General features: G+C 44.3%; 61 protein-coding genes and 1 riboswitch (1 of these 62 running past the window's edge). Of the genes, 52 read left to right on the top strand and 9 right to left on the bottom strand.

All coding sequences use genetic code 11. The features are described 5' to 3' along the window. A protein-coding gene (gene upp, locus M3206_RS08235) for a uracil phosphoribosyltransferase (protein ID WP_251312039.1) crosses the window boundary here: on the top strand, positions 1–43 show its final stretch. It extends 587 nt beyond the left edge of the window; only the last 43 of its 630 coding nucleotides appear in the window; its start codon lies beyond the left edge, outside the window; its stop codon occupies positions 41–43. Positions 44–366: 323 nt separating this feature from the next. Here upp and M3206_RS08230 read toward each other — a convergent pair whose 3' ends face one another. Continuing rightward, the gene (locus M3206_RS08230) at positions 367–774 is read right to left on the bottom strand and encodes a DUF3889 domain-containing protein (protein WP_251312038.1); all 408 of its coding nucleotides are present in this window, start codon (positions 772–774) and stop codon (positions 367–369) included. Positions 775–1,062: 288 nt separating this feature from the next. On the opposite strand from M3206_RS08230, the gene M3206_RS08225 reads away from it, so the two are divergent. The 10 genes from M3206_RS08225 to M3206_RS08180 all read left to right on the top strand — a co-directional run bounded on the left by M3206_RS08225 (position 1,063) and on the right by M3206_RS08180 (position 8,241). Beyond that, positions 1,063–1,287 carry an AtpZ/AtpI family protein gene (locus M3206_RS08225; protein WP_251312037.1) on the top strand — a complete coding sequence of 75 codons (225 nt, stop codon included), beginning with the start codon at positions 1,063–1,065 and terminating at the stop codon, positions 1,285–1,287. Next, positions 1,287–1,670, top strand: a complete 384-nt coding sequence (locus tag M3206_RS08220) for an ATP synthase subunit I (RefSeq protein WP_251312036.1) — start codon at positions 1,287–1,289, stop codon at positions 1,668–1,670. Before M3206_RS08225 ends, M3206_RS08220 begins: the two co-directional genes overlap by 1 nt. A 6-nt stretch (positions 1,671–1,676) precedes the next feature. Continuing rightward, positions 1,677–2,387, top strand: a complete 711-nt coding sequence (gene atpB / locus M3206_RS08215) for a F0F1 ATP synthase subunit A (RefSeq protein ID WP_251312035.1) — start codon at positions 1,677–1,679, stop codon at positions 2,385–2,387. A gap of 83 nt (positions 2,388–2,470) precedes the next feature. Further along, positions 2,471–2,686 carry a F0F1 ATP synthase subunit C gene (gene atpE / locus M3206_RS08210; RefSeq protein WP_130293109.1) on the top strand — a complete coding sequence of 72 codons (216 nt, stop codon included), beginning with the start codon at positions 2,471–2,473 and terminating at the stop codon, positions 2,684–2,686. Positions 2,687–2,791: 105 nt separating this feature from the next. After that, positions 2,792–3,310, top strand: a complete 519-nt coding sequence (gene atpF / locus M3206_RS08205) for a F0F1 ATP synthase subunit B (protein ID WP_251312034.1) — start codon at positions 2,792–2,794, stop codon at positions 3,308–3,310. Next, positions 3,307–3,858, top strand: a complete 552-nt coding sequence (locus tag M3206_RS08200) for a F0F1 ATP synthase subunit delta (protein ID WP_251312033.1) — start codon at positions 3,307–3,309, stop codon at positions 3,856–3,858. Before atpF ends, M3206_RS08200 begins: the two co-directional genes overlap by 4 nt. A 19-nt stretch (positions 3,859–3,877) precedes the next feature. Continuing rightward, complete coding sequence (gene atpA, locus M3206_RS08195; RefSeq protein ID WP_251312032.1) at positions 3,878–5,377, top strand: F0F1 ATP synthase subunit alpha; 1,500 nt, start codon at positions 3,878–3,880, stop codon at positions 5,375–5,377. 133 nt (positions 5,378–5,510) lie between these two features. Continuing rightward, on the top strand, positions 5,511–6,362 hold the full coding sequence (gene atpG, locus M3206_RS08190) for an ATP synthase F1 subunit gamma (RefSeq protein WP_251312031.1): 852 nt from the start codon (positions 5,511–5,513) through the stop codon (positions 6,360–6,362). Positions 6,363–6,422: 60 nt separating this feature from the next. Then, positions 6,423–7,811, top strand: coding sequence for a F0F1 ATP synthase subunit beta (gene atpD, locus M3206_RS08185; RefSeq protein WP_251312030.1), 1,389 nt, complete (start codon positions 6,423–6,425; stop codon positions 7,809–7,811). A 22-nt stretch (positions 7,812–7,833) separates the two neighbouring features. Next, positions 7,834–8,241 (top strand): F0F1 ATP synthase subunit epsilon, encoded by a 408-nt coding sequence (locus M3206_RS08180; RefSeq protein WP_251312029.1) that lies wholly within the window; start codon positions 7,834–7,836, stop codon positions 8,239–8,241. A 459-nt stretch (positions 8,242–8,700) separates the two neighbouring features. On the opposite strand, the gene M3206_RS08175 is transcribed toward M3206_RS08180, so the two are convergent. Then, entirely contained in the window at positions 8,701–8,880 is a 180-nt protein-coding gene (locus tag M3206_RS08175) for a hypothetical protein (protein ID WP_251312028.1), read from the bottom strand. Positions 8,881–9,049: 169 nt separating this feature from the next. Here M3206_RS08175 and M3206_RS08170 point away from each other — a divergent pair, with 169 nt between their 5' ends. The 4 genes from M3206_RS08170 to M3206_RS08155 all read left to right on the top strand — a co-directional run bounded on the left by M3206_RS08170 (position 9,050) and on the right by M3206_RS08155 (position 14,069). After that, positions 9,050–9,595, top strand: coding sequence for a glycerol-3-phosphate responsive antiterminator (locus tag M3206_RS08170; protein ID WP_251312027.1), 546 nt, complete (start codon positions 9,050–9,052; stop codon positions 9,593–9,595). 214 nt (positions 9,596–9,809) lie between these two features. Next, positions 9,810–10,637, top strand: coding sequence for an MIP/aquaporin family protein (locus M3206_RS08165; protein ID WP_251312026.1), 828 nt, complete (start codon positions 9,810–9,812; stop codon positions 10,635–10,637). A 33-nt stretch (positions 10,638–10,670) separates the two neighbouring features. Beyond that, positions 10,671–12,173: a glycerol kinase GlpK gene (glpK, locus tag M3206_RS08160; protein ID WP_251312025.1), complete on the top strand. Its 1,503-nt coding sequence runs from the start codon at positions 10,671–10,673 to the stop codon at positions 12,171–12,173. Positions 12,174–12,404: 231 nt separating this feature from the next. Next, positions 12,405–14,069, top strand: a complete 1,665-nt coding sequence (locus M3206_RS08155; RefSeq protein WP_251312024.1) for a glycerol-3-phosphate dehydrogenase/oxidase — start codon at positions 12,405–12,407, stop codon at positions 14,067–14,069. A gap of 322 nt (positions 14,070–14,391) precedes the next feature. Here M3206_RS08155 and M3206_RS08150 read toward each other — a convergent pair whose 3' ends face one another. Both M3206_RS08150 and M3206_RS08145 read right to left on the bottom strand, forming a co-directional pair. Beyond that, positions 14,392–14,778, bottom strand: a complete 387-nt coding sequence (locus tag M3206_RS08150) for a DUF1722 domain-containing protein (RefSeq protein WP_251312023.1) — start codon at positions 14,776–14,778, stop codon at positions 14,392–14,394. 32 nt (positions 14,779–14,810) lie between these two features. After that, positions 14,811–15,008 carry a hypothetical protein gene (locus tag M3206_RS08145; RefSeq protein ID WP_251312022.1) on the bottom strand — a complete coding sequence of 66 codons (198 nt, stop codon included), beginning with the start codon at positions 15,006–15,008 and terminating at the stop codon, positions 14,811–14,813. A gap of 225 nt (positions 15,009–15,233) precedes the next feature. Between M3206_RS08145 and M3206_RS08140 the strand changes: the two genes are divergently transcribed. The 15 genes from M3206_RS08140 (at position 15,234) to M3206_RS08070 (ending at position 29,524) form a co-directional block, all read left to right on the top strand. After that, a complete protein-coding gene (locus tag M3206_RS08140; protein ID WP_251312021.1) occupies positions 15,234–15,608 on the top strand; it encodes an NADH-quinone oxidoreductase subunit A in 375 nt (124 codons plus the stop codon). Then, positions 15,599–16,114, top strand: coding sequence for a NuoB/complex I 20 kDa subunit family protein (locus tag M3206_RS08135; RefSeq protein WP_066293864.1), 516 nt, complete (start codon positions 15,599–15,601; stop codon positions 16,112–16,114). The genes M3206_RS08140 and M3206_RS08135 overlap by 10 nt, the downstream gene beginning before the upstream one ends. Beyond that, a complete protein-coding gene (locus M3206_RS08130) occupies positions 16,111–17,364 on the top strand; it encodes an NADH-quinone oxidoreductase subunit C (protein WP_251312020.1) in 1,254 nt (417 codons plus the stop codon). The genes M3206_RS08135 and M3206_RS08130 overlap by 4 nt, the downstream gene beginning before the upstream one ends. A gap of 3 nt (positions 17,365–17,367) precedes the next feature. Continuing rightward, positions 17,368–18,468 (top strand): NADH-quinone oxidoreductase subunit D, encoded by a 1,101-nt coding sequence (locus M3206_RS08125; protein WP_251312019.1) that lies wholly within the window; start codon positions 17,368–17,370, stop codon positions 18,466–18,468. Next, entirely contained in the window at positions 18,468–19,469 is a 1,002-nt protein-coding gene (nuoH, locus tag M3206_RS08120) for an NADH-quinone oxidoreductase subunit NuoH (RefSeq protein WP_251312018.1), read from the top strand. The genes M3206_RS08125 and nuoH overlap by 1 nt, the downstream gene beginning before the upstream one ends. Positions 19,470–19,858: 389 nt before the next feature. Further along, positions 19,859–20,278, top strand: coding sequence for an NADH-quinone oxidoreductase subunit NuoI (gene nuoI, locus M3206_RS08115; protein ID WP_251312017.1), 420 nt, complete (start codon positions 19,859–19,861; stop codon positions 20,276–20,278). Further along, a complete protein-coding gene (locus M3206_RS08110; RefSeq protein ID WP_251312016.1) occupies positions 20,275–20,787 on the top strand; it encodes an NADH-quinone oxidoreductase subunit J in 513 nt (170 codons plus the stop codon). Before nuoI ends, M3206_RS08110 begins: the two co-directional genes overlap by 4 nt. Next, entirely contained in the window at positions 20,784–21,098 is a 315-nt protein-coding gene (nuoK, locus tag M3206_RS08105) for an NADH-quinone oxidoreductase subunit NuoK (protein WP_251312015.1), read from the top strand. The genes M3206_RS08110 and nuoK overlap by 4 nt, the downstream gene beginning before the upstream one ends. An 18-nt stretch (positions 21,099–21,116) precedes the next feature. Further along, on the top strand, positions 21,117–22,988 hold the full coding sequence (nuoL, locus tag M3206_RS08100) for an NADH-quinone oxidoreductase subunit L (protein WP_251312014.1): 1,872 nt from the start codon (positions 21,117–21,119) through the stop codon (positions 22,986–22,988). Next, complete coding sequence (locus M3206_RS08095) at positions 22,985–24,502, top strand: complex I subunit 4 family protein (protein ID WP_251312013.1); 1,518 nt, start codon at positions 22,985–22,987, stop codon at positions 24,500–24,502. The genes nuoL and M3206_RS08095 overlap by 4 nt, the downstream gene beginning before the upstream one ends. A 3-nt stretch (positions 24,503–24,505) precedes the next feature. Further along, positions 24,506–26,041: an NADH-quinone oxidoreductase subunit NuoN gene (nuoN, locus tag M3206_RS08090; protein ID WP_251312012.1), complete on the top strand. Its 1,536-nt coding sequence runs from the start codon at positions 24,506–24,508 to the stop codon at positions 26,039–26,041. A gap of 488 nt (positions 26,042–26,529) precedes the next feature. Further along, on the top strand, positions 26,530–26,763 hold the full coding sequence (locus tag M3206_RS08085; RefSeq protein WP_251312011.1) for a DUF1146 family protein: 234 nt from the start codon (positions 26,530–26,532) through the stop codon (positions 26,761–26,763). Between the two features lie 107 nt (positions 26,764–26,870). Beyond that, positions 26,871–27,611 (top strand): YwmB family TATA-box binding protein, encoded by a 741-nt coding sequence (locus tag M3206_RS08080; protein WP_251312010.1) that lies wholly within the window; start codon positions 26,871–26,873, stop codon positions 27,609–27,611. Positions 27,612–27,641: 30 nt separating this feature from the next. Beyond that, positions 27,642–28,952 (top strand): UDP-N-acetylglucosamine 1-carboxyvinyltransferase, encoded by a 1,311-nt coding sequence (gene murA / locus M3206_RS08075; RefSeq protein WP_251312009.1) that lies wholly within the window; start codon positions 27,642–27,644, stop codon positions 28,950–28,952. Between the two features lie 425 nt (positions 28,953–29,377). Beyond that, entirely contained in the window at positions 29,378–29,524 is a 147-nt protein-coding gene (locus tag M3206_RS08070; protein WP_251312008.1) for a lmo0937 family membrane protein, read from the top strand. 278 nt (positions 29,525–29,802) lie between these two features. Here M3206_RS08070 and M3206_RS08065 read toward each other — a convergent pair whose 3' ends face one another. Next, the gene (locus M3206_RS08065; RefSeq protein WP_251312007.1) at positions 29,803–30,417 is read right to left on the bottom strand and encodes a DUF3298 and DUF4163 domain-containing protein; all 615 of its coding nucleotides are present in this window, start codon (positions 30,415–30,417) and stop codon (positions 29,803–29,805) included. A gap of 196 nt (positions 30,418–30,613) precedes the next feature. Between M3206_RS08065 and spoIID the strand changes: the two genes are divergently transcribed. The 8 genes from spoIID to fabZ all read left to right on the top strand — a co-directional run bounded on the left by spoIID (position 30,614) and on the right by fabZ (position 37,772). Beyond that, complete coding sequence (gene spoIID, locus M3206_RS08060; protein ID WP_251312006.1) at positions 30,614–31,645, top strand: stage II sporulation protein D; 1,032 nt, start codon at positions 30,614–30,616, stop codon at positions 31,643–31,645. 179 nt (positions 31,646–31,824) lie between these two features. Further along, positions 31,825–32,793 carry a M23 family metallopeptidase gene (locus M3206_RS08055; protein ID WP_251312005.1) on the top strand — a complete coding sequence of 323 codons (969 nt, stop codon included), beginning with the start codon at positions 31,825–31,827 and terminating at the stop codon, positions 32,791–32,793. 579 nt (positions 32,794–33,372) lie between these two features. Continuing rightward, the gene (spoIIID, locus tag M3206_RS08050; protein ID WP_007203593.1) at positions 33,373–33,639 is read left to right on the top strand and encodes a sporulation transcriptional regulator SpoIIID; all 267 of its coding nucleotides are present in this window, start codon (positions 33,373–33,375) and stop codon (positions 33,637–33,639) included. Between the two features lie 193 nt (positions 33,640–33,832). After that, the gene (locus tag M3206_RS08045) at positions 33,833–34,834 is read left to right on the top strand and encodes a rod shape-determining protein (protein ID WP_251312004.1); all 1,002 of its coding nucleotides are present in this window, start codon (positions 33,833–33,835) and stop codon (positions 34,832–34,834) included. A gap of 193 nt (positions 34,835–35,027) precedes the next feature. Beyond that, positions 35,028–35,855, top strand: coding sequence for a flagellar hook-basal body protein (locus M3206_RS08040; RefSeq protein WP_251312003.1), 828 nt, complete (start codon positions 35,028–35,030; stop codon positions 35,853–35,855). A gap of 11 nt (positions 35,856–35,866) precedes the next feature. Further along, positions 35,867–36,691 (top strand): flagellar hook-basal body protein, encoded by an 825-nt coding sequence (locus tag M3206_RS08035; RefSeq protein WP_251312002.1) that lies wholly within the window; start codon positions 35,867–35,869, stop codon positions 36,689–36,691. 15 nt (positions 36,692–36,706) lie between these two features. Continuing rightward, positions 36,707–37,003, top strand: a complete 297-nt coding sequence (locus M3206_RS08030; protein WP_251312001.1) for a DNA-directed RNA polymerase subunit beta — start codon at positions 36,707–36,709, stop codon at positions 37,001–37,003. Between the two features lie 343 nt (positions 37,004–37,346). Then, positions 37,347–37,772, top strand: coding sequence for a 3-hydroxyacyl-ACP dehydratase FabZ (gene fabZ, locus M3206_RS08025; RefSeq protein WP_251312000.1), 426 nt, complete (start codon positions 37,347–37,349; stop codon positions 37,770–37,772). Positions 37,773–37,899: 127 nt separating this feature from the next. Here the strand turns inward: fabZ and M3206_RS08020 are convergent, their stop codons facing one another. Further along, a complete protein-coding gene (locus M3206_RS08020; RefSeq protein ID WP_251311999.1) occupies positions 37,900–38,952 on the bottom strand; it encodes a hypothetical protein in 1,053 nt (350 codons plus the stop codon). Between the two features lie 23 nt (positions 38,953–38,975). Continuing rightward, entirely contained in the window at positions 38,976–40,010 is a 1,035-nt protein-coding gene (locus tag M3206_RS08015) for a class I SAM-dependent methyltransferase (RefSeq protein WP_251311998.1), read from the bottom strand. Between the two features lie 211 nt (positions 40,011–40,221). On the opposite strand from M3206_RS08015, the gene M3206_RS08010 reads away from it, so the two are divergent. From M3206_RS08010 to M3206_RS07990, 5 genes are all read left to right on the top strand, one after another. Next, positions 40,222–40,734, top strand: a complete 513-nt coding sequence (locus M3206_RS08010) for an SGNH/GDSL hydrolase family protein (RefSeq protein ID WP_349774006.1) — start codon at positions 40,222–40,224, stop codon at positions 40,732–40,734. A 20-nt stretch (positions 40,735–40,754) separates the two neighbouring features. Then, on the top strand, positions 40,755–41,231 hold the full coding sequence (locus M3206_RS08005) for a GNAT family N-acetyltransferase (protein WP_251311997.1): 477 nt from the start codon (positions 40,755–40,757) through the stop codon (positions 41,229–41,231). Positions 41,232–41,402: 171 nt separating this feature from the next. Next, positions 41,403–41,642: a hypothetical protein gene (locus M3206_RS08000; protein WP_251311996.1), complete on the top strand. Its 240-nt coding sequence runs from the start codon at positions 41,403–41,405 to the stop codon at positions 41,640–41,642. Between the two features lie 261 nt (positions 41,643–41,903). Then, positions 41,904–46,250, top strand: coding sequence for an alpha-amylase family glycosyl hydrolase (locus M3206_RS07995; protein WP_251311995.1), 4,347 nt, complete (start codon positions 41,904–41,906; stop codon positions 46,248–46,250). A gap of 136 nt (positions 46,251–46,386) precedes the next feature. Then, positions 46,387–47,286: a stalk domain-containing protein gene (locus M3206_RS07990; protein ID WP_251311994.1), complete on the top strand. Its 900-nt coding sequence runs from the start codon at positions 46,387–46,389 to the stop codon at positions 47,284–47,286. Positions 47,287–47,615: 329 nt separating this feature from the next. On the opposite strand, the gene M3206_RS07985 is transcribed toward M3206_RS07990, so the two are convergent. Beyond that, positions 47,616–47,885 carry a hypothetical protein gene (locus M3206_RS07985; protein ID WP_251311993.1) on the bottom strand — a complete coding sequence of 90 codons (270 nt, stop codon included), beginning with the start codon at positions 47,883–47,885 and terminating at the stop codon, positions 47,616–47,618. 200 nt (positions 47,886–48,085) lie between these two features. Here M3206_RS07985 and M3206_RS07980 point away from each other — a divergent pair, with 200 nt between their 5' ends. The 6 genes from M3206_RS07980 to M3206_RS07955 all read left to right on the top strand — a co-directional run bounded on the left by M3206_RS07980 (position 48,086) and on the right by M3206_RS07955 (position 53,278). Further along, positions 48,086–49,384, top strand: coding sequence for a YjiH family protein (locus M3206_RS07980; protein WP_251311992.1), 1,299 nt, complete (start codon positions 48,086–48,088; stop codon positions 49,382–49,384). Positions 49,385–49,439: 55 nt separating this feature from the next. After that, positions 49,440–49,547, top strand: a riboswitch (TPP riboswitch). Positions 49,548–49,622: 75 nt separating this feature from the next. Continuing rightward, positions 49,623–50,243: a thiazole tautomerase TenI gene (tenI, locus tag M3206_RS07975; protein WP_251311991.1), complete on the top strand. Its 621-nt coding sequence runs from the start codon at positions 49,623–49,625 to the stop codon at positions 50,241–50,243. Continuing rightward, on the top strand, positions 50,227–51,300 hold the full coding sequence (gene thiO, locus M3206_RS07970; RefSeq protein WP_251311990.1) for a glycine oxidase ThiO: 1,074 nt from the start codon (positions 50,227–50,229) through the stop codon (positions 51,298–51,300). The genes tenI and thiO overlap by 17 nt, the downstream gene beginning before the upstream one ends. Further along, positions 51,290–51,493, top strand: coding sequence for a sulfur carrier protein ThiS (gene thiS / locus M3206_RS07965; protein ID WP_251311989.1), 204 nt, complete (start codon positions 51,290–51,292; stop codon positions 51,491–51,493). The genes thiO and thiS overlap by 11 nt, the downstream gene beginning before the upstream one ends. Positions 51,494–51,497: 4 nt before the next feature. After that, the gene (locus M3206_RS07960; RefSeq protein ID WP_251311988.1) at positions 51,498–52,265 is read left to right on the top strand and encodes a thiazole synthase; all 768 of its coding nucleotides are present in this window, start codon (positions 51,498–51,500) and stop codon (positions 52,263–52,265) included. Beyond that, entirely contained in the window at positions 52,262–53,278 is a 1,017-nt protein-coding gene (locus tag M3206_RS07955) for a MoeB/ThiF family adenylyltransferase (RefSeq protein ID WP_251311987.1), read from the top strand. Before M3206_RS07960 ends, M3206_RS07955 begins: the two co-directional genes overlap by 4 nt. 54 nt (positions 53,279–53,332) lie before the next feature. Here the strand turns inward: M3206_RS07955 and M3206_RS07950 are convergent, their stop codons facing one another. Next, positions 53,333–54,250: a DMT family transporter gene (locus tag M3206_RS07950; protein WP_251311986.1), complete on the bottom strand. Its 918-nt coding sequence runs from the start codon at positions 54,248–54,250 to the stop codon at positions 53,333–53,335. Positions 54,251–54,507: 257 nt separating this feature from the next. Here M3206_RS07950 and M3206_RS07945 point away from each other — a divergent pair, with 257 nt between their 5' ends. The 3 genes from M3206_RS07945 (at position 54,508) to M3206_RS07935 (ending at position 57,430) form a co-directional block, all read left to right on the top strand. Further along, positions 54,508–55,416, top strand: coding sequence for a DMT family transporter (locus M3206_RS07945; protein WP_251311985.1), 909 nt, complete (start codon positions 54,508–54,510; stop codon positions 55,414–55,416). A gap of 132 nt (positions 55,417–55,548) precedes the next feature. Next, entirely contained in the window at positions 55,549–56,499 is a 951-nt protein-coding gene (locus M3206_RS07940) for an ABC transporter ATP-binding protein (RefSeq protein ID WP_251311984.1), read from the top strand. After that, positions 56,471–57,430: an ABC transporter permease gene (locus M3206_RS07935; protein WP_251311983.1), complete on the top strand. Its 960-nt coding sequence runs from the start codon at positions 56,471–56,473 to the stop codon at positions 57,428–57,430. Before M3206_RS07940 ends, M3206_RS07935 begins: the two co-directional genes overlap by 29 nt. Positions 57,431–57,671: the final 241 nt, after the last annotated feature.

Genomic DNA, 57,671 nt, shown 5'->3' with positions numbered 1-57,671 from the left:
AGGTCTTGGCGACGCTGGTGACCGTTTGTACGGAACAAAATAAGCCAGAAAAATGATAAAACTGACTCAATAGAGGGTGAAATTGCCTCTGATGGGTCAGTTTTTTTGTGTTGTTCAGCAATTTGAAGCACTTATTTAAATAGGAAAAGTTATTTTTGAGCGAAAGTAGGTATGTTTTGAGCGTAACTTGAAGATTCTGAGCGTAGGAGGGCATCTTTGAGCGTAGCTGCGAGATTCTGAGCGAAAACCGACCCATCTTGAGCGAACGTGTAACAGAATAAAAGAATACGTACCGTGAAACGCTAGAACCCTTCAAAAAACCAAAAAAGAAGGCTGACGATCGTCAGCCAACCTTACTTCCATGACTTAAGTGGTTTCTTCAAACTTTATATCGATCAGGTTCTCATTATCGTGCATAACGCCAACTTTCACCAAGTGCTTCTTATGATCTTGGAACACCGTAAAATCAAAGTAATCGGTGATTGTTCCATCAGGGGCTATTTTGCGCGTGTCATATTGATAATCACTGACACGGCTGTTCGGATACTTCTTTTTTGTTTCTTGTAAGGCAATTTTGCCCCATTTTGCATAATTCGTCTCCGTCATGTTCGTTGGTGTCTGATCATTATATTGGACGTTCAATGGTTTATCGCGATCGTTCTCGACATTATTTCTCATATCGCGAGACTCTTCTACCGGTTTTTTGTCGTTGTTCATGCATCCTGTTGCAAAAACAGCCATCACCATGAACAAAATGAGTACTTTTTGTTTCATTTTGACCAAGCTCCTTCCATATATTTAATGTAAGTATTTATCAAATGAGTAGAATTATTCGATTTCATGGAAAATAGAGGAATAGATAGTACACAATGTTAACTATAAACCTTTAAAACAAGCCACAAAATTTCCACAATTTATTTAATAAACCGTCCCGGAAGTCGTTGACATAGAAATGTCACTATTGTATTCTTACAAAGGGAATATGGTAAGGTTTACATTCTTGTCTTTTCAAGGGTTTTCTAAGAAAAATTACCTGTTCCTAGGAGGAAGGAGTCCACATTTATGAGTAATGGGAAACGCCCTTATAAAGCGATGGCTTTAATGTCTGGCATTCTCTCTCAGCTGGTTGGCTGCATATTGATCGGACTTTTTGGAGGGAAATGGCTTGATGAGTACATCGGCAACGCATTTCCAATCTTCCTCATCATCGGGTTGTTTCTTGGTCTTGGAGCAGGTGTTTATGGGATGATCCGCTTAATTTCGAAGTTTTCAGGGGACGGGCAATGATGAATGAGTACAAATTAGTGTTTTTCAAATACATAAAGTACACATTGTTTCTGCTCTCGCTTCTATTCCTCGGTTATGCTGTTACTCCTTACAAAACCATCTTTTTAGGACTGGCTCTAGGTACGGTTTTCAGTCTCTACAATCTATGGAGTATGTACTCCAAGATCGAACGTATGGGACAAGCTGTGATCCAGAAAAGAAAGGTGAAGACACTCGGTTCTCTTTCCAGACTCCTAACAGCGGGGTTAGCGGTGCTCATCGCGATGAAATACCCGGAACATTTTCATTTATTAAGTGTGGTAGTGGGATTGATGGCAGTCTACATTATCATGTTAATAGATTCACTAACTTTAAGCTCTAGCACTCCAAAGGAAAAGAGGTGAACATAGGTGGAACATGGTGCAGTTACTAAAGATTTTCTAGGTTTGACATTCAATATGTCGAACGTAATGATGATCACAGTTTCATCCGTTATTGTTTTCCTAATTGCGGTTCTCGCTACTCGATCTTTGTCCATGCGACCAGGAGGAATGCAAAACTTCCTTGAATGGGTAGTCGATTTCGTAAAAGGAATCATAGGCAGCACGATGGACTGGCATACTGGCGGACGTTTTCTTGCTTTAGGACTTACGCTTATCATGTATATTTTCGTAGCCAACATGCTGGGATTACCTTTTGCAGTAGTAGTCGACCATAATTTATGGTGGAAATCACCTACTGCAGACCCGACCATTACATTGACTCTTGCGGTTATGGTAGTGGCGCTTTCGCACTATTACGGTGTGAGAATGAAGGGGTTCAAAGAATATGGTGCAGAATTTTTCAAGCCAATGAAGTTCTTGTTCCCGTTGAAGATTATTGAGGAGTTTGCAAATACGCTGACACTTGGTCTTCGTCTTTACGGAAACATTTTCGCTGGTGAGATGCTCTTAGGACTATTAGCAGGATTAGGTACTAGCGGTATCTTCCAAGGAGTATTTGCATTGGCGCCAATGATGGTATGGCAAGGGTTCTCGATCTTTGTCGGTGCGATCCAGGCGTTTATCTTCACAATGCTGACAATGGTTTACTTGGCTCATAAAGTAAGCCACGATCACTAATTATCGGGAAATATCAAGCTTCTATATATAGAAGCCAATTTTCATAAAAATTTTAAGGGAATTCAGAAGGGAGAAATTTTATCATGAATCTTATTGCAGCTGCAATCGCGGTAGGTCTAGCGGCACTTGGTGCTGGTATTGGTAACGGTTTAATCGTAGGTCGTACAGTTGAGGGAATCGCTCGTCAACCAGAACTACGTGGTACTCTTCAAACAACTATGTTCATCGGGGTTGCATTAGTTGAGGCACTTCCAATCATCGGTGTAGTTATCGCGTTCATCGCTCTTGGCGCTGAGTAATCATAACCACTGTTTATTACGATTTCTATAATGGCGAAGCAAGTTTCCGTAAGGGACTACCCTTCGCCATTCCTTATGTATGATTGATTGAAGGGAGGAAATGGTGTGCAAAACTTAATTCTAGGTGCTGCTGCAGGTGGAGGACTGAACACAGGTGATATCCTTTACCAACTGGCTGCATTTTTAATCCTATTAGTATTATTGCGTAAATTTGCATGGGGCCCGTTGATGGGAATCATGAAAGAGCGCCAATCACATATCAACAGCGAGATTGATGCGGCTGAAAAATCCCGTCAAGAAGCAAAAGCTTATCTTGAAACTCAAGTTGAAGAGTTGAAGAAAGCACGTGAAGAAGCAAAAGCTATTATCGATAATGCGAAAAAGCAAGGCGAAGCTCAAGGTGAAGCGATTATCAAAGCTTCCCGTGACGAAGCTGAGCGTGTGAAAGAAGCTGCATTAGCTGAGATCGCTTCTGAAAAAGAAAAGGCTGTGGCTACACTTCGTCAGGAAGTTGCTACTCTATCCGTTAAGATCGCTTCTAAAGTTATTGCAAAAGAACTTGATGAAAGCTCTCAGGAGAAGCTCATTAACGAATACCTTCAAGAGGTAGGCGAGTCTCGATGAGCAAAGATCAAGCAATCGTAGCAAAACGTTATGCATTAGCACTATTTGAAGTAGTTGGAGTTACGAAACTTGAAGAAACCGTTTCAGAATTGCGTCTTGTAAAAAACGTTCTGGAGATGAACAAAGATCTTCAAAAAGTTTTAGCACATCCGAAAGTATCTAAGGATCAAAAGAAAGAATTGATCAAAGAGAGCATTGGAGCTGACCTTTCTGCTGCTGTAATGAACACGATCTATCTGATGGTAGACCGCAACCGTTACACATACATCACAGAGATGGCAGCGCAGTTCATTGAATTAGCAAATGAGGCACAAGGCATTGCCGACGCGAATGTATACTCTGTACGTCCTTTATCAGAAACAGAGATACAGAAGTTGGAGCAAACGTTTGCTGCCCGAGTCGGCAAAAAAGCGTTGCGCATTAATAATATGGTAGATCCTTCATTAGTTGGAGGTATTAAGATCCGCATTGGCAACCGTATTTTTGACGGAAGCATCAGCGGAAAGTTGAATCGAATGGAACGTCAATTAGCTTCTAACGGAAGCTGAGAGGATAGGGGTGAAATTCATGAGCATTAAAGCTGAAGAAATCAGTGCTTTAATAAAAAAGCAGATTGAAAACTATCAATCTGAGATCGAAGTAAATGATGTGGGTACAGTTATCCAGGTCGGTGACGGTATTGCCCGTGCCCATGGATTAGATAACGTAATGGCTGGTGAGCTTGTTGAATTTTCTAACGGGGTAATGGGTATGGCCCAAAACCTTGAGGAAAACAACGTAGGTATCATCATTCTTGGGCCATACCAAGAAATTCGTGAAGGTGACGAAGTTAAACGTACAGGACGTATCATGGAAGTTCCTGTAGGTGAAGAGCTTCTTGGTCGTGTCGTTAACCCTCTTGGACAGCCGATCGACGGCAAAGGTCCAGTTGCGACTACAAAAACTCGCCCGATCGAGCAAAAAGCACCAGGTGTCATGGCTCGTAAATCAGTACATGAGCCGCTTCAAACTGGTATTAAAGCGATTGACGCACTTGTGCCAATCGGACGCGGACAGCGTGAGCTTATCATCGGTGACCGTCAAACAGGTAAAACAGCAGTAGCGATCGATACGATCATCAACCAAAAAGATCAAGATATGATCTGTATCTATGTAGCGATCGGACAAAAAGAATCAACAGTTGCGGGCGTTGTAGAAACACTTCGTACACACGGAGCGCTTGATTACACAATCGTTGTATCAGCATCAGCTTCTCAACCTGCACCCATGTTGTTCCTTGCTCCTTACTCTGGAGTATCTATGGCTGAAGAATTCATGTGGGCTGGCAAGCACGTATTGATCATCTATGATGATCTTTCTAAGCAAGCTGCTGCATACCGTGAACTTTCCTTGCTACTTCGCCGTCCTCCAGGCCGCGAAGCTTATCCAGGGGACGTTTTCTACCTTCACTCACGTCTACTTGAGCGTGCAGCGAAGTTAAACGACGATTTGGGTGGCGGATCCATCACAGCGCTTCCGTTCATTGAAACGCAAGCATCTGACGTATCTGCATATATCCCAACAAACGTTATCTCTATTACAGACGGACAGATCTTCTTACAATCTGACTTGTTCTTCTCCGGTGTTCGTCCGGCGATCAACGCAGGTATCTCCGTATCTCGTGTAGGGGGAGCGGCACAGATCAAAGCGATGAGCAAAGTATCTGGTACACTTCGTCTAGATCTTGCTTCATACCGTGAACTTGAAGCGTTCGCTCAGTTCGGATCTGACCTTGATAAAGCAACTCAAGCGAAACTTAACCGTGGTGCACGTACTGTAGAAGTACTTAAGCAAGGACTTCACAAGCCGCTAAAAGTTGAACACCAAGTTGCGATCCTTTATGCATTGACTCGCGGATACATCGATGATGTACCTGTTGAAGAAGTAAACCGCTTTGAAGAAGCGCTTTACGCACACATGGAAGCAAACTCTAAAGATGTTCTTGATGCAATCAAGACAACTGGTAAACTTCCTACTGACGACAGCTTAGACGAAGCGATCAAAGCATTCAAAAAGACATTCGCGTAAGTTTTATAGATAAAGACCTAAAAGCAGCGGTGCGTAACGTTACGCACCCTGCAACCAGCTTACTAAAAAGGTTTGTTTAAAAGGATGGATTAACCAGAATTTTAAACCTCCGCTATAAAGGTGGTGAAATTGAATGGCATTAAGAGACATAAAAGCTAGAATAGATTCTACGAAAAAGACGATGCAAATCACGAAAGCGATGGAGATGGTTTCAGCTGCAAAGCTAAACCGTGCGGAGCAGAATGCAAAATCTTTCGGCCCTTACGTGGATAAGATCCAGGAAGTGGTTGGAAGCATTGCGTCTGGAAGCAACGCGAAACATTCCATGCTTTTAACGCGTCCGGTGAAGAAGACGGGTTACTTCGTCGTTACAGCCGACCGTGGATTGGCAGGAGCTTATAACTCAAATGTTCTACGTCACGTTTATCGTACGATTCAACAGCGTCATAAGTCATCTGATGAGTACGCTTTGATCGTTATCGGTAAAGTCGGGGTAAACTTTTTCAAAAGCCGTAAGATGCCTATCATCGACAGCATCACAGGTGTGGCAGACCAGCCATCTTTTGCTGAGATTAAGGCGATCGCATCAAAGGCAGTCAACCTTTATGCAGACGGTACGTTTGATGAGCTTTACATGTATTACAACCATTTTGTAAGTGCCATTCAGAGCGATCTGACGGAGAAGAAGCTTCTTCCGTTATCAGATATCGCTGAAACGAAATCAAAATCTTCTTATGAGTATGAACCTTCAGAGGATGAGATCCTTGAAGTGCTTCTTCCTCAATATGCAGAGAGCTTGATTTATGGTGCTTTACTTGATGCGAAAGCAGCCGAGCATGCTTCTCGTATGACTGCGATGAGAAATGCAACGGATAACGCTAATGAACTGATCGGCCAATTGACACTTTCATACAACCGTGAGCGTCAAGCAGCTATTACTCAGGAAATTACGGAAATCGTCGGCGGTGTAGCAGCACTTGAATAGAACTTTTTTAATCGTTGATTCAATGTGCATCATGTGCAAAGTAAGATAGGAGGGAAACCGATGAATAAAGGCTATATTACTCAAATTCTTGGACCGGTCGTTGACGTAAAGTTTGAAGGCCAGCTTCCAGAATTGCTTAACGCTTTAACTGTTAACGCTGAGGGTGTTGATTTAACACTAGAAGTAGCACTTCACCTTGGTGATAACATGGTTCGTACAATCGCGATGGATTCAACGGATGGTCTTGTTCGTGGGATGGAAATCGTTGACTCAGGCAAACCGATTTCAGTACCAGTAGGTGATGCAACACTTGGACGTGTATTTAACGTAACAGGTGATCCAATTGACCTTGGTGAGGATGTACCGGCAGATGTTCGCCGTGACCCAATCCACCGTTCAGCACCTGCTTTTGAAGAATTAACAACAAAAACTGAGATTCTAGAAACAGGAATCAAGGTAGTTGACCTTATCGCTCCATACGTAAAAGGTGGAAAAATCGGTCTTTTCGGTGGTGCGGGTGTAGGTAAAACCGTTCTTATCCAGGAGCTAATCAACAACATCGCACAAGAGCACGGGGGGATCTCCGTATTCGCAGGTGTTGGTGAGCGTACTCGTGAAGGAAATGACCTTTACCACGAGATGAGCGACTCTGGTGTTATCAGCAAAACGGCAATGGTATTCGGTCAAATGAACGAGCCCCCAGGAGCACGTGCACGTATCGCACTTTCTGGACTTACAATGGCTGAATTCTTCCGTGATGAAGAAGGACAAGACGTTCTTTTCTTCGTAGATAACATCTTCCGTTTCACACAAGCAGGTTCTGAAGTATCTGCCCTTCTTGGCCGTATGCCATCAGCGGTAGGTTACCAGCCGACTCTAGCAACGGAGATGGGTCAGCTGCAAGAACGTATCACATCTACGAAAAAAGGTTCAGTAACATCGATCCAAGCGATCTATGTACCAGCCGATGACTACACGGATCCGGCTCCAGCTACAGCGTTCGCTCACTTGGATGCAACAACTAACCTTGAACGTAAACTAACAGCTATGGGTATCTATCCAGCGGTAGATCCACTAGCTTCAACTTCCCGTGCCCTTTCTCCTGAGATCGTTGGAGAAGAACACTATGAAGTAGCACGTAAAGTTCAGGCAACTTTACAACGTTACAAAGAACTTCAAGATATCATCGCGATCCTTGGTATGGACGAGCTTTCTGAAGATGACAAGCTAGTCGTACACCGTGCGCGCCGTATCCAGTTCTTCTTATCTCAAAACTTCCACGTTGCAGAACAATTTACAGGACAAAAAGGTTCTTACGTTCCTGTTAAAGAAACAGTTCGTGGATTCAAAGAAATCCTTGAAGGAAAATACGATGATCTACCGGAATCAGCGTTCCATCTCGTAGGCTCTATTGAGGATGCTATTGAAAAAGCAAAAACTTTGGCCTAATGCCTGAAAGGGGTAAGATTGGATGAAAACCATTCAAGTCAGCGTAGTAACCCCTGATGGTCCTGTGTTTGAAGGAAATGCGAAAATGGTCAGCGCGAAAGCAAAAAGCGGGGAGCTTGGAGTTCTTCCAGGCCATATCCCTCTTGTAGCTCCTTTAACGATCAGCGCCGTGCGTGTTCACGACGTTGATGGGAAAACACAATACGTGGCCGTTAGCGGTGGATTTATTGAAGTGCGACCTGAAAAAGTCACAATTTTAGCAGAAGCTGCTGAAATTGCTGGCGATATCGAAGTGGATCGTGCACGTGCAGCAAAAGAACGTGCCGAGAAGCGTCTTGCTGATAACAAGCAAGATAACGTAGACGCAACCCGTGCGGAATTTGCACTTAAACGTGCGATCAACCGTATCGACGTTGCAGCAAAGCGTTAATTTAAGGGGCTTGAACTCGAAAGTGTAACAACTTTTGAGTTCAGGCCTTTTTTTAATGCAAAGTAAGACACGAATCAGCAAGGTTGAGCGAAAAGTTACCCATTCTGAGCGAAGATCAAGAATTTTGAGCGTAACTCGGCGATTCTGAGCGTAACTCAAGAGTTTTGAGCGAAAAGTGGGGCATCTTGAGCGAACGTGTAACAGAATAAAAAAACACGTACCGTGAAATCTACATAGAGACCTTAATCCAAAAAAAGAGGCTGACGTTAGTCAGCCATCCTCTCAAAAAAGTACATGTTACTACCATTTTTTAAACTCATCATTGAAGCTTTAAATAAGGGAGGGGCTGACCCAAAAGGACACGTAACATGACCTTTCGAATCAGCCCCTATTTTTTGAGGTGGACAAGGGTGGATGAGGGTTTGAAATGAAAATAACTATTTTGGGGAAGGGTGATTTTTACGATCTGCCGAAAACAGTTGGCAAATCGTCTATTAGCTTAAAGTAGCTGTCACATCCGTTTTCCTTAGAAACCGTTAACGCTTCTTGTTTCACAACCGTTTCTGTTACTTCGTCTCCAAAAGGTTCCGGAAAACGTCTATAAGGAGAGAATAAATTTTTTGTGTGTTTTTTGAGCATGAATATCATCTCCTTACAGGAAAGTACTGCTTCGTTTAAGCTACACTACATTAAATGCTCGTCCGCTGGAGTTGGTATGTGTTATTATCACAGAATATAAAAAAGGGCGATCAACCAATAAAAAACAGACTAAATGATAATGATAAGAAAGATTAGAGGAGTGTGCACGATGAGCTTTCACGGTCAAAGAGTGTTACCCGCAGCCAGAAAGATGAAGGATTTTGAGAAGCTGTTAAAGAGTAAATATACATACATCGTTTGTTTAGATACCCATATCAGCCAGCTGAAATTTATGATTTCCATGGCAAATGAACGAAAAAAGAAAGTGCTCATCCATTTGGATCTGATCAATGGTCTGAAAGCAAATGAGTATGCTGTAGATTTTTTAGCTCAGGAAATGAAACCAGCGGGGATTATTTCAACTCGCTCAAACTGTATCATCCGGGCGAAAAAGAGAAACATGATCGCGGTTCAGCGTTTGTTTTTATTAGATTCACTGGCACTCGAAACAAGTTATAAAGTAATCGAACGTGCCCAGCCCGATTATTTAGAGGTTTTACCTGGGATTATGCCGGAAATTATAAATGAAGTGAGAGAGCAAGCACAAATACCCATCATTGCCGGCGGGCTGATCCGAACGAAAGAAAATGTCCTCCAAGCCCTAGAGGCAGGAGCGGAAGCGGTAACGACTTCCAATCCAGAATTGTGGATTTAATTCTTTTTCCATATAACATTTGACAACGTTTACATCCTTGCTATAATAAAGACAAGTTCATAAACGTGACGGAGAACATGGAGATCCACAAAGGGTAACTTATAGCGACCACTATAAGTATCTTTTGCTGGGTCTTTTTTTGTTCTTTCCATCACGGTACAAAAAGCTATCACACAAAAACATCTTGTCTTTTAGCATAAAGGAGGAAAAAGGGATGTCTACATTTATGGCAGAACTGGTCGGCACGATGATCTTGATCATATTTGGAGGAGGCGTTGTTGCGAATGTGTCCTTGAATAAATCAAAGGCACAAGACGGCGGGTGGATTGTTGTTTCATTAGCGTGGGGACTTGCTGTAGCGATGGCGGTTTATGCGGTCGGAAACTTCAGCGGAGCGCACGTCAACCCAGCTGTAACACTCGGATTTGCTGCAATTGGGGAATTTGCTTGGAGCGATGTACCAATGTACATCACCGCTCAAGTAATCGGCGGAATGCTTGGTGGAATCGTGGTGTACTTCCACTTCCTGCCCCATTGGAAAGCGACAAAAGATAAAGCGGTAAAGCTCGGCGTCTTCTCAACCGACCCGGCGATTCCGCACACATTTTCGAATTTACTCTCCGAATTTATCGGAACCGCCGTTTTGTTGGTAGGATTATTATCGATCGGAGCGAATAAATTTTCAGAAGGACTCAATCCGCTGATCGTCGGTTTCTTGATCGTTGCCATCGGGCTATCACTCGGCGGCCCTACTGGCTATGCGATCAATCCTGCACGTGATTTAGGACCAAGGATCGCACACGCGATCTTGCCGATTCCAGGAAAAGGCGGTTCAAATTGGACGTATGCATGGATTCCAGTTGCAGGCCCAGTCCTTGGCGGAGTATTCGGAGCGTTGTTCTATCAAGCGGTTTTCACCGGTAAAGTCACTTCACTATTTTGGATCTGGACGATCGTGTGTATCGGAATATTCGGCATCACGTTCATGTTGGGGCAAAAAGGAACACATGCCTTACCGCACGGAGATAGAATCGAAAACTAATAGACAAAAATGACACTCGGGAGGGTTTTTGAAATGGCAAAAAAATATATTATCGCACTCGACCAAGGAACAACAAGTTCGAGAGCCATACTTTTCGACCAAGCTGGAGAAATCGTGGATATTTCGCAAAAGGAATTCAAACAGCATTTTCCGAAGCCAGGCTGGGTAGAACATGACGCACAAGAAATCTGGGGAACGATCTTAGCGGTTGTTGCAGAAGTGCTTCATAAAACAGATACAGATCCTGCTGAGATTGCAGCGATCGGGATTACGAATCAGCGTGAAACGACGGTTGTGTGGGATAAGACAACAGGAAAACCTATCCACCATGCGATCGTTTGGCAATCACGCCAGACGGCTGAAATTTGTGATGAACTGAAGGCACAAGGGCTGAATGATAAGTTCCGTGATAAAACCGGATTATTAATCGATGCTTATTTTTCAGGCACAAAAGTAAAATGGATTCTGGATAATGTTGAAGGGGCAAGAGAAAAAGCTGAAAAAGGCGACCTTCTATTCGGGACGATCGATACATGGCTCGTTTGGAAACTAACAGGCGGCAAGGCACACGTCACCGATTATTCAAACGCATCACGCACGCTGATGTACAACATCTATGATTTGAAATGGGACGACGAATTGCTCGACATTTTAGGTGTTCCAAAATCGATGCTTCCAGAAGTAAAATCCTCTTCGGAAGTTTATGGGGAAACGGTCGACTATCATTTCTTCGGCCAAAACATTCCGATCGCAGGGATCGCCGGCGACCAGCAAGCGGCACTTTTCGGACAAGCATGCTATGAAAAAGGATTGGCGAAGAACACGTACGGCACAGGATGCTTCATGCTCATGAACACGGGGGAGAAGGCAGTCCCTTCTGAACACGGGCTTCTCACAACCATCGCATGGGGAATCGACGGAAAAGTAGAATACGCGTTAGAAGGAAGTATTTTTGTAGCGGGATCTGCCATTCAATGGCTACGGGACGGTTTGCGCATGCTGAAAGATGCAGCAGACAGTGAAGATTATGCTGCACGCGTCCCATCAACTGACGGGGTCTATGTCGTGCCAGCATTCGTAGGACTCGGCACACCGTACTGGGATTCAGAAGCACGGGGAGCGATCTTCGGATTGACGCGCGGTACAGAGAAAGAGCACTTCATTCGTGCCACTCTAGAGTCCCTCGCTTATCAGACGAGAGACGTACTAACGGCGATGGAAGCAGACTCTGGCATCGAGCTGAAGAAGCTGCGTGTAGATGGCGGTGCAGTTAAGAATAACTTCTTGATGCAGTTCCAGAGCGATATTTTAAATGTACCGGTCGAACGTCCCAAGATCAATGAGACAACAGCACTCGGTGCAGCCTATCTGGCAGGTCTTGCAGTAGGTTTCTGGCGCGACCGTCAAGAGATCGCAGAAAAGTGGAAAGTGGACAAGGATTTCGACGTAAACATGAAAGAAGAAGAGCGTACTGAACTTTATGATGGCTGGAAAAAGGCTGTGGAAGCGACAATTGCTTATAAACCGAAAGCATAACCCTTTGAAAAAGTTTATATTTACGTTATACTAAACCTAAGTTGATATTGAACCGGTTGGAGATCAGGAGAGACCACAAAACCTCGTAAGCAAATGCGGGGTTCTTGTGGTCTCTTTTTTGCGTTAAAAAACGCACCGATCATGAATTTGTGTGTTGCAGCGCAATTTTACGGGAAAACTATCCCATAGCCTTATGTGTCCGGCGGTTCTAAGGAGAAGGAGTGAAAGGAAATGACAGCAGCATTTTCAACCTATCATAGAGGAACAATCATCGAAAATATGAAAAAACAAAAGCTTGATCTGCTTGTAATCGGTGGCGGAGTGACGGGTGCAGGCATCCTACTCGATGCACAGACACGTGGAATGAAAGTTGGACTCGTTGAGATGCAGGATTTTGCAGCAGGAACCTCAAGCCGTTCCACGAAACTCGTTCACGGCGGATTGCGCTATTTGAAACAGTTTGAAGTAAAGCTCGTGGCGGAAGTCGGGAAAGAGCGTGCGATCGTTTATGAGAACGCCCCGCATGTAACAACACCCGAATGGATGCTTCTTCCGATCTACAAAAATGGAACGTTCGGTAAATTCTCAACATCGATCGGATTAAAAGTCTATGATTTTTTAGCGGGAGTAAAAAAGAATGAACGCAGAAAGATGCTCTCTGCAACAGAAACATTGAAACGTGAGCCATTATTGAAAAAGAGCGGACTTCAAGGCGGCGGCTATTATGTAGAATATAAGACGGATGATGCACGATTGACACTTGAGATCATGAAGGAAGCAGTTGATCGGGGTGCCTCTGCCGTGAACTATTCGAAAGTGACCGGTTTTATCTATGACGGAAAAAGAGCAGTCGGTGTAAAAGTTGAAGATCAGCTCACTGGCGAAGTGCATGAGATCTATGCGAAGAAGATCGTGAACGCCACGGGTCCTTGGGTGGATGAACTCCGCGAAGAAGACCGTTCGAAAACAGGAAAGGAGATCCATCATACAAAAGGAATCCACCTCGTGATCGACCAGTCGAAGTTCCCGCTCAAACAGGCGGTATATTACGACACAGAAGATGGCCGAATGGTATTTGCGATCCCAAGAGCGGGCAAAACATATGTAGGAACAACAGATACTGATTATAAAGGAGACCTCGCAAATCCTGGTATGACAGAGGAAGATCTGAATTATGTCCTGAACACGATCTCTTTCATGTTCCCAGAAGTGAAGATTACCCGTGATGATGTTGAATCTTCTTGGTCAGGATTACGTCCGTTGATTCACGAACCGAAAAAAGGTCCATCTGAAATTTCAAGAAAAGATGAAGTCTTTCACTCTCCATCCGGTTTATTGACGATCGCTGGCGGAAAGCTTACAGGCTACCGCAAAATGGCGGAAAAAGTAGTCGATATCGTACGTGATCAGTTAAGAGACGAAGAAGGTGCAAAGTTCCCCCATTGCAGAACGCAGCATCTGGAACTCTCAGGCGGTAAAATGGGCGGAAGCGAAAACTTCGGAGACTTTTTACGTACGAAAGTCCAAGAAGGTCTTGCATTAGGGCTTGATGAAGCAAAAGCAAAAGAACTGGTTCAGCGTTATGGAACGAATATTGATATCGTCTATGGATTGATGAAAGATCAAGGGGAAGAAGCGAAAAAATATAACTTGCCAAAGAGCTTATACGCATCTCTTCTCTATGCACTCGATTACGAGATGGCTTCAACACCATCAGACTTCTTGATCCGCCGTATCTCCGCTTTATACTTTGACATCGATACGGTATACAAATGGAAGGACAACGTCATCAGCTGCATGGCTGATAAATTGGGCTGGGATGCCGAGCAAAAACATGATCACGCCGCACAGTTTGAAGAGCAGCTGAGACTATCGATTGAACCCATAAACGAATAAACAGGTACGATTGAAGTGAGAGCGATCCCGTATTGGTGCGGGGTTGCTTTTTTTGTGTCGTGGTGAGGGTGAGGATGCGAGGGCGACGTGCGGGCGAACTTTGTCGTGAGGTGTCGACTCGTGGTTATTTTCCATTTAACGTGGGATTATTTCATTTAACGCAGGAAAAAATTCATATAACGTGGGATTTTTCGAAATAACGTGGGATTCTTGATAAAAATACCTCCTTAGGTATATAACTGAAATGGTTTCGGTGTCCGAAACCGCCCCTATTTTGCAAAAAAATAAGGATGCAGCCCGCAAAAGTTGGACCGCACCCTCCCTATTTTATAAAAGTAGATCGTTTTAAATAGTCAGAGGGGTATTTTTGAAGCAAAAAGTGCAAGTACAGCTGAATTTCGTAAGGGATCTCGTCGAACTGCTCGTCCTCAACTCGCTTCAACTCATCCAGCAAAGAAAAGAAGTGTTTTTTTTCAGCTTCTTCTGCTTCTTTTTTAAAATAACCCCAAATATGTTCCGATGTATTAATAAGTGCTTTTTTATCATAAAGCTTCAATTTATATTCTGCTATCAGGTCTCTGATCTCTATATAATCTTCCTCAGATTGTGCTTCTCTCATATTGCCCTGAATATCTTTATAGAAGTTGTAGCCTTTAGCCATCACAGTATACTTTTCACTAGCCCAAAGCAGTTCGATCTCTTTTTTCATTATCGAGATTACATCCTCTTTGTTTGGCATTTTTACAAAAAGACGTACAGTGCGAGCGCCACTAACGAAACGAGGATCAATACCGCGTAAATGGATGTTAAGCGAATGAGGTTCTGTTTTGTAGAGCTTCCGTATTTTTCATCCTGTGTTCTGGAGATCAGAATTGTTCCTACTAATCCTGCTATGGAAATGATAACGATTAAGATATAAGCCATCCACCATAAGTTCATTTTCTATCAACCTCCCTTTACATCCCTATCATACTCCTAACTTCCTTAGATTCACATGTAAATATTTACAGGATTATGAACATTTCTATAGAAAAATAAGAATACAACCTTTTTATAGTTCATAGGTAAGTGGTAAAGGCATCATCGACACAAAAATTGGAATTTGTTATAATTAAAGCGGTTACACAATTTGAAAAATTCTGAGTTTTTATGGGGGTAGTCAGAATGGATTTTTACAACTTATATCAGAACAATTACCTCATTGTGGCTGTATTTCTTTTTTTAGGGATCCTGTTGCCGGTTGTCGCTCTGACCGCGGGCCGAATTCTGCGTCCTTATAAACCGTCTGAAGAAAAATACACCACCTACGAAAGCGGAATTGAACCTTTTCATCAAAGTTGGGTTCAGTACAATGTCCGCTATTATTTGTTTGCACTGATGTTTGTCATTTTTGATGTTGAAACGGTTTTCTTATATCCATGGGCAGTCGCTTATGAAGAACTCGGTTTTTTTGCCCTGATTGAAATGGGGATATTTGTTGTTCTTTTAACGTTAGGTCTCGTATACGCTTGGAAAAAGAAGGTGCTTAAATGGACATAAAATGGGAACTTACGGCTGAAGAACGTTCAGAGCTGGAACGCAACGTTTTTATGGTAACGCTTGAACAAGTAAAAGCTTGGGCTCGGAGCAACTCGCTCTGGCCGCTGACATTCGGACTCGCATGCTGTGCGATCGAGATGATGGGAACAGGTTCATCGCATTATGACTTGGATCGATTCGGAAGTATATTTCGGACATCCCCGCGTCAATCCGATGTGATGATCGTATCCGGAACCGTTACGAAAAAAATGGCCCCCGTTTTAAAAAGATTGTATGAACAGATGCCTGAGCCGAAATGGGTGATCGCGATGGGTTCATGTGCAACCGCAGGCGGTCCTTATATCAAATCTTATGCTGTTGTAAAAGGCGTCGATCAGATCGTCCCAGTAGACGTGTACATACCAGGCTGCCCGCCAAATCCAGCAGCGCTGATTTACGGCATCAATAAGCTTCAAGAAAAAATCCGTTATGAAGCGAAGACCGGCAAGAAGGTGATGAGCGAATGACCGACAAAAATGAGCAAAACCCAAATGAGGGCTTATCGATAGAAGAACAAAAAAAGAAAGCTGCCGCTGAAGCGAAAGCAAAGGCGCTCGAGCTTGCGAAACAGCGTCAGGCTGAAAATGCGAAAGACGCGGAAACAAAAGAAACTGCTCCTGAGCCGGAATTAACTAAGGAAGAGTTGAAAAAGAAGGCGGCTGCAGAAGCGAAGGCAAAGGCGCTCGAACTTGCAAAACAGCGTCAGGATGAAAAAGCAAAAGCAGCGGAAACACCAGAATCCGGGCCTAAACCTGAATTAACAAAAGAAGAGCTGAAGAAAAAAGCTGCCGCTGAAGCGAAAGCAAAGGCGCTCGAACTTGCAAAACAGCGCCAGGCTGAAAAAGACCAAGCTTCAACCGATTCTGCTAAGCCAACAGATGATGAAAAAGCAAAAGCAGCAGCAAAAGCCAAGGCCGCTGCAGCAGCTAAAGCGAAAGCAGCCGCAGCCGCGAAGGCAAAAGCAGCAAGAGAAGCGGGCGGAGAAGCGCCAACTGGCGACGATGAAAAAGCAAAAGCAGCAGCAAAAGCCAAGGCCGCCGCAGCAGCCAAGGCGAAAGCAGCCGCAGCCGCGAAGGCAAAAGCAGCAAGAGAAGCGGGCGGAGAAGCACCAGCTGGTGACGATGAAAAAGCAAAAGCCATCGCAGCAGCCAAGGCAAAGGCCGCCGCAGCTGCAAAAGCGCGTGCCGCAGCCAACGCTAAAGGGGATGCAGCAAAACCCGTAGAAGAAGAAAGACCATCTCCAAATCAACCGATCCTCGATACCTACATAAAAGTCATCAAAGAGCACTTAGGAGAAGATGTTTTAGAAGATGCTTATATCAACAGACTCTCAAAAGACGTGCCGACGTTAGTCGCCAAACCGGATAGTTATTATAAAGTAGCTGAGTTTCTAAAACACAACGATCAGCTTCGTTTTGATTATCTGTCCGAGTTGCATGGGACAGACTTTGAAACCCATTTTGAAGTGTATAACCACTTATATTCGTATGAATACCGCCGATCTGTCGCACTAAAAGTAAAAATAGACAGAGACCGTGCCATTACCCAATCTATTACCCCGTTATGGGCAGGTGCAAACTGGCCAGAGCGTGAAGCGTATGACCTTTTAGGGATCCAATTCGAGGGTCATCCAAACTTAACACGTATCATGCTTCCGGATGATTGGGTGGGCTATCCGCTAAGAAAAGATTACGAACCCCATGACGTGGAGGTGTAGAGAATGATCAGAACAGAAGAGATGCTCCTCAACGTTGGACCTCAGCATCCGAGTACACACGGCGTTTTTCGGATCGTACTGAAGATCGATGGTGAAACGATCATCGAAGCGAAACCAGTGATCGGCTACCTGCACCGCGGTACTGAAAAACTTGCTGAAAATCTACAATATACACAGATCATCCCGTACACTGACCGCATGGATTACTTGGCGGCGATGACGAACAACTACGTGATCTGCCATGCCGTTGAAACGATGATGAGTCTTGAGATACCTGAGCGTGCCGAGTACCTTAGGGTAATCGTGATGGAGCTCGGAAGAATCGCGAGCCACCTCGTTTGGTTCGGTACCTATTTACTTGATATTGGTGCGATGAGTCCGTTTTTATATGCTTTCCGTGAAAGAGAAGCGATCATCAACCTGCTGAATGAGATTTGCGGCGCACGCCTAACGTTTAACTATATGCGTGTTGGCGGTGTGAAGTGGGATGCGCCAGAAGGCTGGGTTGAGAAAGTCCGTAACTTTGTTCCATATATGAGGGAAGAGCTTGCAGGCTATCATGACCTTGTTTCAGGAAATGAAATCTTTTTAAACCGTGTAAAAGGGATCGGCTATTACTCGAAGGAAGAAGCACTCGATTACTCGTTAAGCGGTGCTAACCTCAGATGCACCGGCACGAATTGGGATCTTCGAAAGGATGAACCCTATTCGATCTATGATCGCTTTGATTTTGATGTGCCGGTGTTTCATACAGGCGATGCATGGGCGCGTTATCAGTGCCGCATGCAGGAAATCGAAGAGTCACTAAAGATTTTAGAACAAGCTGTTGAACAGTTCCCAGAGGAAGGTCCAGTGATGGCAAAAGTGCCACGAATCATCAAACCGCCAAAAGGGGAAGCATTCGTCAGAATCGAGTCGCCGCGCGGAGAGATCGGCTGTTACATTGCGTCCGAAGGCAAAAAAGAGCCTTATCGCTTAAAGTTCCGCAGGCCGTCTTTTTATAACCTGCAGATCTTGCCTAAGCTTCTAGTCGGCGAGAACATTTCCAACTTGATTACCATTTTAGGCGGTATCGACATTGTCCTCGGGGAGGTTGATGGCTGATGATGGAGGATCTGTTATACGCACAGCCGGGCTGGACGCATGTGGCCATCTTCTTCGCACTCGGTGCAGCCTTGCTCGTCACGGTACTCGGCTTCGTAACATACGCGATCTTAGCGGAGCGTAAAGTACTTGGATTTATGCAGATGCGTACAGGACCGAACCGCGTTGGGGGAAGATTTGGCCTCCTGCAAACGGTCGCTGACGTATTTAAACTTTTAATTAAAGAAGATACCATTCCAAAGCTGGCTGACCGACCATTATTTATACTGGCTCCGGTCATCGCATTCGCACCGGCGTTCATGGTGCTCGCGACAATTCCGTTTTCAGAAAACATGCAGTTCGCAGATCTTGGTGTCGGCCTGCTCTATTATGTAGCCGTCTCAGGCATTTCGACGATCGGTATCCTTATGGGTGGATGGGCATCGAACAATAAATATTCACTGCTCGGGGGAATGCGTGCCGCAGCACAGATGATTTCGTATGAGATTCCACTTGTCATCTCAGTGATCGGCGTTATCCTTTTTACCGGCAGTCTGAACTTGAACGACATCGTAAGAGGACAGGAATCGGTCGCTTACATCTTTCTGACACCGATCGGGTTTATCGTCTTCTTGATCTCCTCGATCGCCGAGCTGAACCGTACACCGTTCGATCTGCCAGAAGCAGAATCAGAGCTCGTTGCCGGTTACCACGTCGAATACTCCGGCTTCCGCTGGGCATTCTTCATGCTGACAGAGTACGTATACCTATTTGCCATGGCGTCTCTCACAACCGTCTTGTTCCTCGGCGGATGGATGCCGCTGCCGTTCTTAGATTTCATCCCAGGCATGCTATGGTTTGGCTTGAAATTTAGTTTAGTCGTATTTGTCATGATCTGGATTCGCGGAACACTTCCTCGTCTCCGTGCTGATCAGCTGATGGGCTTTGCATGGAAAGTCCTTCTACCGCTCGCACTCCTAAACATCTTCGTAAGTGCAGCAGTAAAAGAACTCTTTTTATAAAAGACTTGAGGGGTTGCTTAGTTGTTTGGAAGCTAGCAAACTTACTTTCTATCTAGTTTTGAAAAAGACTCCTCGTTGATAGGAGCGCAAGGTGTGTGCCAACTACATGAGAAGCTCCTTGCAAGGCATGCGATAAGGAAGCCTGCCTCGGTAGCATTTGCTTGTAGACGCAGGAGCAAGGGGCTTACATCAGTGGGACAGGTGAGACCTATCATTGTCGCAATGCGACGAGGGGGCTCATCCGCCCGCCCCCGGAAAGCGAGCAACCTGGAGCGGAGATCAACCCTTTCAAAAACAGCAAAGCCAAAGCGCCACCAAACGCCACTAGACTTACAACCAAATAAGCTCACTCAATAGAAAGACCAAAGCATAAGGAGCGTGATCTCAGGATGAAAGGTCTTGTGAAAGGTTTAAGCTACACCGTTAAGAACTTGACGAAGCAAAACGTGACGACAAGTTATCCAGACGTGCCGATCCAAATGCCTGACCGTTTCCGCGGTATCCAAAAGTTTTATCCGGAAAAATGCATCGTGTGTAACCAATGCGCACAGATCTGCCCGACAGACTGCATCCGATTAACAGGCAAGCCACACCCGGACCCAGGGAAAAAAGGAAAAATCATTGATACGTACGATATCAACTTCGAAATATGCATTCTATGCGACCTGTGTACAGAAGTATGTCCGACGGAAGCGATCGTGATGACAAATCAGTTTGAACTCGCCGAATACAGCCGGGACGATCTGTTTAAGAACTTGGAATGGCTGGACGAGAACGATGAGAACATCAGAAAGGAGAACAAAGCATGACCGGTGAAATGATAGCTTTTTTCCTGCTAGCGCTGACAGCGATTACCGGCGGTGTTCTTCTGATCAACCTGACTAATGTCGTACACATGGTTGTCGCTCTTATTTTTACGTTTATTGCGATTGCAGGGATTTACATTACCTTATCTGCTGAATTCGTTGCGGTGGTTCAAGTGCTGATCTACTCCGGAGCCATCACGATCATCATGCTGTTCGGAATCATGCTGACGAGGCATCAGGAGAAAGAAAAGAAAGCGCCAAGGCTGAAAATAATCTTGACAGGCCTTACGATCGGTCTTTTCTTTCTGATCATGTACGGGAAGATCAAAGATTTAAACTTCGGGCAGCAGAACGTGGAACTTCACGTGGAGAATACAAAAAAGATCGGGGTCGAACTCTATTCTCACTATGTTATCCCGTTTGAACTAACATCGGTACTGCTCTTAGTAGCACTGATCGGCTCCATCATCTTGGCAAAACGTGACGATGATGAGAAGGAGGCAAAAAAATGAGCGCTGTACCTTTACCAGCTTACTTGATGCTTGCCTTGATCCTGTTCTGCATCGGACTGTTTGGTGCACTAACAAAGCGAAACGCGGTCATCGTGCTCATTTCTATCGAATTGATGCTGAATGCCGTCAATATTAATTTAGTAGCTTTTGCGAAATACTCGCTTAATCCAGGGCTTACTGGACAGATTTTCTCATTGTTCACCATTACGGTAGCCGCTGCAGAAGCGGCAGTCGGGCTAGCGATTCTGATCGCACTGTACCGCAACCGTAAAACGGTAAATGTGGATGAAATGGATACGATGAAGCGATAAGAGAGGAGATGGACCATTATGTTGCAGATGAGTTGGCTTATACCGTTGTTCCCGCTTTTATCCTTCATTTTATTATTGCTTTTCAGAAAATCCAAAAGTGAAAGCACGGCTTGGATTGGTGTGCTTTTAACAGGAATTTCGCTCGTCATGTCAATTGGTGTCTTTTTAGCTGTCTGGCAAGGCGAGGGGATAAAGACGGAAGGAACATGGTTTCAGATGGGAGAGCGGGCGATCACGATGGGCTTTGAGGTGAATCCTCTTAATGCGCTCATGCTCGTTATCGTTTCACTCGTCAGTTTTTTAGTACACCTCTATTCAAAAGGGTACATGCATGGCGATGACCGGTTCCCGGTATTCTTCGCCTATTTAGGGTTATTTTCATTCGCGATGCTCGGCCTGGTCCTGTCTCCTAACCTATTACAGCTGTATATGTTTTGGGAGCTTGTAGGACTTGGTTCGTTTCTATTAATCGGATTCTATTATTTCAAGCCGGAAGCAAAAGCCGCTGCGAAAAAAGCCTTCGTCATGACAAGGATCGGGGATGTGGGTCTTTTTATCGGAATGGTGTTGCTATTTTGGCAGGTTGGCAGTTTCGAATATGATGAAATTTTTGCTTCTGTAAAAAATGGTGACCTCTCGTCAGGAATGCTGACACTCACGGCACTTTGTATCTTTGTAGGTGCGGTCGGGAAATCAGGTCAGCTGCCGCTTCACACATGGCTTCCAGATGCGATGGAAGGTCCGACACCCGTTTCGGCACTCATCCATGCTGCAACGATGGTCGCTGCAGGGGTGTACTTAGTGGCGGCGATGTATCCGCTCTTCCAAGCATCAGAAGCAGCATTGACCGTTGTGGCAGTTGTCGGAGGATTGACGGCGATCTTCGCAGCTTCGATCGGACTTATGCAAAAAGACATTAAACGCGTATTGGCGTATTCTACCGTCAGCCAGTTAGGATACATGATGCTGGCACTAGGTGCGTCAGGTTATGTGGCAGGAATTTTTCACTTAACCACACATGCTTTCTTTAAAGCATTGTTGTTCTTAGCGGCTGGAAGTGTCATTCATGCCGTACATACACAAAACATCGAAGAGATGGGCGGACTTTGGAAAAAGCTCCGGATCACAGGACCGCTTTTCTTGATCGGGGCATTAGCGATCTCAGGTGTTCCACTGTTATCTGGATTCTTCTCAAAAGATGAAATATTAGCAAGCACCTATGCAGACGGCAAGTACGGATTGTTCTGGCTGGCTGTAATCGCGGCCTTCATGACGGCGTTCTATATGTTCCGCTTATTTTTCATTGTGTTTACAGGGGAGGCACGCGGAGAAACAGAAAAAGGTGTTCACGAATCGCCGGGTGTGATGACTTTTCCGATGATCGTGCTTGGCGTGTTAGCCGTTGTTGCGGGTTACTTGAACACGACCTGGTTTGGAACGTTTTTATCCGATTACTTGGCTCAAGGAGCGGTTGAGCTGCCGCACGGCGATCACCATGGTCCAGCTTGGATCCCGCTCGTCGCGACACTCGCTGCTGCACTAGGAATCGCTCTTGCTTATCTGATCTATCAAAGAGGAACGCTTTCTCGAGACTGGATTACCCGGTCACTCCCTAGCCTCTCGGATGTTATCTACAACAAGTGGTACATCGATGAAGGCTATGACCAAACCGTTGTGAAAGGAACGAGAGGATTAAGCAAGCTTGGTGTTCTCTTTGACCGGTATATTGTAGATGGACTTGTTACAGCTGTAACGACTGGTGTTCAAAGACTTGGCAGAGTCGGGTCCCGTGTGCAGAACGGCCAAGTGCAGTCGTATGGAACAGCAGCTATCTTTGGAATCGTCATTCTATTGCTGATCGTGGCATTGACAGGGGGGTATTTCTCATGAACGCATGGCTTCTTTCTATCTTGATCTTTTCCCCTTTGTTAGGCGTACTGGTACTCATGTTCGTCCCATCTTCAGACGAAAAATCGATAAAATGGCTTGGAGTTTTGGGAACCCTTTTTCCGTTAGGCATCGCACTTGTCGTCCTCTCAGCTTTCAAAATGGGAGGGGATGAGCTGCAGCTGACCGAAAAATTCAGCTGGATTTCTTATGAAGTTTTCCAATCAAAAGGTCAAGTCAGCTATCCGATCTTTTATGAGATAGGTGTTAACGGACTGTCGATGGTGCTAATCCTCTTGACTGCCGTCGTTTCCGTGCTCGCAGCCATCGCTTCATTCTCCATCAAACAGAACTGGAAAAGCTATTTCATTTTGTTCTTTCTGTTGGAGATGGGAATGCTCGGCGTGTTTGCTGCTCAAAATCTGTTCCTATTCTTTATTTTCTTTGAAATCACACTCATCCCGATGTTTTTCTTAATCGGACGCTGGGGTTACTTAGAAAGAGAGAAAGCGGCTTACAGCTTTTTAATTTATAACGGTGTTGGTTCAGCGATTCTCCTGATTGTGTTCGTTGCCCTTTTCATGAAAACGGGAACGATGAACTTTCAAGAGCTCGCTTACACATTTTCTCTGCCGCAAGCAGAATTAAATCAGCTTTTTATCACAAAGGGCTTTAAGATGGGAATGCTAATTGCACTGCTTGTCGCGTTTGCCGTAAAGCTGCCGGTATTTCCGCTGCACTCCTGGATGGTTCGTGTGCACGTTCAGGCACCGCCGGCGATCGTAATGATTCACTCCGGCATTCTGTTGAAGATTGGAGCATATGGCGTCATCGTGTTTGGGGCAGGCATGTTTCCTGATCAATTCAAATCACTCGCTTTTGTGATCGGCCTTTTCGGTGTGATCAACCTGCTTTACGGGGCGTTTTTAGCATTAACCCAGACCGATGTGAAGCGCGTTCTCGCCTATTCTTCTGTTTCGCATATGGGAATCGTTTTGATCGGCCTTGCTGCCGGTAACACTTCGGGTATGACAGGTGCGGTTTTCCAAGTGGTCTCTCACGGACTGATCTCCGCACTCCTGTTTTTCTTAATCGGGGCTTTATATGAACGATCGGGAAGTTCAGAGTTGAGTGCGTTTGGCGGGGTGGCAAAAAGGATGCCGATTCTGGCCGGTGTGTTTTTAGCCGGTGGTCTCGCATCACTCGGCCTTCCGGGAATGTCTGGTTTCATCAGCGAGTTCATGGCGTTTTTAGGATTGTTTGAAAAAATGCCGGTGTTAGCAGCTGTAGGGACGCTTGGCCTGATCTTAACAGCGGTCTATGTACTGAGAGCCGTGCTTTCGATCACGTTTGGAGCTGAAAAAGAGATGCCAGAGTCACGGGACTTATCTTCGTCTGAGCGGGTTCCGGCGTTCGTGCTCCTTGCAGCGATTCTTTTTATCGGGATCTATCCAGCGTGGTTAAATGATATGCTCCGTCCAACATTAGATGCCATTCTGCTAGGGTTAGGGGGCTAAACGATGGATCTAGATACGTTATTATCCTTTAAATGGAGCGTCATGGCTCCTGAATTCATCATACTTGGTGTAGCAACATTACTTTCTGTGATCGACCTTTTTATGAAAAAAGAGTCCAGCCGAACACCACTAGCATGGCTTGCCGGAGCAGGGGTGATCGGTGCACTTGCGGCGATCTTCATGCAGCTGGATACAGAAGTAACGTCCATATTATTTGATACGTATAGACTGGATTCCTTTTCGAAAGCATTTAAGATCTTACTTTTACTTGGAACTTTGCTGGTCTTAGTTCTAGCATCGAACGATAAAAAGGAAGATGTAGAAGAGAACCGCGGAGAATTTTATTATTTGCTACTGGCTGCTCTATTAGGGGCCATGATGATGGCGTCGAGCGCAGACTTGATCACGTTGTTCGTCGGTCTTGAACTCCTCTCACTTTCTTCTTATATTATGGCGGGGCTGGAGAGACAGAATAAACGAAGCAACGAATCCGCGTTTAAATATGTTGTTTCTGGTGGTATTGCAACTGCGATCACGTTGTTTGGAATGAGCTATGTATTCGGTTTAACAGGTGAAACCAACTTGTTTTTGATCGCGCAGACGATGCAGGACCCAGAATTACTAAAGCACAGCTTTCTGTTGATGTTCGCGTTTCTGATCACGTTTGCCGGACTTACGTTTAAAATTGCAGCAGCTCCTCTTCACATGTGGGCACCAGACGTGTATGAAGGAGCACCGGTTCCGGTCACTGCTTTTTTAAGCGTCGTATCAAAGACTGCAGGATTCGTGATCTTGCTGCGTTTTATCATCATCACGTTCATTGCAGCGCCCGGAATTGACAGTGAATCACTGCTATTAGAAGTACAGCCGTATGTGATGGCCCTGGCTGCCGCCACAATGATAATCGGGAACGTGACGGCGCTCCGCCAACGAAATATTAAGCGGATGTTTGCCTACTCTTCCATCGCACAGGCAGGTTACATCCTTGTTCCCTTTGTTTCGAACTCGTCACTCTTATTTGAACTGATCTGGTTCTACTTACTGGCCTATCTGTTCATGAACATAGGGGCTTTTACGATTATTCAAGTGTTATCTGTTCAAGAGAAATCAAACGACATCAGCATTTTCAGAGGACTGTTCAAACGATCACCCTGGCTTGCTGTACCGATGACGTTTTTCCTTTTATCACTTGCTGGGATCCCAATCACCGCTGGATTCGTAGGGAAGTTCGGAATCTTTATGGGAGCACTCGGACTCGAGCCTGCTCATTATTGGCTCGCAGCCGTCATGATGGCAACAACGCTCGTCTCTTATGTGTACTACTTTAATGTGATCGCGGTCATGTTCTTCCGGGATAGTGAAAGGACGAGGGTTTCTGTACCCCGAGGCATGGCTGCGGTTCTTGCCTTTTGTGCGGTTTCTACGATTCTACTCGGTATCATGCCAGACCTCGCACTGGATTTCTTTTACGGTAACTTTGATATTAATGAGTTCTTTATGAATATCGAAGCGGTTGATACACATACCCATGATCATTGATCATTTGCTCGCTGAGGTCATTTAGCTGACCTTAGCGAGCTTTTTATTTGGTGAGTAGGATAAGTGGGTTAACAAGAAGATTTGTCGACTCGTGGTTATTTTTCATTTAACGTGGGATTAACCAGATTAAGCGAGGAAAAAATCTCATTAACGTGGGATTTTTTAATTTAAGTCAGGGATTATGATTAGGAGCGACTCCATTATAGATGAGTCTGTGCGTCCGGTACGGATATCTCTTCACATGTCTCTCATGAAAAGAACAGCCCAAAAATCCACCAAAAATAAGCCGAAACTCCCGTAACTTTACCCGTTTTAAATCGTCTAAATAAAAGGAGGCTCCTATTAAATGAAAAAGGTTACAAATTTTTGAACACTTTAAAAGTAAGGGCTTTCATAAAGCAGAAGTAGGGAAAAAGTATCTTTTCTGAATAAGGATAAAGAATTATGCTTAAGGTTGTCGAAATGTGTAATAGGGGGGTAATTCATTTATGATTCCAGTAGGACAACAGGCTTTATTACATATTATCGTACATTTAATGTTTCTAGTCATTGCCTGGTGGGCCATGCAAGCGATCCATTTTGACAAATGGATCAAAAAAGGAAAGGTTATGCAGGCGCGAATCCTTTATATTCTAATGGTTATCAGCCTCGCCAGTCTAGCCAGTGATTTCTTTTTAAAGTATTTACAGTATTCCACCAATCTAAGCCAATTATTTGGCTGAATCCGTATCCTTTTTTCTAACTAAAGTTTGTCGGAAAATGACTACAAGTTCCACGGATATCCTTTCTCTCTTTGGCAAGAATGAGGAATAGAGAGGATGTGCTGGGGATGAAAAAATGGACAATGACGATTACAGCAATTTTGCTTATTATGATGGTTTCCAATGGATACGCAAAAGACGTTCAAACAAATGAAGTCGCACATATAATAGATGTTTTAAAAGAAAAAGGTGTAAAGCCTGACAAATGGACTATTTATTTTAATGGAGAATTAGGTTTTATATCAAAAGGACTAGGGTATAAACAAGCAGAAGAGCTGAAGCGTGATTATCCGGAATTTCGCTGGGCGGCAAGTGAAGATGAGTCAGGTCATTACAAAATGATCGGGAAGTTTCATCATAAAGAACTCGGTCTGACCGAGAAGGTGACTATCATCACATACCCCCAAAAAGAACAACTTTCATCGTATTTTATTTATGCGGTTGAAGGACCTGTAAATACAAATCAAAATTGGAAAGAAATTCAGCGCTTGTTAGATAGCCGTATTAGAGAGTCTGTTGGAGGAAATCCCAAAATTTTCTCTTGTGTTACTGGTACATACGGTGATAAAATGGTGGTTGATTTGTATTCACAAGCAAATGAATTGGTACAGGCTTTTTCTGGCGTTCCAGTAGAGGAATTAAAGGAAGAGACGTTTGTGTCACTGTCTGCATATACTGAACAGTGGGAACAAGCGATTTATACCGGTCATCAAAATAAAATGAATCTTCAGGTGGCATTAAGATCTGAAGGATTGGGCAGTAAAACCACTGTCACAATTGGAACACCAATAATTACGTCTGAATATTAATATACAAATTGGACGCGGAGGGGAATATCGTTGGAAAAAATCATTGTCCGTGGTGGTAGGCGGTTAGAGGGCTCTGTACGTGTTGAAGGAGCTAAGAATGCCGTACTTCCTGTCATCGCAGCATCCATTTTAGCCAGTAGAGGCACGAGTACAATAAATGAAGTGCCCACTCTTGCTGATGTTTATACGATTAATGAAGTATTACGCTATTTAAATATTGATGTAGCTTTTGAAAATGGTCAGATCCATGTTGACGCTACAGGTGAATTAAAAACGGAAGCACCATTTGAGTATGTCCGTAAAATGAGAGCATCATTCCTAGTTATGGGACCGTTGCTTGCTCGTGTTGGACTTTCTCGCATTGCCCTTCCTGGAGGATGCGCAATCGGATCACGTCCGATCGATCAGCATCTTAAAGGATTTGAAGCGATGGGTGCTACAGTTAAGATCGGTAACGGCTTTATCGAAGCAAAAGTTGACGGCCGTTTACATGGCGCTAAAATCTATCTAGACTTCCCAAGTGTAGGTGCTACTGAGAACATCATGATGGCAGCAACACTTGCTGAAGGAACAACTATTATTGAGAATGCGGCAAAAGAACCAGAAATCGTTTGTTTAGCAAACTACCTGAATGCGATGGGAGCTACTGTCATCGGTGCAGGTACTGGCACAATCCGCATCGTCGGAGTAGAAGAACTAACGGGAGCAGAGCATACGGTAGTACCAGATCGTATCGAAGCTGGTACGTACATGGTAGCTGCTGCCATTACAGAAGGTGACGTTTTAATTGAAAATGCGATCGCTGAACACTTACGTCCTTTAATCGCAAAAATGGAAGAGATGGGTGTTCATATTCAGGAAGAAGGTAACGGACTTCGCGTTCGCGGACCTCGTGAATTAAAACCGGTCGACATTAAAACCATGCCACACCCTGGTTTCCCGACGGATCTTCAGTCTCAAATGATGGCACTATTGCTTCGTGCAAACGGAACGAGTGTTATTACGGAAACTGTATTTGAAAACCGCTTCATGCACGTGGAAGAATTCCGCCGTATGAATGGGGATATTAAAATTGAAGGCCGTTCTTCTGTAATCAACGGACCTGTAAATCTTCAAGGTGCAGAGGTAGCTTCAACAGACCTTCGTGCAGGTGCCGCTTTAGTACTTGCTGGGCTTGTTGCAGAAGGTTACACACGTGTAACGGAACTGAAGCACATTGACCGTGGCTATGTAAATTTCACTGAAAAATTAGCTGCATTAGGTGCTGACATCGAACGTGTAAACGAAGGTGTAGAAACAACACCTGCAAAAGAGCAATCATTAAAAAGTAATTTAGCTTAATATTTTATAAAAAAGACCCTCGTTTAGAGGGTTTTTTTGTTTTGGTTTTACTGGCACAACGCTACTTTCTTAGAGTTGTATGCTTAGGATTTTTATCTTCCATGAAGAGAAGGGTCCGAGACTCCTCGAAAATGAAAATCACATTTTCTTCGTGCGATGCATTGCTGCCGGAGCCTTCCTTGTCCTATGGGAAGAGCGGTCAGGTGGAGACTCCTAATGACGCATAGCGGCAGGAGGCTCACCGCACGCCCCATGGAAAGCGAGGACCTGGAACGGAAATCACCCACTACCAAGTAGCAACCTTGTATATGCGAATAGCTTTATGAAAGCATCCTTTCATTTTTTTGTAAAAGTGTTTATAAAAAAGATGCTTCGGGAAATCTATAACTAGTTGCAATAATACAATTTGAAAGGATGTCGAACTCATGCTTTGGACAATAGCTGCAATTTTATTAGTTTTATGGCTGCTAGGTTTTCTTTTCGACGTCGCAGGCGGAGTCATTCATATTCTTCTCGTCATCGCTGTGATCGTCTTCCTATTGAACTTTTTTAAAGGCAGAAAAATGAAATAGCTGTTATAAAATGAAGAAGCCGGCCGATGTGGCTGGCTTTTTTCATTCTTTTCAGTCTTTTAAGGTTCTTCCTTTATAATAATTCCATTTTGAAGCGGGAAGCATAATCTAATCCCAAAAAGGACCAAATCATTATCTCTTATTATTTCTTTTGTCTTCCAAAGTATTACTAACGAAATAACGATGCCCGAGACCAGAGGTGTAACCACATACATGAGTATTTCACCTATTATTTTCATCACACCCTTTAGTTTTTCGTCTCTACCTACTCTTAAATGTTATAGGCTATTTACCGCCAGTCTTCCAAGCGGGCCGTTTTCATCCATTATGTTTTGGAGATCGAATAGAGAGATGACAAACATCGGAAAGCCGTAAGCATAAGCTGTTAGGTCATATAGCTGAAAGTAGATCACGAGCGCTTTATCGGCGATATAATAATCCTGATTCGGGCTAATGCTCTTGAATGGTTCCAGCGTTACGATCTGCTGTTGTTTGATCTGTTCTTTTATGATTCGATTCAATACCTGTACGTAGTCGCTGCCTGGTTTGAAGAGTTCTTTTAACGTATAGGTCCGCCCTGTCGTGAGATCCCATGTCTGTGATTTGATATATGTCATTCCGTGTGCGGCCATTGGGGTGTAGCCGTAATTGAGGAATCCGATGCTTAAGATGTTCTTTTCATTCGTTTTGACAGCGAACTCCCCATACATGCTTAGACGGGCTTCAGGGTTTTGCATCTGCTGAAGCTCTTGGTTGATGTGTATGATCTGCTGATTGACTTGATGCTGGATGCGAGGGTTGATCCGGCCTTCGATCTGCGGGTAATAGATTCTCACCTGACCAGGGGAATACACATGTGTCCTGACGAGAACGGGAGGCTGAAAGTTGTCCATAACGCTCACCCTTTCGTTGAATCTTTTTATACTCTATGCAGCGGGAAGCTTGTAACAGAAGAGTTTCTTCAATCAAAACTTGTAAATCTGACTAAACGAGCACATTTCTAATGTAAAATTACTAGTTTTCATGTTCTAAATGCCTATCCTTTTGTATAAGTTGTATGGTAGAAAACAAAATAGGAGGGCATGGAACGTGAATGTTAAAATTAAGCCGCTGATCTGGATTCTAGCTATTTTTGTTGCCGTAATCGTCCTGCTTCCTGCTATACTCGTGCTACCATTTTCGTCGGAGCCCCCTGAATGGAAAGAACAGAATCAGGCAAGGCCATCTGAGAGAATGCTAGCTTTGGAAATACCGCACTCGGACATCGTCGTCCCTGTATTTCGCTCGGAAAAGGAAAAGGTAGAGAACATTCCGTTAGAAGAGTATGTGGCAGGAGTAGTTGCTTCTGAAATGCCGGCAGAGTTTGAGCTCGAAGCACTAAAAGCACAAGCCTTAACGGCAAGAACGTTTATTGTAAAAGCGGTGCTTAACCCCGGAAAAGATAATAGTTTGCCAGAAGAAGCGATCGTCACAGACACCATCCAGCATCAGGTTTATAAAGGAAAAGATGAACTTGAAGTATTGTGGGGAGACGAATTTGATAAAAAGCTCGCAAAGATCGTAAAAGCCGTCAAAGAGACGAAGGGACAAATTTTAACCTATGAAGGAGAGCCCATCCAAGCAAGCTTCTTCTCTACTAGTAACGGTTATACTGTGAATTCAGAAGACTATTGGAAAAATAAATATCCATACTTACGAAGTGTAGAGAGCCCGTGGGATAAAAAATCACCAAAATATGTACAGAAGGTTCAGCTGCAAGTTAGAACCGTTGAAGAGAAGCTCGGTGTTTCGATCAGAAAGGACGGCGAGGTCGGGAAGGTCCTCGAGACAACGAGCGGAAAACGGGTCGGCAAGTTTGCGATTGGCAAAAAAGAGTTCACCGGTAAAGAGATACGAGAAAAGCTAGGTCTACGCTCCACTGATTTTCAAATGGAGAAAAAGGGCAAACAGATCACGGTCACAACAAAAGGCTACGGTCATGGAGTCGGTCTGAGCCAGTATGGCGCAAATGGAATGGCAGAGGAAGGCAAGTCCTATAAGGAAATCGTAAACTACTATTATAAGGGGATCGAAATAACAGATTACAAGCCGATCGCAGACAAGGGTTTGGCTCTGAATTGAATTGTGTGAGAATTGTAAGGGGTCTGTCCCGGGACAGACCCCTTCTATATTGAGAACCGCATTATGCGATAAGGCATGATGCGGTTTTTTCGGTTGTCGAAAGAAACTTTCAAAAAATTTTCTCACTAAAGTATATATTTTCAGAATTCTGTTCAAACTTGTTGCTGAGGTGATGAAAAATGAAAGAAGAAGAAAAACAAAACAAAAAAACAGTACCGATGAAAGGTAAGAATGCTATGAAAAAACGTTGGGTTTATCCTGCAGTGTATCTTAGTTTTGCAGCCGTCATTTTAGCTTCTGTTCTATGGTATCAAAACGATGCGAAAAATACGGAGAATAATAGTACTCCAGAAAGCGCATTAAAAGAGGATGGAACAGCAGTACCAGTGTCACTTACAAAAGAAGTATTCCAAATGCCAGTTGCTGACCCTGAAGCTATTGAAGTAGTAAAAGATTTCTTTAGTCCTGATGCTACAGCGCAAGAACAAGAAGCAGCACTCGTATTCTATAACAATATCTACTATCAAAATCGTGGTATCGATCTAGCAACAGAAGATAATAAAGCGTTTGATGTAACAGCTGCACTAAGTGGTAATGTTGTAAAAGTTGCAAAAGACCCTGCACTTGGCTGGGTTGTAGAAGTTGAACATGACAAAGGTGTTGTTACACACTACTCATCACTAGCTTCTGTATCAGTTAAGCAAGGAGACCAAGTGAAACAAGGAGCAGTCCTTGGACAAGCTGGTGAAAACGCATATGATAAAGATGCAAAAATTCACGCACACTTCGAAGTCCGTAAAGATGGAGAAGCCGTTGACCCAGTAATGGCTTGGGATCAATCTGTAGCACAACTTGCTTCAGCTGTTGAAGACTCTCGTAAAGAGATGAAGAAAGCAGAAGAGAAGAAAGCTGCGGAAGAGCAGAAAAAAGCAGAAGAGCAAAAGCCTGCTGAAGAAAAGAAACCAGCAGCACCAAAAGCCGACGATAAAGGCGGCAAAGACACAAAAGGCACGAAAGACTCAAAAGGCGGTAAAGACGGAAAAGACGCTAACCGTGAACAAGAATCATCATCTCAATCTGCAGAAGATACTGATGCTCCAGCAGAATCAGATGAAACTTCAGCAGATGATTCAGGTGCAAACGACTAATTTTTTCAACCAAAGGAGCTGTCTCGAGCGATCGAGGCAGCTTTTTCATTTTTGAAAAAGAAATAATGAACATTTTGCCGGGCAAAATGGACCCTATGAATCGGTTCTGAGCGTAGGAACGAAATTTTGAGCGGTCGTGCAGTGGTTTTGAGCGTAGCGGGAAGATTTTGAGCGAAGATCGGAAATTCTGAGCGTAACTCAAGATTCTTGAGCGAACGTGTAACAGAAAAAAGAACACGTACCGTAAAAAGTAAAATAACATACAACCTCCTCATCCAATCATCCTTCCACCCATGAATTTTCCACCTATTTATGCAGGTTTTTTCACAAAAATGGACATTTCCCCTTGTCCCAGTTGAGATTTAGGCATATAACGAAAACTTGGTTAATAAGATGTTACAAAACCTACAATAATTCAAAATTGAGGGTGAGCGGTGAGAAATCGTACTATGGCTGCGGTGGAAAATGGGGAATAGAAGCAACACTTATAAGCCGAAGTTGACAACGGAACTTGTCACGTAGCTTGTTCATAGAAGTCTCTATCGCATCTCTCACATCCATATTAGGGAGGCGAGTGGTGTGCACGATTACATCAAAGAGCGAACCATCAAGATAGGACGGTATATCGTGGAGACAAGAAAAACAGTCCGCATGATCGCAAAAGAATTCGGGGTTTCCAAAAGCACGGTGCATAAAGACCTTACCGAGCGACTGCCTGAAATCAATCCGGATCTTGCAAACAATGTAAAAGAAATCCTCGAATACCACAAGTCCATCCGCCACTTGCGGGGTGGGGAAGCGACGCGCGTAAAATATAAGAAAGGCACAGAAGAAGTCGTTCAATAATCATTAAGAAAATCATTAGATATCATGACACCAAGAACATTATGTGCCGTATAGGTCTGACGTCCAATAATTATTTTTGACAATATTTCCCCTTGTTCGACAAATATATGATATAATGGTAAATTGGATAGAACTTCGAATTTTTACTTAAAATGTCATTATATTGTATGGATGTTAACAGGGAGGATATAACATGTTTTCAAGGGACGTTGGAATTGACCTGGGTACCGCTAATGTACTGATCTATGTAAAAGGGAAAGGGATTGTGCTTGACGAACCATCCGTCGTTGCGATCGACACGAATACCGGAAAGGCACTCGCTGTTGGAGAAGAAGCCCGCCGCATGGTAGGCCGTACACCAGGTAACATCGTAGCAATACGTCCGTTAAAAGACGGCGTCATTGCTGACTTTGAAGTAACCGAGCAAATGCTGAAACACTTTATTAATAAAATAAAAGTGAAGGGCGTGTTTGCAAAGCCAAGAATCTTAATCTGTACACCGACGAACATTACTTCTGTCGAGCAAAAAGCCATTAGAGAAGCTGCACAAAAATGCGGCGCTAAGCATATTTTTCTTGAAGAAGAGCCGAAAGTGGCTGCAATTGGGGCGGGGATGGATATCTTCCAGCCAAGCGGCAACATGGTTGTTGACATCGGTGGTGGCACAACTGACGTTGCTGTCTTGAGCATGGGGGATATTGTCACCTCCTCTTCTATTAAAATGGCGGGGGACAAGTTCGACACAGAAATTCTCCAGTATATCAAGAAAGAGTATAAGCTGTTGATCGGTGAACGCACAGCAGAAAACATCAAGCTGAACGTAGCAACGGTCTACCCTGGGGCGCGTGATGAAGAGCTTGAGATCCGCGGACGTGACATGGTATCCGGATTGCCGCGTACGATTACGGTTCACTCAAAAGAAATTCAAAGAGCATTGATGGAGCCGGTGATGGTAATCGTTCAAGCAGCGAAAAGCGTGCTTGAGAAAACTCCACCAGAATTATCAGCTGATATCATCGACCGCGGTATCATGTTGACAGGCGGTGGTGCTTTATTGCACGGAATCGACCAGCTGTTTGCAGAAGAATTGAAGGTTCCGGTGCTTGTTGCAGAAGAGCCGATGAAAGCCGTAGCCAACGGAACAGGCTTAATGCTTGAACACATGGATAAAATTGCGAAAAGAAAAGTGTTTTAAATAAAAGAAAGTGCCGCCCGGGCTGGGTGGCATTTTTTTTGTTCAGATCCCTATCCGAATTATAGTCCAAATGACTTATTTTTAGAAAAGAATCGGTCAATTTTCGCAGAATCTTATAAAGAAATATAAAAATTTGTCGATAGGAACGATAAGACATTTTGTATCCAGATTACAAATGCAGGAGGAATACTCCGTGTTAAGAGGCTTTTATAATGCTGCAGCCGGCATGCTGGCACAGCAGCGCAAACAAGAAATACTAACGAATAATATGGCCAATGCCAATACACCTGGATATAAAGCAGACAATGCTAGTCTGCGCACGTTCCCAACGATGCTTCTTCAGCATATGGGGCAGACTGACCTCAACGGAAATAAAATGCCGAATAACCACCCTGTCGGCATGCTATCAACGGGAGTTTATGTTCAGGAGACGACACCGAACTTCATGCAGGGAGATCTTCGCGAGACAGGCATCAAGACAGATGTTGCTCTTTTGCAAGGGCAGGTGCCTGCTGATCCTGAAACAGGACTTCCGGGAGGACTTTTTTTCAGACTGAATGTAGAGGGACAGGAGCGTTTTACACGAAACGGTCATTTCTCAGTGGATGCATCTGGGAGTCTCGTTACGCCTGAAGGTCATTATGTTCTTGGGACGAATGGAGAACGCATCACGGTTTCTAGTGACAATTTTACGGTAAACAAAAACGGACAAGTCATCGATAACGGCAGGGTCACGGGACAGATTGATGTTGCGTATGTGGTGAACCCTAACAATCTCGTAAAAGAAGGATCAGGACTTTTCAGGCTAAATGGAAATGGAGAAGCCGTTAGCGCAATCGGAAATCCGGCCATCACGTACAACCTGGAGCAAGGTTTTGTTGAACGCTCGAATGTTAACACAGAACAGACGATGACGGAGATGCTGACGGCATACCGTGCGTTTGAAGCGAATCAAAAAGTGCTTCAAGCTTATGACCGAACGATGGAAAAAGCCGCAAATGAAATTGGCCGGATCGGCTAGGGGGATCGCATATGAACCAGTCTATGATTTCAGCAGCAGTAACGATGGGGCAGATTCAGCATAAGCTCGATACCATTTCGAATAACATGGCGAACAGCACGACGAACGGCTACAAACGCCGGGAAACGCAATTTTTTGACCTTCTTTTTCAACAGATGGAAAGTAAAGAATTAAACCCAACGGAAGCAGGGCGGTTGACTCCGAACGGGATCCGGATCGGAAGCGGTGCGCGTGTTTCTTCCACGGCTATGAGTCTAGAACCAGGAACTTTGCAGCAGACAGACAGAGCACTTGATGTAGCGCTGAAAGAACCGGGACACTATTTTACGATCAGGGGAACAGACCACAACGGCAACCCCATGCCGCTATATACAAGAGATGGTGCGTTCTACTTATCCCCCTCTGCACAAAACCCTGGCTACCTCGAGCTCGTTACATCGGAAGGAAATCAAGTGATGGGAAATAGTGGTCCGATTATGATACCTGAGGATCATCAAAAAATTACTATTGGACAAAACGGTCAAGTTTCGGTAACGTTAAATAGTGGAGAAGTTGTTGAATCAGGTCGAATTGGTGTCGTTAATATGATTCGTCCGCAGCTCATGTTGTCGGTTGGCCATAATCTGCAGCTGCCAGAAGGTATTCCATTCAATCAGCTCATTGAAGAAGTCGATGGAGCAGGAAACTTTGTTCAGCAGGGCGTGTTGGAGTCTTCCAACGTAAACCTTTCAACTGAGATGACCGAACTGATTCAGACACAACGTTCTTATCAATTTAATGCGCGTTCTCTTACAATTGCTGACCAGATGATGGGGTTGGTAAACGGGCTTCGCTAAATGGGGTAGGTTTGTATGACAACGAATGAATTGCATAGGCAAGAATTAAATAAAAAAGAAAATCAAAGAACACAGCGCTATCAAGAAAAAAAGAAATCTTCAAAAGATGGTGAGACGAAGCTGATCCACCGTGGTACAAAAAGAAGCTTTCCAATCTGGCTACGACTATTGTTGTTGATCTGCGCTATCGTGGTTTGTTTTGCTGTCGGCACAATGGTGGGGTATGGTGTGATCGGTGACGGAGAGCCGATGCGTGTGTTTGATAAGGAAACGTGGACGCATATCATCGACCTTGTAGAAAAAGATAAGTAAAGATATAATAATAAAACAATGGCAGGTTGACTGAGTCATTGTTTTTCTTTTGGTTAGAATTAGTACCAGGTAACAATACCAAGTATAATAAAAGGTTGTTAGTAACACTTTGTAGCGATTGTGAGCGAGTTGATTTCCGCTCCAGGTTGCTCGCTTTCCAGGGGGTGTGCGGTGAGCCCATCCGTCGCTTTGCGACAGGGATTGGTCTCACCTGTCCCACTGACCCCCCAGGAGTCTCGCACCTTGCGCTCCAATCAACTTATACAACGAAGTTTTAAGTAATCTAACTCAATAAAGCAATCTCTTAAAAAAAAGAACATAATAAGAAAGGTGATGTTAGTTTATGTTAACTATTGAAGAAATTAAAGAAATTATTCCGCATCGTTATCCGTTTTTGTTGATCGACCGTATTCTCGAAGTGGATGAAGGTCAGCGTGCTGTAGGGATCAAGAATGTTACAGCGAACGAGGAGTTCTTTAACGGCCACTTCCCCGATTACCCGGTAATGCCAGGGGTGTTGATCGTTGAAGCTTTAGCTCAAGTTGGAGCTGTAGCGATGCTGAAGAAAGAAGAAAACCGTGGGAAGTTTGCGTTCTTTGCAGGTATCGATAACTGCCGTTTCAAGAAACAAGTCGTACCTGGAGACCAGTTGCGTCTTGAGGTTGAGATGACTCGCGTTCGCGGTTCGATCGGTAAAGGTAAAGGGATCGCAACAGTCGATGGACAAGTAGCCTGCGAAGTCGAGATCACGTTCGCGCTAGGTAAATAAAGGGGGACTGTCCCCACACAATTATCATAAAAGCTTGAAATGGAGCAAACCGCCTAGGTGATCTGCTTCATTTCAAGCTCTTTTTTATTAAACCAAGTTTATTCACTTTTAGCCTAATGACCGTTATTTAAATAAGACTCTTATTTTTAACCTGCTGGTTAGCGACTACAATGGATTCTGCAACTTTCCAAAGTTTAGGCAAGTATTGCAGACCGTCTTTAGCCCTCCGAGTTAAATCCTCGGTTGAAACTATGCCAAGGTCAGCAACCATGGCTTCAAACGCTGGGCGATGCTTGGATTGAATGTCTTCATTACCGTCCACATCAAAAATTTTATGACACCGTGCAAACGTTGCGACCATCCAGAACACCGCTTCCCGGTGGAAACCTGATCGTATGAGTTCCCGGCTTCCGTCAATGACAATCGGCCGTGCTTCCGCCGTAATGTCACTGCTAAAGAAGAAAGGTGTCTTGGCTAGAGATACGGCGGCATCAAAGGTTTGTTCAAGCGCTTGTAAATGATGTTCTGTCCGTTCCGCAGTTAATTCACAGACACCTAGCAACCTAAGCAGTTCGGAATAAACTTCATCATATCCATAATCCATCAAGACATCTCGGACTTTCAAATACCGCAGCCGTACTGTTGGATTTTGAAGAGCTGCCACTAGAATGACATGAGTGTTTACCCCAGTAGGGAACAGCCAGGAAGTCACTTGGTCATGCCAAGGATCGCGGGGATTAATAGCCTTCAATCCGTTCTCGATCCGAAGACGAGCATGCTCGCACCTGCGAATTACCCATGTTTCATCTGTAAAATGAGCTGAAATATAGTGGTACAGTTTTTCTAAATGTCCGGTGGGATCGCTGATGATGGTGTTTACTCGAAAGCTTCCTGCAAGATGGTAGTCTGTCAGCACCTCTTCCACGGATTGTAGCTGACTCCACGACAAATACGTAATCTCGATCAACACGCCCTCATATCGAAATTTTCCAAGTTTCAAAGGCGTTTCGTCGTGAGACATAACGACAACCACATCCAGGTCAGACGCTGCTGGTAGCTCTTCCTTTTCGTTTAGTAGAATCGTTGAACCACTGAAATAAGCTCCGCGAAACCATGGTTCTTCACTTAAATGCTTCATCACCCATTCAGCCGTAATCGCTCGTGCTGTTCCAACCTTCATAATGACCACCTTTCGTTAAATAGCTACTTCACCTTAGCCACAATCCCATTATGCACTTTTATATAACCATGCTTCAGGATATCCATTCCGTTCTCATACAGATAAAGCCCCATCTGCTCCAACGTCATGAGCTCCCGGTACGTATGGTTCATCACATCTGCCATGATCTCGTAATACAGCTTGGACCGGAGCTGGGCGCGCGGAGTCGTCATCACCATATAGCCACTAGGCTTCAAAAACTTTCGGTGCCATTCCACAACTTCAGCCTTCATGGAATCTGGGAAGTGTTCGAGCAATCCGACGCTCAGTACGATATCAAACTCTTTTCCATATGGTAGATTGCGAATATCATCCACGACATACGAAATGTTAAAGTCATCTTTAAAATAAACTTTTTCTCCCCCTGTATGAGGATTACTCCCTAAGAATGGATAGGATTCCGGGAATTCTGCAAATCTCGCATCCCTGCAGAACGCATCATAATCGACCATTACCACTTCGCCGCCTGGATACATGGCAGATAGCTGCATCGCCTCATAGCCTTCTGCTGCCCCTAAAAATAAAATGCGCGGCTTTTGAACATCCAGACCTTCAAACAACGCACGTTTTCCGCGTGGATCCCAAATACCGTCTTGTACCCGGTGGACATAATTCCATAAATGGATGCGTAAATAATCTCCAAGGGCTATTTTTACTTCAGAAGGTTTGAAGCTTTTTAAACTATGAAAAAAAGCTCCTTTCTTTTCTTGTATTTCTGCTGGAACATCTTTTGAAAACCACTCATGAAAAGACTGGTTGAACATCGTCCAGGAGGTGTGTACGGGGAGAGTCTTACCATGCTCCTTCTCCCAGTCCCGTTTATCCTTCGAAAACGAAGTCACTTCATATGGCTTCCCGATCTCTTTCCAAGAAACGGTCGACCAGTCATTCACCGTATTTAGTTTTACAAACTTTTCGTATTCCTTTTGACTTTTATATTGCCGCAAATCCATGCGATAAGACGGCAGCTTTTCCGTCTGACCTAACGTTACCGGACGATGAACAGCAGTTTCGATCAATGTTCTTCCTCCTTAAAAAAAGGATTTTCTATATGTATTCCAAAACAGTCGTCCAAAATCCTTTAAATCATGTCTTGATCGCGCCCATGGTAAAATAAGAAAAACAAAAAATCGGAGGGGGAACAACGATGAAAATCATTTTTATCGGAGACAGCATCACAGCTTCTAACAAAAATACAGATCCTGAACGACTCGGAAACGGTATGTTCGGATGATAAAACACGTACTGCCAGAGGACGTGAGAGTGATCAATAAGGGCGTGAATGGGCACCGTGTAACAGACTTAGCCCTTCGGTGGAAGCGAGACGTGATTGATCTAGAACCAGACCTATTATCGGTTTCGATCGGAATCAACGATGTTTGGAGACAACTTGACAGCCCAGGACTCAGCCAAGTCGATGTGTCAAAATTCGAAGAGGTGTACCGTGATTTGCTGTCACAGCTTCCGACTACTACAAAACTTGTACTCATGGAACCCACGATCATAAAAGAGAACCCGCAATCACAGGGAAATCAGATGCTGATCCCGTACGTTGAAGTGGTTCGAAAGCTGGCGGTAGAGTTTGATGCAGTCCCCATCCCGACACATGACGTTTTTATCGATCACCTAACCAAAAAACCAGACGTCTCTCTAACAACCGATGGGGTACATATGAGGAAAAAAGGGAACGAACTGATGGCAAAAGCTTGGCTAAAAGAAACGGAATCCTTAATTGACCTATAAAATCGACGGGAGTTATGAAGATGGGGGACGTTATACTCACTTTTTTTGAAGAAATTCATCGTGACGCGCTTAATGCTTTTTATCTTGAGAAAGACCAGCTGAGGTTTACTCCATTGCCAAGTGAGGCCTTGAAGTTATGTGATGAAGATCTTAGCCGGAATCCTGTAGTGATCATGGCTAAAGATACACCAGTAGGCTTTTTTGTTTTGCATGCAGGCGAGAATATCCGTGACTTTACAGAGAATCCGAATGCCATGGTCATCCGTGCATTATCCATCAATCACAAAGAGCAAGGAAAAGGTTATGCGAAAGAGGCGATGCTGAAGATCCCGGCGTTTGTTTCCACTCATTTTCCTGCAATCGATGAATTGATATTGGCGGTTAACTTTAATAATGAACCTGCTCAACAGCTATACAAAAAAATAGGATTCCACAGCCGAGGCCAGGTCAAACCAGGGCCGTCTGGACCTCAGCATGTCATGCATTTAGATATGTAAAACCATATTATATTAAGCCAATTTAAAGAAATTTGAGGAATTGTAAACACTCCATTAGGACTTTGTAAATGGCGTCTTTTCGGGTTTTTTTCGTGATATATTCTGGGCAGGGACACACAAATCCCGTACTCATGCAAATCATAATCAAAATCCGAAGGGAGCAATTTTGGAATGAGCAAAACATTTATGGCGAAAATCGGAGCATCTCTTTTGGCAATTATGTTAATCACTGCATGTAACAACCAGGACGACAACAAGGAATCAGAAATCAACACGGAAGAAAACGAAAGCAAAGACCAAGAAACAAGTACTGAAGAAAAAGAAAAACAAAATGAGGAAACATCAACAGAGGACGAAAAAACGGAAGAAACTTCAAAAGAAATGGAATCAAATGACGAGTCAGCTGAATAAGATATAAAAACGGACCAGGCCTCTACCCTTCAGAGAGGACCTGGTGTTTATTTTTATAAGGGAAAATGGTTCAATGGCATACCCAATATTACATTTTATAAATGAGTAAAAAATACCTATTAACAGAGAATTTTATCAGTCGATTGGCACATTTTCCAAAATAAAAAAACATGGCATAATAATGGAAAAGAAAGCGCTGTTTTATACCGTTTTGTGCAAACGCTTTCATTTAGTTGCACAACTTTTAAAAGGGGGATAAAAGTGAGGAATAAACAATCGCGTTACGCTGTATCTTGGCTTTTATTATGTACGATGATTTTGCAAACGTTTGCATCTGCACTACTTATACAACCGATGAAAACGACAGCCGAAGAACGAACGGTGACACTCGTTGGCAGCCTGCAGGATGAACTTGGTGGAACCGGCGAATGGAACCCAGCAGATCCTGCAACAAAGATGGAAGTGCAACCGAACGGAAAGTACAAGCTGACAGGGACTCTTCCGGCCGGTACTTATGAATACAAGATTGCCATCAATGGTTCTTGGGATGAGAACTATGGCGTAGATGGCAAAGCGGGTGGTGACAACTACAAACTCACTCTTGATTCTGTGAAAGAGGTGACGTTTATGTATGATGACACGACGCACAAGGTAACGATTCCTGAGCCCCTTCCAGAAGAACAGACTCCTCGTATTGTCGGCGACATCCAGCCTGATATCGGTGCCGGTGGTGAATGGGCACCTGGTGAGTCTACAGCACTTTTACAAGATGAGGATCTAGACAACATCTACACCTATACCACACAAGTGCCAAAAGGAAAGCATGCGTTTAAGATTGTTCTTGGAAACGACTGGAATGCACCTGCTTATCCAGGGGATAACTTTGTTTTAAACGTGGTAAAAGAAGCCGAAATCACGTTCTTTTATAACCATGACACAAAAGAAGTATATACCGATTATGATTCGGGATTGCCAGACGGCAGTGTGAACGGGGACAAGCTGTTCCATGATACAAGGAACGAGGCATTTCGTGCACCGTTTGGAGCGGTCAAAGCAGGTGACGACGTAACACTGCGTCTTCAAGCGAAAAAAGGTGACCTATCTGGTGCAAAGCTTTATCTCAGAAACTATAACTCTGGCAGCACGACGGTAAAAGATATGAAGAATGCTGGTTGGACAACGGTAAACGGGGAAGAGATCGAGCTTTGGGAAGCGACGGTCACACCAGAAGAAAAAGGCGTCTATGGCTATAAATTTATAGCGCGTGATGGAGATGCTGTAAAAGAGTATGGTGAAGATACGAAGGAAGGCGGAAAAGGGGCGGTGTCTGACACGAATGCAGGACTTTTCCAGATGACGGTTTACGATCCTGCTTATAAAACGCCGGACTGGATGAAAGAATCTGTCGTTTATCAGATTTACCCTGACCGCTTTTTCAACGGCAACAAAAAGAATGATGCGGCAAAAACAACAGCGCGAGGTACGGAACCGATCGAACACCAAAAATGGAACGAGCTTCCGGACAACCCACGTCAAGCTGAATCAGAAGGGTACGATGGCGATGAGATCTGGTCGAACGACTTCTTCGGCGGTGACATTGCCGGTATACAAAAAAAGCTCGACTACATTCAGTCTCTAGGGGTGAACACTCTCTACTTGAACCCGATCGCCGAGGCGGCATCGAACCATAAATACGATGCGACAGACTATAAGGCGATCGACCCGATGTTTGGAACACCTGAAGAATTCAAAGCGTTTACGAAAGAACTGAAAAAGAGGAAGATGCATCTGATCTTAGACGGTGTGTTCAACCATGTTGGGGATGACTCGATTTATTTTGACCGTTACGGAAAATACGATACGGTTGGTGCTTACGAGTATTGGGCGAGCATCTATGACCTCATGAACGGGCAAGGCTTAACAGAGGAAGAAGCGAAGAAAAAGACAGAAGAGAAGTTTAAAGCAGAAGGGCAAAAGTTTAGTTCATATGGCTTCCACAACTGGTTCAACATCGAGAATGAAAAAGTGAACGGTGTCTACAAATACCAGGCGTGGTGGGGCTTCGATTCACTTCCTGAGATCAAATCGATTCCTGGTGAAGCGGTAGAATATGATTCTGAGCTCAACAATAAGCCGTTCGCAGACTACATCATGTATAACAAGGATTCTGCGGCAAAAACATGGCTGGACCGCGGGGCATCCGGCTGGCGATTGGATGTAGCGAACGAAGTGGATACTGAGTTTTGGAGAGAATTCCGTAATGAACTAAAAGAAGGAAAGAAGGATGATCCGCTGATCCTAGGCGAAATCTGGGATGATGCGTCAGAATACTTCCTTGGCGACCTGTACGATTCTGTGATGAACTACCGTTTCCGCGATGCGATGATTGATTACTTGAAGAACGGTAACGCGAAGGGTGCAGAAGATCAGCTGAACGCTGTATTTGAAGATTACCCGCAAGAAGCTTTCTATGCGCTCATGAACTTGATGGGTTCACATGATACACCACGCGCGGCATTCGTTCTCGGAAACGGATCAGATTCGTATGAGCGTGCTGAGCTGGACCCGAACTATAACCACGCGCTTGGTGTAAAACGCTTGAAGCTTGCGGCTGTTTTACAGATGGGATATGCCGGAGCACCGACTGTTTATTACGGAGATGAAGCAGGTGTGACAGGCTCCAAAGATCCGGATGACCGCAGAACCTATCCTTGGGGATCTGAAGATAAGGATCTTGTGAAGCATTATCAAGCAATCGGAAAAGTGCGTGCGGACTATCACGAGCTCTTTAGCTATGGTGAACTGAATCATCTGTACGCTGAAAATGATGTGCTGGCTTACACGCGGACGGATAAAAAGAACGCAGCGGTAGTGATTACAAACCGCGGAACTGAAGAGAAAACAGTTGAATTGGATGTAAAGAAGCTGATCGTAAACAACGTGAAGCTGACCGATCAGCTTGATAAAAAATATAAAGTGAGTGTGAAAGAAGGAAAGTTGACCGTAACGGTTCCAGCGATGACGGGACGCATGCTTGTTTCTGATAAGGGCCAGAACTTAAAGCGACCTAAAGAAGTCAAGAACGTGAAGGCAAAAGAAGCGAGCCACTCTGTATCTCTGTCATGGAAAGGTGACGCGAAAAGTTACGCCGTCTACCAAACGACAATCTCTGGAGCTTTTTATGAAAAGATCGCAGAGACAAAGAGCAACTCTATCAAAATGGATGGTTTAGATAACGGACGTAAATACTATTTCGCGGTCGTTGCAATCGACAAGAACAAGAACGAATCAATAAAAACAGAGTCGGAAGCGGCGATCCCGCATGTTGCTCTAAAAGACGAAAACTATGAGGTTGGGAATGTAACAGAGCTTCAAGATGGTGTGATCGACCTTTCAAAAGCACAAGAAGTTTCTGCTGAACTTTTTATAAAAGGTGAAACAGAAAAGGACTTAGCAGAAGGTCTGCAGGCCGAGCTCCAAGTGAAAGAACCAGGCAAAGAAACCTGGACATCACATCCGGCAAATTATACGACGCAAAATGGCGAGTTCAACAGCTTCTCGGGAACGTTCTTGCCATTTAATGAAGGTACGTACGAATACCGCTACGCGTTCTCTACAGATCTAGGAAGAACGTGGGTAACGAGCGAAACAAAATCCGTGACGTTCTCAAAAGGTGATGATACTACGGCTCCGGCATCTTCTATCACACTGGAAGAGCCGGCTCAAGAATCGGGACAAGTGAACTTGAAATGGTCGGTTGAAGGAGCAAACGAGCCATATTTGTTCACGGTCGTACGTGACGGAGAAGTGATCGATCAAATTTTAGATCCGAACGTAACAACCTATAAAGACATGAACGTCACAAACGGCAGATCGTATGCTTACGAAGTGCATATCTACGATAAAGCCGGTAACAGCGTGAAGTCGAACGCGATAACCGTGATGCCTGACCTTGTGATGGTAAAAGTGACGATGAAAGTGAACGCACCAGCTTATACACCTCAAGGCGCGGATATTACGATTCCAGGCAGCAAGAACGGCTGGAACACAAGCGCATGGAAGATGACGCGCGGCGGTGCGGTGACGAACGATTATGAATACACGTTCGAAGCACAAGAAGGCGAAGTGATCACGTACAAGTACGCGAAGAACAACTCGTGGGATCAAGAAGGACTTGCGGACCACACGCCAGCCAACCCGAACGATGATGACGTGAGCTACTACGGCTACGGCGCAACAGGAACAGACCTGAGCTTTGTGGTCACGAACCAAGGCGGCAACGAGATGGTCGTGCAAGACAAGATCCTCCGCTGGATCGACATGCCAGTTGTCGTAACCTCTCATACAGACGGACAAACTGTAACATCTGACACGATCACGCTAAAAGGAAATGCGATTAAAGAAGGCGTGATGACGATAAACGGTGAGCCCGTCACGATCAACGACGACATGACGTTCTCGCATACAGTTAGCTTAGCTGACGGTGAGAACAAACTGAACATCCATATCGAACCATCAGAAGAAAACAAATCTACTATTTTTAAAAATGACGGAGGAGCCATTGGAAAAAATACGAAAGATATCGTGATGACGATTCATAAAAACTAGTAAATGATAAGGCGTTTTTGGGATTTGATTCCAAAAACGTCTTTTTTCATTACATTTTCTTTACTATTCTAGTTTTGAGGATATATGGAAGTTTAAATATGCTATATTCATATATGATTTTATAGGGGGGAAGAGAATGAAATTTATAGGAAGTCTTTTAGCTGCCACTTTTCTTTTTCTAGGTTTTCATAGCACAGAGGCCGCGGCTAAATCGTTTAACGTAAAAGTCGGGAATGAGCGTGTTGTATTTCCGGATGCTCAACCAATCATGAAAAATAATAGACTGCTAGTTCCTATCCGACCGGTATTTGAATCCATGAACGCTGATGTGAAGTGGAATCCGGACACGAACGCTGTTACATCACAGCTATCGAAATATGGAACAACTGCAAAACTAGCATTAAACACACAATCACCATTTTCAGAAAAACAATACAGCAGCAAATACTACATTCAGCAATCTGACGTGAAGCCATCTGTCATCAGCAATCGTACATACATACCACTTCGTTTAGTGGGTGAAGCCTACGGTTATAACGTCGTTTGGAACAGCAGCACGAATACTGCAACGTATAAAGAAACAGGCTCACTTCATCTAGCAAATCCTACTTATAAAACACATACGTCTACAGGGTCGATCAGTAAACAAAACGTTTATGAGCTGGAGACGTTCTTTTCGGTTAACAAGTACCGCGCGAGCAATGGCAAAAAAGAGTTAGCACTTAACCCAACGTTGAGTAATGTAGCGAGAGAAAAATCGCGTGACATGCTCGTGAACAATTATTTTGACCACACCTCGCCAACGTACGGATCACCTTTTGATATGATGAAGCAATTTGGCATTTCATACACATCTGCAGGCGAGAATATTGCGGCAGGCTATACGACAACGAGTGCTGTTATGACAGGGTGGATGAACAGCCCAGGTCATAAAGCAAACATCTTGAGCGATAACTTCACAGAGATCGGTGTAGGTTATATCAAAGGTACAACCGGCTACAAGACGTACTGGACACAGATGTTTAGACGACCATAAAAGTTATAGATAGAGTTAGGATGCCTCTTTTTGTGGGCATCCTTTTTAGTTGTGTGGGTACTGGCTTGATGATTCACCGAATGCAGATTGGTTGTGCATAGAATCTCCTTTTTAGTGCATAGAAACTGCTTATTAATGCATAGAATTCAGATCTGTGCATAGAGTCTGCGATTTATCTCATAGGAAAACCGCCTTTGTGCATAGAACCTGTTTTTTGATGCATAGCACTTTCAGATTGATGCATAGAGCAAAAAAGAGCTGCCCCATTCGGCAGCTCTTTAACTTACTTCGGTATAATCAGGGGCACTCCATATCAAAACGACCTACCTTCACCCCCGATACTTCTCTAAAATCTGCTCCGTTATGCTATCCACGTTACCGTTCTTTTTCTTAGCCTCCGCATATCTCTCATAATCCTCAGCGGAGACCTCCATCAAAAAGCTCTTCGGAAAGATATAAGGCTTCCCTTGATCCTGTTCATCCAAGTTGTTCATCACTTCAAGTTCATCATCATTCTCGCGGTTCTGACCAGGTTCAAAGACAAACATCTTGCCATACTCTTCTTCTACACTTCTATTCACGTTGATAAAATACTTCATCTCAAACACTCCTGTTCAACTGGTTATGTCAATGGTATGCCCTAGACATGAGGAAATCAGACGTGAAAAAGCTGAAGAAAGGGTAAATAACCTACAAAAATTGTACAAGCAGGACTCGGCATAATTCGAACTTTGTCCCGATAAGATGTAAGGAGGGCCTGGCACGGCAGGCTTATCAAACGGAAAGGGAGTTGAAAGAAATGAAAACTGCAGGTTCTTGGTCTCATTCCCTAAAATTTCTTTTGTTCAGTGCAGTTGGTATTTTCATGTTCTTCATTCCGATTACGGTCAACGGAAAAACATCTATCCCACTTGATCACCTTGTGACATGGGTAAGAGATACAGCGGGTGAAGCGGTTCCGCTCTATGCTTTGCTTGTTATTCTGCTGGGAGCGGTCTATCCGTTCTACACGAAAACATGGAACAAAGACCGGGTCACGACTACGTTCTCTCTGCTAAAAGTGGTAGGATTGATCGCAGCCGTCCTACTTTACTTTGAATGGGGTCCAGGCTGGCTGAGCGATCCGAACATCGGGCCGTTCTTATTCGAAAAACTCGTCATTCCCGTTGGGTTGCTCGTTCCAATCGGAGCGGTGTTCTTAGCCTTCATTGTCGGTTACGGCTTGATGGAGTTTATCGGAGTGCTCGTTCAAAAAATCATGCGGCCGATCTGGAAAACGCCGGGGCGGTCAGCGGTCGATGCTGTTGCTTCGTTTGTTGGAAGCTATTCGATCGGCTTACTGATCACGAACCGCGTGTTTAAAGAAGGAAAGTATACGGTAAAAGAAGCGGCCATAATCGCGACAGGCTTCTCGACCGTTTCTGCAACCTTTATGATCGTTGTCGCAAACACACTCGGGTTAATGGAAATGTGGAACACGTACTTCTGGACGACGCTTGTGGTGACATTCCTCGTAACCGCGATCACGGTTCGAATCCGTCCGTTAAGCCGAATGGACGATCGTTATGTGGAAGGAGAAGGGCAGCCAGAAGAAGTGGTGACCGAGAAATATCTAGAAACCGCTTGGAGAAGTGCGATGGATTCGTCGCAGAATGCTCCTGCCTTTTTGACGAATATTTGGTCCAACTTAAAAGACGGATTTGTCATGGCGATGAGTATCCTGCCTTCCATTATGAGCGTCGGTCTGATCGGACTTTTGTTAGCCGAATACACGCCGATATTTGACTGGATCGGCTATGTGTTCTTCCCATTCACATGGGCGCTTCAGCTTCCAGATGCGATGCTCGCAGCTAAAGCGGCATCAATCGGCGTGGCAGAAATGTTTTTGCCGGCATTACTTGTAACCGACGCAGCGCTCGTCACGAAGTTCGTTATCGGGGTCGTTTCCGTAGCTTCGATCCTCTTCTTTTCAGCGAGCATCCCGTGTGTGCTGTCTACAGAAATACCGGTAAGCTTGCCGAAACTCGTGCTGATCTGGTTCGAGCGCACGGTGCTGGCGCTGATCTTAGCGACGCCACTCGCGTATTTATTGTTATAAACCGGTTGTGATGTAAGCACTTTAACGTTAGAATAAACATATAAAAATGAATACTCAATACCACTAGGGGTGCCTTTTTAGAAGGCTGAGATTAAAGTGAACTTTAAGACCCTTGGAACCTGATTTGGTTAGAACCAGCGTAGGGAAGTGGTGTGTGGAACAGATTCCTAAACGATATAATCCGTAAAAAATTTGTGAAACCACCTCTTTGCTACTTAAAGGAGGTGGTTTTTTTATTGTGAAAAAACAACTGCATGTGGTCACAAACGGCAAGCAGACAAATGAGGAGATGGCCCGAATCGCTCGCGACATCCATCCTTATGTAACAGCTCTTCATATACGCGAAAAAACAAAGACAGCAAAAGAACTGAGCGAATTGCTCGAGCAGCTTAAAAGAAACGGTGTGCCCATGAGTAAGATCATCGTAAACGACCGTGTCGATGTGGCCGTTTGCTGGCAGACGAGAGGCGTTCAGCTCGCATACCACAGCTTGGATGCAGCTCTTGTCCGGGCAGCTTTTCCAGATAGGATGATCGGCTGTTCGGTCCATTCTTTGGGGGAAGCACAAAATGCTCAGCAAAAAGGGGCAGATTTCCTTCTTTATGGTCATGTTTTCAAGACAGAATCAAAACGGGAACTAGACCCTCGAGGTATCGGGCAGTTGCATCAATTGGTAGAGCAAACATCGGTACCCATTATCGCAATCGGAGGTATTAATCCGAATAACGTTTGTGATGTGCTTCAAACCGGTGCGGCTGGGATTGCCGTAATGTCTGGAATTTTAGAAGCTGAATCACCGCTTGAAGCAGTGAAAACGTACAAACGCGAATTGGAGGTTTGGAATGAGCTTAACGTATGATGCCATTGTCGTTGGAGGCGGTGTGATCGGTTGTTCCATCGCCTATCAGCTATCTAAAAAGAAAAAGAAAGTGCTCCTTTTAGAAAAAGGCAAAGTCGGAGAGAAAGCGTCCAGTGCCGCAGCTGGCATGCTTGGCGCACAAATGGAGTTCGAAGTGGATGACCCTCTCTATCCGCTCGCAAAAAAAAGCCGTCAGATGTTTCGAGATCTTGCACACGAACTCTATGAAATTACCGGTATTGACATCCAACTTATGAAAAGAGGAATCTATGAGCTCGCTTTTACAGAAGTAGAGTGTGAGCGGCACCAACAACGAGCAGAACGGGATACACGTCAGGGTGAAATGGTCAGTTGGCTATCGTCTCGTCAGCTAAGAGAACAAGAGCCAAGCATCTCAAGCAAAGCACGTGGAGCTCTTTATTTTCCAAATGACGGTCAAGTTTCTCCGGTACAACTGACAACGGCTTACCTCAGAGGAGCAACTTATTACGGAACAGAAGTAAAAGAACAAACGGAAGTGGTTCAACTCATTAAAACCGGAAACAAAGTAACAGGTGTTGAAACAGATTCAGAAACGTTCTTCGCTGATCACGTCATTCTGGCTGGAGGAGTGTGGAGCTCAAGGCTTTTACCTGAGCTCCAGATGGTTCCGGTAAAAGGCGAATGCATATCGTTTGTGACGAACGAACCCCTTCTCTACGGAACGGTAAAATACAACGGATGTTACCTTGTGCCAAAACGAAACAACCGAATCTTTGTGGGTGCCACAAGTGTGCCCCATTCTTTCGATGAAAAAGTCACGTTTGCAGGAATTTTTGATTTAATGGAACGAGCGAAACAGATGGTTCCCGGTTTAACGGAAGCTGCGTTTGAAAAAGCATGGACGGGACTTCGACCTCAAACCCAAAACGGTAAACCATACATCGGCCAACATCCGGAGCATGAGGGGTTACTGGTTGCAACCGGTCATTATCGCAACGGAATTCTTCTGTCAACCATCACCGGTAAAATGATCACCGACCAAATCGAAAGCGAGGTGCCTTTCTATGAAACTTAAAATCAACGGCGATGTCGTACAGGTGCCAGATACACTCAAGTCAGTCAAAGAACTGCTCGAACATTTGAAACTGAACGACCAAATTGTTATCGCAGAAGTAAACGAAGAGATTTTACAAACAGAAGAACAAAGCATGACCCAAATAAAAGAAAACGACAAAATTGAACTCGTTCGATTTGTCGGAGGAGGATAATCGTATGTTACCTATTGGACCTTATTCATTTTCATCAAGATTGCTTTTAGGAACAGGAAAGTATCCGGATTTTGAGATCCAAAAACAAGCGGTAGACGCATCTGGTTCAGAGATTTTAACGTTTGCTGTCCGCCGGATGAACATATTCGAAGCGAGCCAGCCAAACTTTTTAGAGATGCTCGATCTAGAAAAATACACCTTGCTGCCAAACACGGCGGGTGCCAAAACGGCTAAAGAAGCGGTACGTATTGCAAAACTGGCGAAAGCGTCGGGATTATGTGATATGGTAAAAGTAGAAGTGATCGGCTGTGACAAAACGCTGCTGCCTGATCCTGTAGAAACATTACAAGCGACAGAAGAACTATTAAAAGAAGGATTCATTGTATTGCCTTACACGTCGGATGATGTCGTGCTAGCGAGACGCCTCGAAGAACTAGGGGCGCATGCGATCATGCCGGCAGCTTCTCCGATCGGTTCCGGGCAGGGAATCATCAATCCACTCTATCTAAAATTCATCATCGAACAGACGAAGGTGCCGGTGATCGTTGACGCGGGAATCGGTAGCCCGAGTGATGCGATGATTGCGATGGAGCTTGGGGCAGATGGTGTGCTTCTGAACACGGCGGTCGCAGGGGCAAAGGATCCTGTGAAGATGGCTCTAGCGATGAAGATGGCCGTAGAAGCCGGTAAGCTAGGTTTTGAAGCGGGGAGAATCCCTAGAAAAGAGACGGCAACGGCGAGTAGTCCTGTAGAAGGGTTGAGTGTGATGTGAATGATAGATATTCAAGACAAGAACTTTTTCATCCGATAGGTAAACAAGGACAGGCGAAGATACGAGAGAAGAGCGTGCTGATCGTTGGAGCAGGGGCACTTGGTGCATCCAGTGCTGAGGCACTCACTCGTGCAGGCGTTAAGAGGCTTGTCCTCGTTGACCGGGATTATGTGGACTGGACGAATCTGCAGCGTCAGCAGCTTTATTCTGAAGAAGACGCAAGGGATCAGCTGCCGAAAGTGATCGCAGCCAAAAATCGTCTAGAGATGATCAATCGGGATGTTGAGATCCAAACTCATGTGATGGATATGGGCATTGAAGAAGCAGAAGAGCTGATTTCAGGAATCGATCTGGTTATGGATGCTACGGATAACTTTGAGACAAGGCTTATGATCAATGATCTGGCTCAAAAACATCAAGTACCGTGGATTTACGGGGCTTGTGTCGGGAGCTACGGAATCAGCTATACCATACTCCCGGGTGAAGGGCCGTGCCTGAACTGTCTTCTGGATAAAATTCCGGCGAACGGCCAAACGTGTGATACGGTTGGGATCATTGCGCCAGCGGTTCAAATGGTGGTCGCTTACCAGACCGCAGAAGCATTAAAGATACTCGTTGAGGATTACCAAGCGGTTAGAAAGAAGATCGTAACCTTTGATCTTTGGGAGAATCAGCACATGCAGCTCGGAATGGAAAAGGCGAAAAAAGAGGATTGCCCTTCTTGTGGAGCGAATCCGACGTATCCTTACTTAAAAAGAGCCACTGAATTAAAAACAGCTGTTTTATGCGGCCGGGATACAGTTCAGATCCGCCCGCCTAATAACCGAGAAATTGACTTAGAAGAGATGGAGAGAAGACTAGGTTCTCAAGGGAAAATCCGGCGTAACCCGTATTTGCTTGAAGTTGAAAGCGACAGCCGCCGATTCGTCCTATTTAAAGACGGCCGTGCGCTCGTTCATGGAACGAAAAATACGGCAGAAGCCAAATCCATCTATCATAGATTTATAGGGTAAAGAAAAAACCGATCAGTCTGATCGGTTTTTTAGTGGGGTGTATTCAGATACAAATTAGGCGGCATCTTTTCTGCGGAGTCTTCGGGCGCGAATCTCCTCAACCGCACCAGAACCTAACAGCACCCCAGTGATAATAAATAAAAATCCTAAAATGTGCTGAAAGCCGATTTGTTCATTGAGGAACAAGAATCCGCCGACCAATGCAAAAAATGGATTTAAGTTTATAAAGATGGATGCCTCGGATGCGCCAATTTTTCCGATTGCTTCGTTATAGAGCATGTGTCCGACCGCTGTCGCAATACAGGCCGAAGCAAAGTAGATCAGCCATAAGGATACTGTCGAGTTTTCGACCACGCCGGCAAACCCGTTCGGTTCTTGGAATAATCCGATGACAATCAAGAACAGCGAACCGATGACCATCATATAGCCCGTCATCAAGCGAGGATCCAGTGTGTGCGCTACTCTTTTGATCAAGATGAAGCTTATCGCCTGGGTGAGTACGGATAAAAGAACGTAAGCATCTCCAAAAGAAACGCCCGTCACTTCTCCGCCTTCGAGAACAATGAAGGAAACTCCGGTAAAGCCAATCAAAAGTCCGATCGCGCGTAAGATCGTTAAAGGTGCTCCGATAAACAGGATCGCCAGAATGGTCGTGAGAAGTGGTGATGTTCCCGTGATTAACCCGGCGTTCGTCGCGGTGGTTCCGGTCAGCCCGATCGACAAGTAATAGTGGTGGGCCACAACGTTAAAAAGTGAGGCGACAAAGACGTACCAGAACTCCTTTTTCGTTAGCCATCGAACTTTCTTTATAAGAAAAAGAAGCAGAAATACGGTTAGTCCCGCTGTTAATACACGGATTCCCGTGATCGTTACAGGCTGAAAGTTCGAAACGAGAATCTTGGTCGCAGCTACGTTCAAGCCCCACGCGATCATAACAAAGAATAATATCATGTACGTTTTGTATGTCTTCATCATGTCATCTTCTTTCTTCTGCTTTTACTTAACGAAGTAAAGTACCAAAATGATTTTAGTTTCAATTGTACCTGATTGGAAGAATTTTTAAAGAGAAAAGACTTGGAATTTATAGATTAAGACGAATTGACTAATTTGACTGAAGTTAAGCAGAACGGTTGACCGTACTTAGTCGAACATTGATATAGTGGGAGAAATTAGATTTCGTAGAAAAACTTAAAAAAGACCTAATCCAAAGAAAAGCGGTGAGATCAACCATGAAAAAAGTGAATCCGTACGTGCTACTTGTCGTCGCGACTTTAATATGGGGAGGAAATTTCGTGATCGGGCGAGCCATCACAAGCAGTTTACCGCCTGTTTCCCTATCCTTTTTACGGTGGTGCACGGCGTTCCTTATCTTTTTGCCGTTCGTATGGCCGATGATCAAAAAAGAATGGCCGATCGTGAAAAGGAAGTGGCCGGTTGTACTGCTCATGGCGCTTACCGGGGTAGCTGGATTTAACACGCTTTTATATATCGCACTTCACTACACGACGTCTATTAACGCATCACTTGTGAACACGTCAACACCGATTATCATCTATATCCTTTCTTTTTTCATGTTGGGGGACCGATTGAACCAGAACCAAATCATCGGAACCGTACTGTCGTTAGCAGGGCTGCTGATTATCATTTCGCAAGGTTCCTTTGATGTCTTGCTGAAGTTCTCGTTTAACGCTGGAGATCTCATCGTGATCGTGGCGGTGATCTGCTGGAGCATCTATTCACTATTGGTCAAACAAAACGCTGGAAAATTACCAGGATATAGCACCTTTGCAGTTTCAATGGTTCTTGGTATAGTTATTTTACTTCCATTTTTTATAAAAGAAGCGAGAACAACCGAGATAGTGTGGTCTGCAGGATCAGTATTAACCATCCTTTACACGGGAATTTTTGCCTCTATTGTGGCCTTCATGTCTTGGAACACAGCAGTAGAGCGGGTAGGGCCCAATAAAGCAGGAATCTTTCTTAACTTAATTCCGGTATTTGCCGCCATCTTTGCTGTACTGTTTATCGATGAAAAACTCGCTTGGTATCAAGCGTTAGGCGGGATCTTTGTTATTTTTGGTGTCTTTATTTCTACAAGACTAACAAAACTAGAACAACGCAAGAGAATGACCGCATAGGGGTGGGGGTAGGGGACAGACCCCTACCCCCGCGGGTATGTAAATTGAAATTATTTACAAATTCACGAAACTAATTTACGCCTTATTTCGTATCTATGATGGCAGGATTATTAGAGGTTGATAGGAGGAACTATGACGACACACACGTTAGAACTTAAAAACTTAACCAAAAAGATTAAGGACAAGACGATCGTTGACGACTTATCGTTCTCTGTCAGAAAAGGCGAGATCTTTGGGCTGCTAGGACCCAATGGTGCAGGGAAGACGACAACGATTCGTATGATCGTAGGGCTGATTTCGATCACCGACGGAGATGTTTTCATTAACGGCACCAATATCCGTGAAAACTATGAAAAAGCTATGGAACGAGTCGGGGCGATCGTAGAGAACCCTCAGCTTTATGATTTTATGTCAGGCTATAAGAACTTAATGCAGTATGCACGAATCATGCCAGGTGTTACGCAGGAAAGAATTGACGAAGTGATTCAGCTCGTGGACCTGGAATATGCGATCCATGACAAAGTAAAGACGTATTCACTCGGGATGAGACAGCGTCTTGGCGTAGCACAGGCACTTTTACATAAGCCGAACGTGTTAATTCTAGACGAGCCTACAAACGGACTGGATCCACAAGGAATCTATGATTTGAGAAACTATCTGAGACTGCTTGCGAACAACGGAACATCAGTTATTGTGTCTTCACATATGCTGGGTGAGATGCAGATGATGTGCGACCGTGTTGCGATCATTCAACACGGAAAACTTGTTCGAATTGATGAAATCCTGAACCAGGAAGATGAGACCGATGTAAAGGTTCACTTCCAGATCGAAGGAGATGTTCAGCAGGCGAAAAAAGTTCTTTCCGACACGCATTCTGATTTAGATGTGATAGAAAGCGGGAACGAACTGATCGTTCAGACTTCGGATTTAAAAACGATCGCAGAAATTAATAAACAGCTCGTGTTAGCGGGAGTCCTTGTTGTTGGTATTCAACGCAAAACGAAGACACTTGAAGAACGATTCTTAGAGATGACGAAGAAAGGGGGCGATCTGAATGAAGTGGCTGTCCCTGTTAACGAATGAGTGGGTTAAGATCTTTAGCAGAATCAGAACGTGGATTTTTATTGCGCTGCCTATCTTAATTATTTTAGGTGTCGTTGTCTACGATAAAGTGGCGAACGATACAGAAGTAAATGAGAATTGGAAACAAGAGTTGACACAAACGGTAGAAGACGATAAAAAAGCTCTAGCAGAAGCAAAAAAGAACGATGATAACGAGATCTATATTGATATGCTCGAAACACAAATCAAACAAAACGAATATGCCATCGAAAATGATATATCGCCGAATGAAACAACAACTTGGAAATTCATGAAGGAAATGGCGCCTCTCTCCTCCTTGATCGGGTTATTCGTCATCGTTGTTGCAAGTGACATCGTATCAAGTGAATTCTCAAAAGGTACGATTAAGATGCTCTTAATCCGGCCGTACAGCAGATGGAAGATCCTCTTGTCAAAGTTTCTGGCTACATTAGGGTTTGCTTTTGTCATGTGGCTAGTGGTGATTGTAACAACCTGGCTCATCGGCGGACTTGCTTATGGATTTGGCGGAATCGACCAGACCTACGTTGTCGTAAATGAGACTCAGGAAGTGACAGAACGAACATTCGTGGAATATGTATTTGCGAACATCGGCGTTGAGTTTATCGAACTGACTGCACTTGTCGCAATGTGCTTTATGATTTCCACGCTCTTCATGAGTAACTCAGTTGCGATTGGGGTTGCAATGTTCACAATGTTTGCAGGAAATACGATTGTGATGCTTCTCGCTTCAAAAGACTGGATCATCTATACACTGTTTGCGAACATGGATCTCAGTACGCTGATCGATGGGCAAAACAAGTTGATTCAGGACTTAACACTACCGTTTTCCATCAGCATGCTAGCGATTTACACAGCAATCATGCTCGCCATTACGTTCATCGTCTTCCAAAAGCGTGATGTGAAGGCTTAATCGTAAATATCGTAGAGGGGACAGACCCGGGTCTGTCCCCTTTTGAGCGTAGAATGGAGATTTTGAGCGAAACAAGGGTAAGTTTGAGCGTAGCGAAGCAATCTTGAGCGAAACTTAAATTAGTCTTAAAAGTGGAGACATCCTTGTGAGAATTCTTTATACTTAAACAAAACTAATTTAGGGGACGTGTCCACATGAAAAGAAAGTCTTTAGAGTACCGAGAATATGTCGCGAAGCTTGT

The organism is Fictibacillus phosphorivorans, from assembly GCF_023715845.1.
Classification (GTDB): Bacteria; Bacillota; Bacilli; order Bacillales; family Fictibacillaceae; genus Fictibacillus; species Fictibacillus phosphorivorans_D.
This window is presented reverse-complemented; position numbering and strand designations above follow the sequence as displayed.

Bases quoted from the DNA above. Each gene is read 5' to 3' on its own strand.
- M3206_RS08230 (WP_251312038.1), bottom strand. From the start codon at position 774: ATGAAACAAAAAGTACTCATTTTGTTCATGGTGATGGCTGTTTTTGCA.
- M3206_RS08225 (WP_251312037.1), top strand. From the start codon at position 1,063: ATGAGTAATGGGAAACGCCCTTATAAAGCGATGGCTTTAATGTCTGGC.
- M3206_RS08220 (WP_251312036.1), top strand. From the start codon at position 1,287: ATGAATGAGTACAAATTAGTGTTTTTCAAATACATAAAGTACACATTG.
- atpE (WP_130293109.1), top strand. From the start codon at position 2,471: ATGAATCTTATTGCAGCTGCAATCGCGGTAGGTCTAGCGGCACTTGGT.
- M3206_RS08200 (WP_251312033.1), top strand. From the start codon at position 3,307: ATGAGCAAAGATCAAGCAATCGTAGCAAAACGTTATGCATTAGCACTA.
- atpA (WP_251312032.1), top strand. From the start codon at position 3,878: ATGAGCATTAAAGCTGAAGAAATCAGTGCTTTAATAAAAAAGCAGATT.
- atpG (WP_251312031.1), top strand. From the start codon at position 5,511: ATGGCATTAAGAGACATAAAAGCTAGAATAGATTCTACGAAAAAGACG.
- atpD (WP_251312030.1), top strand. From the start codon at position 6,423: ATGAATAAAGGCTATATTACTCAAATTCTTGGACCGGTCGTTGACGTA.
- M3206_RS08180 (WP_251312029.1), top strand. From the start codon at position 7,834: ATGAAAACCATTCAAGTCAGCGTAGTAACCCCTGATGGTCCTGTGTTT.
- M3206_RS08175 (WP_251312028.1), bottom strand. From the start codon at position 8,880: ATGCTCAAAAAACACACAAAAAATTTATTCTCTCCTTATAGACGTTTT.
- M3206_RS08170 (WP_251312027.1), top strand. From the start codon at position 9,050: ATGAGCTTTCACGGTCAAAGAGTGTTACCCGCAGCCAGAAAGATGAAG.
- M3206_RS08165 (WP_251312026.1), top strand. From the start codon at position 9,810: ATGTCTACATTTATGGCAGAACTGGTCGGCACGATGATCTTGATCATA.
- glpK (WP_251312025.1), top strand. From the start codon at position 10,671: ATGGCAAAAAAATATATTATCGCACTCGACCAAGGAACAACAAGTTCG.
- M3206_RS08155 (WP_251312024.1), top strand. From the start codon at position 12,405: ATGACAGCAGCATTTTCAACCTATCATAGAGGAACAATCATCGAAAAT.
- M3206_RS08150 (WP_251312023.1), bottom strand. From the start codon at position 14,778: ATGAAAAAAGAGATCGAACTGCTTTGGGCTAGTGAAAAGTATACTGTG.
- M3206_RS08145 (WP_251312022.1), bottom strand. From the start codon at position 15,008: ATGAACTTATGGTGGATGGCTTATATCTTAATCGTTATCATTTCCATA.
- M3206_RS08140 (WP_251312021.1), top strand. From the start codon at position 15,234: ATGGATTTTTACAACTTATATCAGAACAATTACCTCATTGTGGCTGTA.
- M3206_RS08135 (WP_066293864.1), top strand. From the start codon at position 15,599: ATGGACATAAAATGGGAACTTACGGCTGAAGAACGTTCAGAGCTGGAA.
- M3206_RS08130 (WP_251312020.1), top strand. From the start codon at position 16,111: ATGACCGACAAAAATGAGCAAAACCCAAATGAGGGCTTATCGATAGAA.
- M3206_RS08125 (WP_251312019.1), top strand. From the start codon at position 17,368: ATGATCAGAACAGAAGAGATGCTCCTCAACGTTGGACCTCAGCATCCG.
- nuoH (WP_251312018.1), top strand. From the start codon at position 18,468: ATGATGGAGGATCTGTTATACGCACAGCCGGGCTGGACGCATGTGGCC.
- nuoI (WP_251312017.1), top strand. From the start codon at position 19,859: ATGAAAGGTCTTGTGAAAGGTTTAAGCTACACCGTTAAGAACTTGACG.
- M3206_RS08110 (WP_251312016.1), top strand. From the start codon at position 20,275: ATGACCGGTGAAATGATAGCTTTTTTCCTGCTAGCGCTGACAGCGATT.
- nuoK (WP_251312015.1), top strand. From the start codon at position 20,784: ATGAGCGCTGTACCTTTACCAGCTTACTTGATGCTTGCCTTGATCCTG.
- nuoL (WP_251312014.1), top strand. From the start codon at position 21,117: ATGTTGCAGATGAGTTGGCTTATACCGTTGTTCCCGCTTTTATCCTTC.
- M3206_RS08095 (WP_251312013.1), top strand. From the start codon at position 22,985: ATGAACGCATGGCTTCTTTCTATCTTGATCTTTTCCCCTTTGTTAGGC.
- nuoN (WP_251312012.1), top strand. From the start codon at position 24,506: ATGGATCTAGATACGTTATTATCCTTTAAATGGAGCGTCATGGCTCCT.
- M3206_RS08085 (WP_251312011.1), top strand. From the start codon at position 26,530: ATGATTCCAGTAGGACAACAGGCTTTATTACATATTATCGTACATTTA.
- M3206_RS08080 (WP_251312010.1), top strand. From the start codon at position 26,871: ATGAAAAAATGGACAATGACGATTACAGCAATTTTGCTTATTATGATG.
- M3206_RS08070 (WP_251312008.1), top strand. From the start codon at position 29,378: ATGCTTTGGACAATAGCTGCAATTTTATTAGTTTTATGGCTGCTAGGT.
- M3206_RS08065 (WP_251312007.1), bottom strand. From the start codon at position 30,417: ATGGACAACTTTCAGCCTCCCGTTCTCGTCAGGACACATGTGTATTCC.
- M3206_RS08055 (WP_251312005.1), top strand. From the start codon at position 31,825: ATGAAAGAAGAAGAAAAACAAAACAAAAAAACAGTACCGATGAAAGGT.
- M3206_RS08045 (WP_251312004.1), top strand. From the start codon at position 33,833: ATGTTTTCAAGGGACGTTGGAATTGACCTGGGTACCGCTAATGTACTG.
- M3206_RS08035 (WP_251312002.1), top strand. From the start codon at position 35,867: ATGAACCAGTCTATGATTTCAGCAGCAGTAACGATGGGGCAGATTCAG.
- M3206_RS08030 (WP_251312001.1), top strand. From the start codon at position 36,707: ATGACAACGAATGAATTGCATAGGCAAGAATTAAATAAAAAAGAAAAT.
- fabZ (WP_251312000.1), top strand. From the start codon at position 37,347: ATGTTAACTATTGAAGAAATTAAAGAAATTATTCCGCATCGTTATCCG.
- M3206_RS08020 (WP_251311999.1), bottom strand. From the start codon at position 38,952: ATGAAGGTTGGAACAGCACGAGCGATTACGGCTGAATGGGTGATGAAG.
- M3206_RS08010 (WP_349774006.1), top strand. From the start codon at position 40,222: ATGATAAAACACGTACTGCCAGAGGACGTGAGAGTGATCAATAAGGGC.
- M3206_RS08005 (WP_251311997.1), top strand. From the start codon at position 40,755: ATGGGGGACGTTATACTCACTTTTTTTGAAGAAATTCATCGTGACGCG.
- M3206_RS08000 (WP_251311996.1), top strand. From the start codon at position 41,403: ATGAGCAAAACATTTATGGCGAAAATCGGAGCATCTCTTTTGGCAATT.
- M3206_RS07990 (WP_251311994.1), top strand. From the start codon at position 46,387: ATGAAATTTATAGGAAGTCTTTTAGCTGCCACTTTTCTTTTTCTAGGT.
- M3206_RS07985 (WP_251311993.1), bottom strand. From the start codon at position 47,885: ATGAAGTATTTTATCAACGTGAATAGAAGTGTAGAAGAAGAGTATGGC.
- M3206_RS07980 (WP_251311992.1), top strand. From the start codon at position 48,086: ATGAAAACTGCAGGTTCTTGGTCTCATTCCCTAAAATTTCTTTTGTTC.
- thiO (WP_251311990.1), top strand. From the start codon at position 50,227: ATGAGCTTAACGTATGATGCCATTGTCGTTGGAGGCGGTGTGATCGGT.
- thiS (WP_251311989.1), top strand. From the start codon at position 51,290: ATGAAACTTAAAATCAACGGCGATGTCGTACAGGTGCCAGATACACTC.
- M3206_RS07960 (WP_251311988.1), top strand. From the start codon at position 51,498: ATGTTACCTATTGGACCTTATTCATTTTCATCAAGATTGCTTTTAGGA.
- M3206_RS07950 (WP_251311986.1), bottom strand. From the start codon at position 54,250: ATGAAGACATACAAAACGTACATGATATTATTCTTTGTTATGATCGCG.
- M3206_RS07945 (WP_251311985.1), top strand. From the start codon at position 54,508: ATGAAAAAAGTGAATCCGTACGTGCTACTTGTCGTCGCGACTTTAATA.
- M3206_RS07940 (WP_251311984.1), top strand. From the start codon at position 55,549: ATGACGACACACACGTTAGAACTTAAAAACTTAACCAAAAAGATTAAG.
- M3206_RS07935 (WP_251311983.1), top strand. From the start codon at position 56,471: ATGAAGTGGCTGTCCCTGTTAACGAATGAGTGGGTTAAGATCTTTAGC.